The 57,671-nt window shown below is 55.5% G+C and carries 39 protein-coding genes, 1 tRNA gene and 2 pseudogenes (2 of these 42 only partly in view); 22 read left to right on the top strand and 20 right to left on the bottom strand.

What is annotated here, in order from left to right:
• Positions 1–1,007, bottom strand: the 5' portion of a protein-coding gene (locus CAMM_RS01695) for a DUF418 domain-containing protein (protein WP_147581024.1). The gene continues 280 nt to the left of window position 1, outside the view; the window shows 1,007 of its 1,287 coding nt (coding positions 1–1,007); the start codon lies at positions 1,005–1,007; its stop codon lies beyond the left edge, outside the window.
• A gap of 17 nt (positions 1,008–1,024) precedes the next feature.
• Positions 1,025–2,557 (bottom strand): adenylate/guanylate cyclase domain-containing protein, encoded by a 1,533-nt coding sequence (locus CAMM_RS01700; protein ID WP_003846159.1) that lies wholly within the window; start codon positions 2,555–2,557, stop codon positions 1,025–1,027.
• Positions 2,558–2,665: 108 nt separating this feature from the next.
• Here CAMM_RS01700 and CAMM_RS01705 point away from each other — a divergent pair, with 108 nt between their 5' ends.
• The 4 genes from CAMM_RS01705 to CAMM_RS01720 all read left to right on the top strand — a co-directional run bounded on the left by CAMM_RS01705 (position 2,666) and on the right by CAMM_RS01720 (position 7,324).
• Positions 2,666–3,913 (top strand): DNA polymerase III subunit delta', encoded by a 1,248-nt coding sequence (locus CAMM_RS01705; RefSeq protein ID WP_003846161.1) that lies wholly within the window; start codon positions 2,666–2,668, stop codon positions 3,911–3,913.
• A gap of 74 nt (positions 3,914–3,987) precedes the next feature.
• Positions 3,988–4,060 (top strand) — tRNA-Thr (locus CAMM_RS01710).
• Positions 4,061–4,231: 171 nt separating this feature from the next.
• Complete coding sequence (locus tag CAMM_RS01715; RefSeq protein ID WP_077715829.1) at positions 4,232–5,245, top strand: helix-turn-helix domain-containing protein; 1,014 nt, start codon at positions 4,232–4,234, stop codon at positions 5,243–5,245.
• A gap of 165 nt (positions 5,246–5,410) precedes the next feature.
• Entirely contained in the window at positions 5,411–7,324 is a 1,914-nt protein-coding gene (locus CAMM_RS01720) for an FAD-dependent monooxygenase (protein WP_003846165.1), read from the top strand.
• Here the strand turns inward: CAMM_RS01720 and CAMM_RS01725 are convergent.
• Positions 7,321–9,012, bottom strand: coding sequence for an AMP-binding protein (locus CAMM_RS01725; RefSeq protein ID WP_003846166.1), 1,692 nt, complete (start codon positions 9,010–9,012; stop codon positions 7,321–7,323). The two genes, CAMM_RS01720 and CAMM_RS01725, sit on opposite strands and share 4 nt — an antisense overlap.
• Positions 9,013–9,196: 184 nt before the next feature.
• On the opposite strand from CAMM_RS01725, the gene CAMM_RS01730 reads away from it, so the two are divergent.
• From CAMM_RS01730 to CAMM_RS01745, 4 genes are all read left to right on the top strand, one after another.
• Positions 9,197–10,024 carry a GDSL-type esterase/lipase family protein gene (locus CAMM_RS01730; protein WP_003846168.1) on the top strand — a complete coding sequence of 276 codons (828 nt, stop codon included), beginning with the start codon at positions 9,197–9,199 and terminating at the stop codon, positions 10,022–10,024.
• A gap of 103 nt (positions 10,025–10,127) precedes the next feature.
• On the top strand, positions 10,128–11,234 hold the full coding sequence (locus CAMM_RS01735; protein ID WP_003846169.1) for an S-(hydroxymethyl)mycothiol dehydrogenase: 1,107 nt from the start codon (positions 10,128–10,130) through the stop codon (positions 11,232–11,234).
• Between the two features lie 3 nt (positions 11,235–11,237).
• Positions 11,238–11,909, top strand: a complete 672-nt coding sequence (locus CAMM_RS01740; protein WP_003846170.1) for an SDR family NAD(P)-dependent oxidoreductase — start codon at positions 11,238–11,240, stop codon at positions 11,907–11,909.
• 114 nt (positions 11,910–12,023) lie between these two features.
• Positions 12,024–12,644, top strand: coding sequence for an MBL fold metallo-hydrolase (locus CAMM_RS01745; protein WP_003846171.1), 621 nt, complete (start codon positions 12,024–12,026; stop codon positions 12,642–12,644).
• Positions 12,645–12,680: 36 nt separating this feature from the next.
• Here the strand turns inward: CAMM_RS01745 and rfbA are convergent, their stop codons facing one another.
• The 6 genes from rfbA to CAMM_RS01775 form a co-directional block, all read right to left on the bottom strand.
• Positions 12,681–13,547, bottom strand: coding sequence for a glucose-1-phosphate thymidylyltransferase RfbA (gene rfbA, locus CAMM_RS01750; protein WP_040354794.1), 867 nt, complete (start codon positions 13,545–13,547; stop codon positions 12,681–12,683).
• Between the two features lie 18 nt (positions 13,548–13,565).
• Positions 13,566–14,972 carry a sugar nucleotide-binding protein gene (locus CAMM_RS01755; protein ID WP_003846174.1) on the bottom strand — a complete coding sequence of 469 codons (1,407 nt, stop codon included), beginning with the start codon at positions 14,970–14,972 and terminating at the stop codon, positions 13,566–13,568.
• A gap of 47 nt (positions 14,973–15,019) precedes the next feature.
• Entirely contained in the window at positions 15,020–16,003 is a 984-nt protein-coding gene (rfbB, locus tag CAMM_RS01760) for a dTDP-glucose 4,6-dehydratase (protein WP_003846177.1), read from the bottom strand.
• Positions 16,004–16,115: 112 nt separating this feature from the next.
• The gene (locus CAMM_RS01765; RefSeq protein WP_003846180.1) at positions 16,116–17,468 is read right to left on the bottom strand and encodes a M1 family metallopeptidase; all 1,353 of its coding nucleotides are present in this window, start codon (positions 17,466–17,468) and stop codon (positions 16,116–16,118) included.
• Between the two features lie 70 nt (positions 17,469–17,538).
• Positions 17,539–18,615 carry an alpha/beta hydrolase gene (locus CAMM_RS01770; RefSeq protein WP_003846181.1) on the bottom strand — a complete coding sequence of 359 codons (1,077 nt, stop codon included), beginning with the start codon at positions 18,613–18,615 and terminating at the stop codon, positions 17,539–17,541.
• 46 nt (positions 18,616–18,661) lie between these two features.
• On the bottom strand, positions 18,662–20,038 hold the full coding sequence (locus CAMM_RS01775; RefSeq protein WP_003846182.1) for an alpha/beta hydrolase: 1,377 nt from the start codon (positions 20,036–20,038) through the stop codon (positions 18,662–18,664).
• 959 nt (positions 20,039–20,997) lie between these two features.
• Here CAMM_RS01775 and lpdA point away from each other — a divergent pair.
• The 4 genes and pseudogenes from lpdA to CAMM_RS01795 all read left to right on the top strand — a co-directional run bounded on the left by lpdA (position 20,998) and on the right by CAMM_RS01795 (position 26,266).
• A complete protein-coding gene (gene lpdA / locus CAMM_RS01780; protein ID WP_003846183.1) occupies positions 20,998–22,410 on the top strand; it encodes a dihydrolipoyl dehydrogenase in 1,413 nt (470 codons plus the stop codon).
• Between the two features lie 234 nt (positions 22,411–22,644).
• Positions 22,645–23,959 (top strand): annotated as a pseudogene (locus CAMM_RS01785) (ISL3 family transposase).
• Positions 23,960–24,302: 343 nt separating this feature from the next.
• Positions 24,303–25,820: an LGFP repeat-containing protein gene (locus CAMM_RS01790; protein WP_232051021.1), complete on the top strand. Its 1,518-nt coding sequence runs from the start codon at positions 24,303–24,305 to the stop codon at positions 25,818–25,820.
• Between the two features lie 32 nt (positions 25,821–25,852).
• Positions 25,853–26,266: a hypothetical protein gene (locus CAMM_RS01795; RefSeq protein WP_147581026.1), complete on the top strand. Its 414-nt coding sequence runs from the start codon at positions 25,853–25,855 to the stop codon at positions 26,264–26,266.
• 98 nt (positions 26,267–26,364) lie between these two features.
• Here the strand turns inward: CAMM_RS01795 and CAMM_RS01800 are convergent.
• Both CAMM_RS01800 and ramB read right to left on the bottom strand, forming a co-directional pair.
• Positions 26,365–27,679 (bottom strand): annotated as a pseudogene (locus CAMM_RS01800) (ISL3 family transposase).
• Between the two features lie 140 nt (positions 27,680–27,819).
• A complete protein-coding gene (gene ramB, locus CAMM_RS01805) occupies positions 27,820–29,229 on the bottom strand; it encodes an acetate metabolism transcriptional regulator RamB (RefSeq protein ID WP_003846796.1) in 1,410 nt (469 codons plus the stop codon).
• Between the two features lie 421 nt (positions 29,230–29,650).
• Here ramB and CAMM_RS01810 point away from each other — a divergent pair, with 421 nt between their 5' ends.
• The 8 genes from CAMM_RS01810 to CAMM_RS01845 all read left to right on the top strand — a co-directional run bounded on the left by CAMM_RS01810 (position 29,651) and on the right by CAMM_RS01845 (position 36,905).
• Positions 29,651–30,406, top strand: a complete 756-nt coding sequence (locus tag CAMM_RS01810; RefSeq protein ID WP_003846795.1) for a succinate dehydrogenase cytochrome b subunit — start codon at positions 29,651–29,653, stop codon at positions 30,404–30,406.
• A gap of 34 nt (positions 30,407–30,440) precedes the next feature.
• Entirely contained in the window at positions 30,441–32,456 is a 2,016-nt protein-coding gene (locus CAMM_RS01815) for a fumarate reductase/succinate dehydrogenase flavoprotein subunit (protein ID WP_003846793.1), read from the top strand.
• On the top strand, positions 32,456–33,205 hold the full coding sequence (locus tag CAMM_RS01820; RefSeq protein WP_003846792.1) for a succinate dehydrogenase/fumarate reductase iron-sulfur subunit: 750 nt from the start codon (positions 32,456–32,458) through the stop codon (positions 33,203–33,205). Before CAMM_RS01815 ends, CAMM_RS01820 begins: the two co-directional genes overlap by 1 nt.
• A 60-nt stretch (positions 33,206–33,265) precedes the next feature.
• Positions 33,266–33,640, top strand: a complete 375-nt coding sequence (locus CAMM_RS01825) for a cytochrome c oxidase subunit II (protein WP_003846790.1) — start codon at positions 33,266–33,268, stop codon at positions 33,638–33,640.
• Positions 33,641–33,758: 118 nt separating this feature from the next.
• Positions 33,759–35,162, top strand: coding sequence for a DUF445 domain-containing protein (locus CAMM_RS01830; protein WP_003846788.1), 1,404 nt, complete (start codon positions 33,759–33,761; stop codon positions 35,160–35,162).
• Between the two features lie 137 nt (positions 35,163–35,299).
• Positions 35,300–35,872: a CGLAU_01105 family protein gene (locus tag CAMM_RS01835; RefSeq protein WP_232051022.1), complete on the top strand. Its 573-nt coding sequence runs from the start codon at positions 35,300–35,302 to the stop codon at positions 35,870–35,872.
• A 130-nt stretch (positions 35,873–36,002) separates the two neighbouring features.
• On the top strand, positions 36,003–36,302 hold the full coding sequence (locus CAMM_RS01840; RefSeq protein WP_003846784.1) for a DUF2516 family protein: 300 nt from the start codon (positions 36,003–36,005) through the stop codon (positions 36,300–36,302).
• Between the two features lie 78 nt (positions 36,303–36,380).
• Positions 36,381–36,905 (top strand): hypothetical protein, encoded by a 525-nt coding sequence (locus CAMM_RS01845; RefSeq protein ID WP_003846781.1) that lies wholly within the window; start codon positions 36,381–36,383, stop codon positions 36,903–36,905.
• Here CAMM_RS01845 and CAMM_RS01850 read toward each other — a convergent pair.
• From CAMM_RS01850 to CAMM_RS01860, 3 genes are all read right to left on the bottom strand, one after another.
• The gene (locus tag CAMM_RS01850; RefSeq protein ID WP_003846780.1) at positions 36,902–37,711 is read right to left on the bottom strand and encodes an LmeA family phospholipid-binding protein; all 810 of its coding nucleotides are present in this window, start codon (positions 37,709–37,711) and stop codon (positions 36,902–36,904) included. The genes CAMM_RS01845 and CAMM_RS01850 overlap by 4 nt on opposite strands.
• A 69-nt stretch (positions 37,712–37,780) precedes the next feature.
• The gene (locus tag CAMM_RS01855; protein WP_040355123.1) at positions 37,781–38,593 is read right to left on the bottom strand and encodes a class I SAM-dependent methyltransferase; all 813 of its coding nucleotides are present in this window, start codon (positions 38,591–38,593) and stop codon (positions 37,781–37,783) included.
• Positions 38,594–38,634: 41 nt separating this feature from the next.
• Positions 38,635–39,126 carry a DUF2505 domain-containing protein gene (locus tag CAMM_RS01860; RefSeq protein ID WP_003846775.1) on the bottom strand — a complete coding sequence of 164 codons (492 nt, stop codon included), beginning with the start codon at positions 39,124–39,126 and terminating at the stop codon, positions 38,635–38,637.
• A gap of 24 nt (positions 39,127–39,150) precedes the next feature.
• Between CAMM_RS01860 and CAMM_RS01865 the strand changes: the two genes are divergently transcribed.
• Positions 39,151–40,263 (top strand): UDP-N-acetylmuramate dehydrogenase, encoded by a 1,113-nt coding sequence (locus CAMM_RS01865; RefSeq protein ID WP_040355120.1) that lies wholly within the window; start codon positions 39,151–39,153, stop codon positions 40,261–40,263.
• A gap of 315 nt (positions 40,264–40,578) precedes the next feature.
• Here CAMM_RS01865 and CAMM_RS01870 read toward each other — a convergent pair whose 3' ends face one another.
• The 6 genes from CAMM_RS01870 to CAMM_RS01895 form a co-directional block, all read right to left on the bottom strand.
• On the bottom strand, positions 40,579–49,767 hold the full coding sequence (locus tag CAMM_RS01870) for a type I polyketide synthase (RefSeq protein ID WP_003846769.1): 9,189 nt from the start codon (positions 49,765–49,767) through the stop codon (positions 40,579–40,581).
• Between the two features lie 279 nt (positions 49,768–50,046).
• Positions 50,047–51,261 (bottom strand): ATP-binding protein, encoded by a 1,215-nt coding sequence (locus CAMM_RS01875; protein WP_040355117.1) that lies wholly within the window; start codon positions 51,259–51,261, stop codon positions 50,047–50,049.
• A 43-nt stretch (positions 51,262–51,304) separates the two neighbouring features.
• Complete coding sequence (locus CAMM_RS01880; protein ID WP_003846767.1) at positions 51,305–53,008, bottom strand: long-chain-fatty-acid--CoA ligase; 1,704 nt, start codon at positions 53,006–53,008, stop codon at positions 51,305–51,307.
• A 193-nt stretch (positions 53,009–53,201) separates the two neighbouring features.
• Positions 53,202–54,917 (bottom strand): long-chain-fatty-acid--CoA ligase, encoded by a 1,716-nt coding sequence (locus tag CAMM_RS01885; RefSeq protein WP_003846766.1) that lies wholly within the window; start codon positions 54,915–54,917, stop codon positions 53,202–53,204.
• 275 nt (positions 54,918–55,192) lie between these two features.
• Positions 55,193–56,911 (bottom strand): long-chain-fatty-acid--CoA ligase, encoded by a 1,719-nt coding sequence (locus tag CAMM_RS01890; protein ID WP_003846765.1) that lies wholly within the window; start codon positions 56,909–56,911, stop codon positions 55,193–55,195.
• Between the two features lie 184 nt (positions 56,912–57,095).
• Positions 57,096–57,581: an aminoacyl-tRNA deacylase gene (locus CAMM_RS01895; protein WP_003846762.1), complete on the bottom strand. Its 486-nt coding sequence runs from the start codon at positions 57,579–57,581 to the stop codon at positions 57,096–57,098.
• Positions 57,582–57,641: 60 nt separating this feature from the next.
• Here CAMM_RS01895 and mshA point away from each other — a divergent pair, with 60 nt between their 5' ends.
• A protein-coding gene (gene mshA / locus CAMM_RS01900; protein ID WP_040355151.1) for a D-inositol-3-phosphate glycosyltransferase crosses the window boundary here: on the top strand, positions 57,642–57,671 show its beginning. Its footprint extends 1,239 nt past the window's final position; 30 of the gene's 1,269 nt are visible here — the first part of the coding sequence; the start codon lies at positions 57,642–57,644; its stop codon lies beyond the right edge, outside the window.

Consider the following 57,671-nt stretch of genomic DNA (forward strand, 5'->3'; position numbering starts at 1 on the left):
AACCACATCGGAGGCTGCTTACCGCGATTCGCCGCGGCCTGGAATGGCTGCAAGGCAAGTGCGAACATAGCCAACAGCGCCGGGCCGGTGATAGCGCCCATAAACAAATTCACCGTGGCGAAAATGGGTCCTACCTCAGCTGGAAGAACCCCGATTTCTGCCAGACCCCACGGCAGGCCAATGACCAGGATAAATACTATGCCGATGACAGCCCAGGTCCCCAGTTCTTTGCGGTGCGAGGGGACATCGGAAAGCACCCCGCGACGTGCCCACGTAAAGCCAATGAGCATGATGGGCGCATAGGTTAATAAATACACTGGGTAGCTGGCAAAGTTCAGCAGAAAAGACAAGGCATTGAATGCCAAGACGCCGCCGTACGTACTCGTATCCACGGCTCCCATGCTGGTATCAGTCATGGCGCTCAAATCCCACCCGTCGGCTAATGCGGCAACCAACAGTCCCAGGCTGAAGATGGAAATCACGCCGAGGAGGACATAAGAAATGATGCTGAGGATTTTATCGCGCGCGGTAAGCATTAATCCGATGATCATGCCGGTCAGCCCGTAGTAGAACATGATGTCGCCGTAGAAGATAAAGATCAGGTGAATGGCACCAAAGACGGCGAGAAAGAAGTAGCGGCGGACAATGACCTGTCGGGCACGCTGAACAGGGAAGTGCTTGCGCCATAAGCTCATGGCGATAAGACCGACACCGAAACCCAGCAGGGTGGTAAAAAGCGGCAGCCCACGATTGTGCACGAACAAGGTAGACAGCACTGCCAGGACCTGGTCGAGGCCAGTGTTAATGGTTCCTAAAAACTTCGTCTCAGCAGCGCCGAGACTCAGCCACGCGGTGGGGATATTGGCAACGGCAATTCCCAAAAGCGAGAGTCCACGCGCAACATCGGGCACAATCATGCGTGCTTGAGCTTTTACTGATGAGGTCGGCGGAGCCGGGGTGGGCGAAGAGGTGGAAGGTCGTGGGGATCCGTGGTCAGCGTCTGCCATGCGGCTAAGACTAACAGCTATAACTCCGCGCGATCAGCCAAGGTTGCACGGATGGGACGGGCCAATTGCGTCATGCGGCGACGTCCGCGCAGCTCAATAGATTTCATGAAAGTCCAGCGAGCTTGTTCGGTTTCATTGGCGTTTTTCAATGTTGAGGCATTGGTTAGGACCCGACCCGGGGTTTCTTTCGCCAGCTCGGTTAACCTGGCGGCTTCGTTCACGGCGTCGCCAATGACGGTGTATTCGAAGCGGTCCAGCCCGCCGATGTGTCCAGCAACCACATGTCCGGACGCAACGCCGATGCCGGCTTGAAGCTCTAGGTTGCGTAGTTCGTGGCGTAGTTCGCGGGCAGCTTGCAACGCCATGGAGGTGGAGTCATAGACATTGAGCGGAGCACCGAAAATAGCCAGGGCGGCATCGCCTTGGAACTTATTAATGATGCCCTTGTTGCGGTGGACAACTTCTACGACGTGCTCAAAGAAGTTGTTGAGCTCTTCGACAACGCGCTCTGGGGTGTTGTTTACGGCGAAGGTAGTAGAGCCAATGACGTCAATAAATAGCACGGCGACCTTGCGGTCTTCGCCGCCGAGTTCGGGGCGTTCATCTAGAGCGCGCTGTGCGACTTCATCGCCGACATAGCGTCCAAAGAGGTCCCGCAGGCGTTGGCGTTCGTGCAGTCCGCGCATCATTTCATTGAAGCCGGCTTGCAGGACACCCAGTTCCGAGCCATCGTAGATATCTACTTCCACGTGACGTTCGCCGCGGCGCACACGGTTAATGGCATCTTGCAGCTCGTAGATGGGATCCACCACGCTCATGGTGGAGTACGCCGTGGCCATGGCACCAGTGCCGAAGGCGGTCAGAGTCAGGGCGACGACCGCGGGCAAAATATCATTGGCGTTGTCGGTAAAAAGCCCGCTGGTTTGTGCCACGAATACCAAAACAATGCCCAAAAGTGGCACGCCGGTGGACATGATCCACGACAGGTACAGGCGCTGTTTAATGGGTGGCTCGAGGGTGGAATCTTCAAAACGTCGCGCCAGCGCGGTAGCAGCAACGGGGCGCACCATGCGCTCTGCCTGCAAATAGGTAATGAGCACGACAATCATCCCGGCGAGCGTGGACGAGACACCCACCACCAGGGCAAGTCTGGCATCGGAGGCGGAGGTAATAGCCACCGTGATGCCGATTCCGATCAGCCATACTAAGGCAGCAACCGCTGCCTGATAGATCGGGATGCGCATGACCAGGTTGCGCACCATATTCGGGTCGTGCGCATCTGGATTGCGTTGCCAATCCCACACGGGTCTAAACAGCAAAATCGTTGCAGCCATGCCGACGATGACGGCAAAGATGACATAGGCTGCGCCTAGGCCAAAGAGGTTGTCGAAGTTTCTGGTGAACTCTTGGATCTCCGGCATGGGGAGGAAGAAAACCACGAAAGTCATGATCGCAACCGCGCCAACAATGTTGGTGCCCAGCACTATCGCGGCATAGATGGGCCACGAGGTGCTCATCAACCATGAAATACCGCGCATGACTCTGCTCATAGCTTTCCACTCTATCGTTAGTGCATCCACATTCGCGCGAAAAGGTGTGACATCCCCAGAACTTGGGGGAGGTGCAGCGGTCGAGGAAGATAAGGAGAAGAAAGTAATATGGGTGAGGTGAATGAGATTTCTTTAGATCGCAGCTCAGTAGCGCAGCGTTTAGCCGATCGGCCTGGGGTGCAACAGACCATCTTGCAGGCTGCCCGCGCTGCCCGCGGTCTGCCCGGTGCGGATCCGCGCGCGATGAGCCATTCCTGGCTTTTTACCGGCCCACCCGGCTCAGGGCGCTCGCACGCGGCGCTCGCCTTTGCCGCAGCGTTGATGTGCACCAATGTCGATGACAACGGCCCAGATGCCGAGCTTGGCTGCGGGCAGTGCGATGCCTGCCGCTCGGTGCTGGAGACCCAATCGCACGTGGACCTGAATTTTTGGACGCCGCAGGGTTTGACCATCAAAGTCGAAGAAGTCCGCGGCGTTATTAAAGATGCCATTGCCCTGCCCACCAGCGCGAAATATCGCGTCATTATCTTTGACAACGCGGATCGCCTCACCGCTGGGGCCTCCAACGCGCTGTTGAAAACGGTGGAGGAGCCCTCCGCACAGACCATTATCATCATGTGCGCGCCGTCTGCGGACCCGCAGGACTTTTCCCAAACCCTGCGCTCGCGGTGCCGTCACCTCTATATCCCATCGCCGTCGGTGGACTACATCGTGGAGCAATTGGTCTCCGAGGGAGCATCGCCTAACGATGCCCACCTCGCCGCCCTAACCTCCCTTCAGCACGTTGGGCGTGCTCGTCGATTAGTTACTAACCCAGACGCACAAAAACGTCGTGCGATGGCTATCAACCTGGCCGAAGACGTCTTTCACGGCTCGCAAGCCTTCCAATCCACCCAAGCGCTGATCAAACTTGTCAACGACGAAGCCAAGTCCGAAGGATCCGAGCGGGAAGAAAAAGAGATTTCCGATCTGGAAGTCGCCTATGGCGCCGGCGGTAAAGGTAAAGGCACGGGTCGTGAAAACCGCGACCTGAAATCCGCAGTCAAGCGCTTAAATGACCAACACAAGCTGCGGCAGACTCGGCGCCAACGTGACTACTTGGATCTGGTTCTCGTGGACCTGGCGGGAATCTATCGTGATGCGTTGATGCGCAAAGTCGGCGCCGATGTGGAACTTACTCATCCCGACTTTGAAGGCTTGGCCGATGAATTAGCCGAGCGCGTCAGCGAAGAAGGACTATTGGCGTGCCAGAACGCGATTACTAACTGCCGTGAGCAAATGAGCCACAATGTCACCCAGCAAATCGCCTTCGATGGGCTGGTGGGACGGCTGCGTTTAGCGTGCAAAACCCGCTGATAGGCATACTGATTTCACGCCCAGATATCAGCTGGGCTATTCTTTATAGGCGCTGATTTCTACTATCGGCGCATGCCGCTTTAGCTCAGTCGGTAGAGCGTCTCACTCGTAATGAGAAGGTCAGGAGTTCGATTCTCCTAAGCGGCTCAGTTAAGACCCAGCTGTGAAGACTAAACGTCCACGCTTGGGTCTTTTTGTTCGGCCAGGCTCGGCTACATCCGCGATTCCGCCGTCCAGTAGGGTGGATGTGATGGCGGTGTGCGATTGTGTCGAGTGTTGGTGGCGTCACATAGGCGATGGCCTATCATGGTGTGCACCATGAACGAACAAACTTTTCCGCAGGTGCCGAAATCCCTGCGGTTTAGCACGCACGGGATTGTGCCGGATAGTCGAATCCAGATGTGGGAAGGCCATAATGCCAAAGCGCTTATCCCGTTAGATATCCGCACCTTGGATAATCGCGTGTTGCATGCCACGGAGACGAACTTGCACCTGCCTTCGGTGCGGATGGCCAGCGTGTTTGGCACCTCCCAAATCGTGGAGCGTTCTGAGAGTTTCATTGCGGATAATCCCACGGGCGTTATTGCGATCTTTTTCGCTACCGAAGGTGATGCATTTTTCCATCACCGCGGCGGGCACATCCCCTTAAAGCCGGGACAAGCGATTATTTATGATGCCGATAGGCCGTTTATCCGCGGCTTTAACCACAAATTTCGGGAATTGGTGCTGACCATTCCCAGGCAGCGCTACTTTGACATCGTCGGCCCACAACGGCCAACGCTGCCCGTGTGCTTTGAGTTTGGAGCCACGGGAAATCCAGGTGAACAAGCGCTGGCGCGGTTGGTTAATACGGCGCTGCGACAGATAGAACACGGCAATGTGCAGTCGGTGGGTTCGCCAGATGTGCCGGAAAAGTCGTGGACGGAGATTGAAGAGGAAGCATTTGGGCTCCTGCGCAACGTTTTAGGAGATGGCCCAAGCAGTGGCGATGGTTTAATCGCTGCTGCCAAAAGTCATATTGAACTCAACATTGCTGATCGCGACCTGGGGCCTGGCCAAATTGCGGCAGCAGTGGGGATCAGTGAAAGGCAGTTGAGCCGCATTTTTGCGGAGGCGGGTACTACCGTGGGACGTTATGTCCTGCAGCAACGGCTCGAATTTGCCCAGCAAGCACTGTCAGCACGCGAGCAAGACATGATTTCGGTGGCGGAGATTGGACAACGCTTCGGGTTTTCCTCACCGAGTCATTTCAGCCGTACTTTCCGCGAACGCTTTGGAATGACGCCACTGCAGTGGCGTAAAGGGTCCCAGCGCCAGAGTCTGCGGCATTAATTTGTGCTGATTTTGACTTTCTCGGACGTGAAATAGTCTGCCACGGACAAGTTCCTACATCACTCTAGTGGACCGAATGTGACGTGCGTTAACTTTTGGGTGGTTTACGGAACAGTTCCGTAGCAAGTCGTACACAGCTTGCAAGGCAGAGCGAAAGGACTCGAAATGCAGTTTCACTACGAGGGATACAGCACCGGCGACCCATTGCAAATGCGTGCCGAAGGCAGTGGTCTCAACCGTCCCGACGAACTTCCAGATGTCATGGATGTACTCGTTGTGGGAGCCGGCCCTGCCGGAACAATTGCTGCGGCGCAGCTGTCGCGGTTTCCGAATGTGACCACGCGTCTTGTCGAACGCAGCGATCGCCGCTTGGAGTTGGCCAACGCCGACGGCGTGCACTCTCGCACAATTGAGACGTTCCAGGCCTTTGGTTTTGCCCATGAGATCTTGGCAGAAGCCCATGAGATCACCGATATGGCTTTTTGGAAACCAGATTCTGACAATCCCAGCCAAATCGTTCGTGATACCAGTACCCGCGAATTGCCGCAGCACATCAGTGAATTCCCCATGGCGCTGTTGACCCAGACTCGTATCATTGACCATTTCAATCGGTTTATGAAAAATGCTCCCACCCGAATGGAGCCGGACTACGGCTATGAATTCGTGGGCTTTACGGAAGCAGAAGCCCCAGACAACGTGGAATATCCAATTACGGTCACTCTGCGTCGAACTGCAGGCCCAAACGAGGGTAAAGAAGTAGTCGTGCGCACCAAGTACCTCGTGGGTGCAGACGGAGCGCGCAGCCAAGTTCGCAAGTCCTTGGGCTACCGACTGCAAGGCAAGCAGGCCAACCACGCGTGGGGCGTCATGGACATTCACGCAAACACAGACTTCCCGGATGTTCGCAAAAAGTGCACCATTAAGTCTGACTCCGGTCGCACCATCTTGCTCATCCCGCGTGAGGGAGGATACCTATTCCGCTTGTACGTGGACCTAGGCGAAGTCCCCGATGATGGCAGTAAGGCAGTGCGCAATACGCCACTGCAAGAGGTCATTGATACCGCCAATGAGATCATGGCCCCTTATACGGTGGACGTGAAAAACGTGGTGTGGAATTCCATCTACGAGGTCGGACACCGCGTTGCCGATCACTTCGACGATCGGGTCTCCGATAAGACGACAGGTGAGTGCCCACGTGTGTTCATAGCCGGCGATGCATGCCATACCCACAGTGCGAAGGCCGGGCAGGGCATGAACGTCTCCATGCAGGACGGCTTTAACCTGGGCTGGAAACTAGGCCACGTTGCCAGCGGGAACAGCCCGGAGGAGCTGTTACAGACGTATGCGGAAGAACGCGAAGATATCGCGTATAAGCTCATCGAATTCGACAAGAATTGGTCGTCTCTTATGGCCAAGCCCTCCAGTGAGATGGGCAGCGCGCAAGACTTGGAAGATTTCTACCGCGCCAACTCTGAGTTCAACGCTGGGTATATGACGCACTATGAACCATCAACAATCACCATGGATGGACGTCATCAAGACCTAGCCCAGGGATATCCCATTGGCCGACGCTTTAAATCAGCCATGGTGGGACGCGTGTGTGATCTCATTGAAACCCACCTGGGCCACCAAGCAAGTGCCGATGGCCGTATTCGGACTTATGTCTTTGCAGATGCGGACGCATTAAGCAGTAAAGATTCCACGTTGCACCAGTGGGCAGCGTGGGCAGATAAGAGCTTGGATCCAGAGCTTGTCGATGCCAAGGTGGTCTATCAAACTCCTCACACCGAATTCGACGTCTCGTCTGTGCCTGACGCGTTTAAACCTGCGGTTGGAGTACTGGGACTTACTAACCTTGAGAACTCGTTTGGCATCACGGCGGATTCTGACATCTTTGACCAGCGGGAGATCTCCCGCGATGGCGTGGTCGTGGTGGTACGCCCTGACCAGTACGTCTCGGGCATCTTCCCGCTGCATGACACAGCGGGACTGGAAGATTTCCTCAAGGCATACTTTCCACAGATGACAGGCGCCCAGCAGCCCGAAACGCAGTCTGAGGCTGTGCTGAGCTCTATTTAGAGCATGCGCGGGACAACCTTGCCGGTGGGGTTGCGCGGGAGTTCATCGCGAAAGTGCACGTCGCGCGGAACGGAGTGATCGGCGAGGTTGTCGCGCACGAAGTCGCGGATGGCGTCATCGGTAAGCGAATTGCCTGCCTCGTCGTCGCTGCGGACTACCCAGACTGCCACGCGCGCGAAGGTGTCTTCATCGTCGACGCCTTGCGCGTGCACGTCTTTGATGCCGGGCATTTCTTCTAAGATTTCAATGACCGATTGTGGGTGAACATTTTCGCCACCGACGATGATCATGTCATCGGCACGGCCCACGACATGGAGGTGGTTGTCTTCATCGATGAAACCTAAATCACCGATGGAGACAAGCCCCTCATTCTTTTTCACGTGCTTATTCGGGTTGGTGTAGCCAATGAGTGCGGTTTCATTAAAGAGGAAGATCTCACCGATTTCCCCGCGCGGCTTTTCCCGGCCATCTTTGCCGAGGATGCGCAGCTTGGTGCCCGAGGCAATCTTGCCGGCGGTGGTGGGGTCTTGTGCTACTTGCTCGGCAGTTGCCGCCGAGGCCAGCGCGAGTTCGGTGGAGCCGTAGGCATTGCACAAGATAGAACCGAAGCGGCCTTGGACTTCCTTGACTAGCTGCGGGGAGACCGCATTGCCGGCAGAGGCGATGAACTTCAACGTGGAAGTGTCGTATTTTTTCTCCGGGTCGGCCTGAATCATCTGCTTGTAAAAGACCGGGGAGGAGACCATGCCCTCGAGCTCATAGCGCTCGATGTCATCTAAGACGGTTTCCGGGTTGAAGATGCGGTGGGTGACCAAAGTATTGCGCGCGCCCAGGCCAAGGTTGACCGCTGCCCAGCCCCAGGTGTGGAACATGGATGCGGTAATTTGCACCTTTTGATCCGCACGCCAGGGAATGGTGCCCATCAACGTTGCTACCACCACCGGGAAGACCGGTTCATTGCGCATGATGCCCTTGGGGATGCCCGTGGTACCCGAAGACATTAAGACGATCACGCCGTGGCGTGGAAACATCGGTAGTTTCACGTTTTTAACCCGCTCGGGGTGCGCGACGATGTCTTTCATCAACGGGTAGTTGTGCTCGATGACCTCATAGGTTTCAGTGCCAGTGCCTTCCGATGCAGTGTCGAAACCAATGATGACCGGGATGTCATCTAATAATTCCGTGGGCATGCGGTCGGCAAATTCATCATCGATGATGAGGACATTAATGCCGCATTCTTTAATGGATCCGGCAAGCTGTTCTTTAGACGAGCTGACGTTGAGCAGGTAAATCGATGCTCCCACGTAGCCTTTCGCCGCCATAGGCGTGACGATGCCGCGGCCATTGCGCGCCATTACCCCCATGTGGATCTCATCGAGTCCCAGCGTGAGCAAATACTTCGCCAAGGTTCGCGAATCGTTGCGAAGTTGGCGGTAGGAGATAGCCCCGGTGTCATCGATAAGCGCAATGCGTTCGGGGCAGGTGGCATAACCTTGCTCCAATTCGCGCGCAGTTGTCAGGCGATAACGCGCCAGGTTCGCTGGTAGTACCGCAGTTGCTTTTAGTCCATGAGCTCCGATAATCCCGGAATTCACCAACGCTGGTACTAGCTCAGCTACCCCCTTGGCCTGGAACATTATTTCCTTAATGCCCTTGGGGGTAAGAAGTGCTGAAACATTTAGAGCCATAGCTACGATGAAGTCCTTAGAATTGAAAATAAAAGTAAGAGTGTTATTCCCTGACAGGAGTATCGCTCCGAGTCGCCTGGACGTTTCCTAAAGTGGCTGGAGTGACAAATGTTAATAATGATGTTTAAATTACCTAACCTACGCTAGCGAATATAGTGTACTTTTGTCGGGGAACACAACATAAATGAGGAATCGAAGGCTAAAGACATTGAAGAAACTTCGCACATTACTCGCCGCGGCGCTCATGGCGCTGACTGTTATCGCAGCTCCTACCGCCTCGGCGGCCGAGCGAAACCTTGTTGCCTTCGGCGACTCACTGATTGCTGACCCCAGCGCTGACGTTTATTTGTCTACACGTTTGACGTCTTCGACTGGCAACGGTGCCAACTGCCCATCGGGCTATAACTACGCCCAGCGTACGGCAGATAAGCTTGGCCTTCCTGTCCGGGATTTTTCTTGCTCTGGTGCAGTGTCGATGTCCCCAGGGCCACAAATTTCCACCCAGGTTGATACCGCATTGCGCACGGGCGCACTGAGCCCTGCAACCGAGCGCGTCATCTTTACCTCTGGGTTTAATGACACCTATAACAACAGCAACCTATCGCGTCAGCAAATGCGCGATCGCTTTGTGCGCACCACCGCGCCACAGATTGAGCGCATCAAGCAGGCTGCACCGAATGCGCGCATTCAGATTGTTGGTTACCCAACCATCGGCTCCGGCGACTACTACTGCTTGGTCCACGTAACCTCTAGCCCGTCTGATTCCACCTACTTGCCACAGATTCGTAACTGGGAAGACTCTGCGCAGTGGATGCAGGTTGACCTCGCGAACGCCACCGGCACCGAGTTTGTTGACTTAAAGGGTGCAACCCGCAATAACGGCATGTGTGCCGATGCTGGTCAGCGCTACTACGCCGGCCTGATTGATTTCACCGGCGGCAGCGGCAACCTGCCCATCCACATCAACACTCGTGGACATGAGGCCTTGTCCCATATCTTGGCCGGTAGCTAAACAACGAAACCAGTTCTATCGCTCCCACCCTGGGGTTTTTCTAGGGGGTGGGAACGATTTTTATTTTGCCGCCAGAAGCTAAATTTTTAGATAGTCTGGCCACATGAGCGAAACAGTAACTGGAGTAATCGCCCGTGAAAAGGGCGCAGAAGTAGAAACCGTAAACATTGTCATCCCAGAGCCAGGACCTAATGACGTTATCGTCAAAATCCAGGCCTGCGGCGTGTGCCACACAGACTTGGCTTACCGCGATGGCGATATCGAAGATGCCTTCCCATTCTTGCTGGGCCATGAGGCATCCGGCATCGTGGAAACCGTCGGTGAAGATGTCACCCACGTTCAAGAAGGCGACTTTGTCATCATGAACTGGCGCGCCGTGTGCGGCGAGTGCCGTGCATGTAAGAAGGGCGACCCAAAGTACTGCTTTAACACTCACAACGCTTCTAAGAAGATGACCTTGGAAGATGGCACGGAGCTTACTCCAGCGCTGGGCATTGGCGCTTTCGCGGACAAGACCTTAGTCCACGAAGGCCAGTGCACCAAGGTTGACTCGGAAGCAGATCCAGCAGCGGCTGGACTCCTCGGCTGCGGCATCATGGCAGGGCTCGGTGCAGCGGTCAATACCGCTGATATCCAGCGCGGTGAATCCGTCGCCGTCTTTGGCCTGGGCGGCGTGGGCATGGCAGCGATTGCCGGTGCCAAGCTGGCTGGCGCAAGCAAGATTATTGCCGTTGATATTGACTCCAAGAAGTTGGACTGGGCTAAGGAATTTGGGGCAACGCACGTTATTGATTCCTCCAAGTTGTCTGGCGAAGGTGACGACTCTGAGGTAGTCGCGCAGATTCGTGAGCTAACTGATGGCTTCGGTACCGATGTCACCATTGATGCCGTGGGCATTATGCCAACGTGGCAGCAGGCGTTTTACTCCCGCGACCATGCGGGCCGCATGGTGATGGTCGGCGTTCCCAACCTCACCTCACGCATTGATATCCCCGCGATTGATTTCTACGGCCGCGGTGGTTCCCTGCGCCCAGCGTGGTACGGCGACTGTCTGCCAGAGCGTGATTTCCCCACGTACGTCGACCTGCACCTGCAGGGCCGTTTCCCACTGGATAAATTCGTCTCTGAGCGCATTGGCATCAATGATGTGGAAGAAGCCTTTGGCACGATGAAGGCAGGCGACGTCTTGCGCTCGGTCGTGGAGATTTAAGACATGGATCTACAGCTTCAAGATCAAGTAATCCTGGTTCTCGGCGGTAATGGCACCATCGGCGCCGATGTCGTCAAGGTGCTGCAAGCGGAAGGCGCCACGCCCGTGGTGGCCTCACGCAGCAGTGAATTATCCATCGATGCCGCAGACGACGCCTCGGTGCGCGCCGGCATTGATGCCGTTGTGGAAAAGCACGGCCGCCTCGACGGACTCGTGGTCTCATCCGCCCCATCTGCGCAGACATTAAGCGCGGATAAGGCTGATGATCCACAACAGGTTATCGACGCCATCGACGGCAAAGCCATTACCTTCTTACGTGCGGCCAATGCCGCGTTGGATGTCATGCGCAAGCAAGGCTATGGACGCGTTATTGCGCTGTCTGGCATGAATTCCTACGTCACCAACAACACGACGGCAACGGCGCGCAATGCTTCGCTGAACGTGATTGCGAAGAACCTCGCTGACCAGCACGCGGGCAGCGGGATTACTGTCAACGTGGTGAGCCCGGGATATGTCATCTCCGACGAAAACGCGGAGGTTGACCGCGCTAATGGTCAGACCTCGCTGCGCGAAGTGGCAGATACCATCGTCTTTTTGCTCTCGCCCAAGATGGCGTCAATCTCCGGGGAGATCATCTCCGTGGGCCACAAGGCGAAGGGAGTCATTCTTCCTTAATCCAGCTCCATCAAGCGATGCTCTATGAAGCAGCGCGAACATCTTGAAAATCTAGATTCCTGTTAGCACCTGTGAAAGAACCCTCGTGGCTTTCACACAGAGAAAGGCAGATCCATGAAGATTGAAAAGTTAGTTACCTCCGGAAAGTTCCGTCTCGATGGCGGCGAATGGGACGTGGACAATAACGTCTATATCCTCGGCGGCAAGGGCGGTGTCTACATCATTGACCCCGCGCACAATGCTGAAGAAGTCATCGACGCAGTCGGCGACCGCCCAGTTCGCGGCATCATCTTGACCCACGCGCACAATGACCACTGTGAGCTCGCACCACAGCTGTCTGAGCACTACGGCGTGGAAGTACACTTGCACCCCGAAGATGACATGCTGTGGAAAGAAAGCAATGGCGATGCAGCCTACGTTCCATTGGCAGATAACCAGCAATTTGAGCTAGATGGGGAAACCATCACCGTCTTCCACACCCCAGGTCACTCACCTGGTTGCGTGGTCCTCCACCTGCCACAGGACAATGTATTGCTCTCTGGCGATACCTTGTTCAACGGCGGTCCTGGCGCAACGGGGCGTAAGTACTCTGACTTTGATGTCATCATCGAATCCCTGCGCAACGTGGTCTTCAACTTGCCGGGTAATACCAAGGTCTACCCAGGCCACGGCGATGAGACCACCATTGGTGCTGAAGCAGCGCGTATCGATGAATACGTGGAGCGCGGCTACTAAGTAGCACAAGCAAGCGTTAAAAGGCCGTATGGCCTTTTAACCTTCGCGGGCTACGGTGTGTAAATATGCACCGTAGCCCGATTTTTCTAGCGGTTTCGCCAGCTCATTTAATGCGGCCGCGCTAATGAAACCTTCGCGGTATGCGGCAACTTCCGGCGAACCAATGACCGCACCGGTGCGCTTTTGTAGGACTTCGACATAGGATGAGGCCTCGGACATGGAGTCCACGGTGCCGGTATCCAGCCACACATCGCCGCGCAGCAAGCGTTTGACGTGGAGTTTTCCTTGTTGCAGATAAGCGTCGTTGATGGCGGTGATTTCCAGCTCGCCGCGGGCAGAGGGCGCGATGGTTTTAGCGATCTCAACCACTGAGTTGTCGTAGAAATACAATCCCACCACCGCGTGGTTGGATTTCGGTTCGGTGGGTTTTTCCTCGATGGACAATGCCTGCCCGGCGTCATCGAATTCGACCACGCCGTAGCGCTGCGGATCAGAGACTTCGAAGGCAAAGATGATGCCGCCTACAGGATTGCGGCACTCCGATAGGGCTGTGGAAAAGCCGTGGCCGTCAAAGATATTATCGCCAAGCACGAGCGCGACATCGTCATCACCGATGAAGTCCTCGCCGATGATAAATGCCTGCGCCAGGCCCTCGGGCTTGGGCTGCACGGCGTAGCTGAGCATGATGCCCAGCTGGGAGCCATCACCTAATAAGCGCTCAAAGGCTGCGGAGTCCTCGGGCGTGGTGATGATGAGAATCTCGCGGATTCCTGCCTGGATCAACGTTGATAGCGGGTAGTACACCATCGGCTTGTCATAAATCGGCATCAACTGCTTCGAAATGCCTTTGGTGATGGGATACAGGCGCGTGCCAGACCCGCCGGCGAGGATGATTCCTTTCATAGCCATAAAGCCTAGCGTCTAGCTTTCCAATAAGGCGAGATACAAAGCCAGCGAGGAACGCCAATTGGACGGCTTAAATCCCGTAGCTTCAATCTTGGTCAGATCCAAAGTGGAGGCAGCAGGACGCAGCGCTTCTGGTGCCGGGGCAGGCTGGTTGTTCTCTGTTGCTTGTTGTACGCGGTGCTCGTTGTACTGCGCGGTGCTAACCGAGTGGACTTCGGTGGGGTCATGGCCCATGCCGATAAACACCGCCATGGCGATTTCATCGCGTCCTACCGCGTCACCGCCGGAGGTCAGGTTGTATACGCCATAGTCTGCGCGGGTATCAAGCAAATGCTTGATACCTTTGGCTAAATCTTCGGCGTAGGTCGGACGGCCAATTTGGTCATTGATCACTAGAGGTTCAATATTGCGCTGGGCAAGCGATGCCATCGTGGACATGAAGTTATTTCCTTCACCAAAGACCCACGCGGTGCGGATGACATAGCGCCGCGGTGCCGTTTGCGCAGCGGTATCGCCCGCGGCTTTCGATGCCCCATACGCCGATAACGGGGAGGGAAGCTCAGCCTCGGTGTGGACCTCTTGGGTGCCGTCAAAGATGTAATCGGAAGACACGTGCACGAAGGTGAGGTTATTTTCCGCAGCGATTGCTGCCAGGCGCGCCGGGGCAGTGGCATTGACTTCCCACGCGTCGGCGCGGTCAGTTTCAGCACCATTGACATCGTTGTAGGCAGCGCAGTTGATAATCGCGTCGTAAGAACGCCACGGGCGGGCGGTCGCGATATCTGCAGCGGTGATATCGAACTCGGTGCGCGTTGTGAATTCCACGTGTGCGGCATTTTTATACACCGCGCGCAGTGCGCGGCCCAGCTGGCCATCAGCACCGGTGACCAAAATCTTCCGCGGCGGCATCGGAGTGACATCGACAAGCTGTGGGTGCGCGCGGTCTTTTTCTGAAATCTCTGTAGGCGTTAGCGGCCAGTCCACCATGTCGAGGTTAACCGCGGTGTACTGCGCATCCGGGGACCAATGATCGGAGACCAGATAGGAATAGACGGTATTATCTTCTAAGGCCTGGAAGCCATTAGCTACCCCGCGCGGAACAAAGACGGCCTTATCCGGTCCAATTTCGGCATGCACCAGCTGGCCGTAGGATGTAGAACCTTCGCGGAGATCGCACCACGCACCAAATACCTTGCCGTAGGCGATGGAGACCAACTTATCCCAGGGCTCCGCATGCAGACCGCGGGTAACGCCGGCGGAGGCATTAAAAGACAAGTTGTGCTGCACGGGTCCAAAGTCCGGTAAGCCAGCCTGGCCCATGGTGGTTCGTTGCCAATTTTCTTTGAACCAGCCGCGGTTATCACCGTGGACATCGAGGTGGATAATGCTCAAACCATCGATATCGGTGGATTCAATGTGCACGCAGAAACTGCCTTTCTTTGTCGGTCATGTCCTAATAAAGCGAAAAACTACTGGCCTTTGGCGGCGTAGGTGGATTCCACATCGTCCTTGGCGGTCTTCCACCACGCGGTGTGCTCGGTGTACCAAGCAATGGTTTGCTTCAGCCCGTCGCGCAGGTTGGTGTATTGCGGCTGCCAGCCCAACTGCTCACGCAGCTTGGAGGCATCCATGGCATAGCGCTGATCGTGGCCGGGGCGATCAGCGACGTGTTCATATTGCCCGGGGATGCCCATGAGCTCACAAATTAATTCAATGACCTCGCGGTTATTAATATCTTGCTGGTCAGCGCCGATATTGTAAGTTTCGCCAAATTCTCCGTGCGCTAAAATCTCCAACACCGCCAGGTTATGATCATCGACGTGAATCCAGTCGCGGACCTGCTCACCCGTGCCATACAGCTTGGGCGTGCGCCCATCTAAAATATTGGTAATCTGCCGCGGGATGAACTTTTCAATGTGCTGATAGGGCCCATAATTATTAGAGCAATTAGACACGGTCACCTGCAGCCCAAAAGACCGTGCCCACGCGCGCACCAGGTGGTCAGAGCTGGCTTTGGAGGCAGAATATGGAGAAGACGGCGCATAGGCCGTGGTCTCTGTAAACGTGGTGGGAGCGCCGATTTCTAAATCGCCAAAGACTTCATCGGTGGACACGTGGTGCAGATACACCGAATGTTTGCGGGCAGCTTCTAATAAAACATAGGTGCCCATAATATTCGTCGTGATAAACGGAGAGGGGTCGTGCAAAGAATTATCGTTGTGAGACTCCGCCGCGAAATGCACAATGACATCGGTCTGCGCCACCAGTGAATCCACCAGCGCGGCATCAGTAATATCGCCGTGGACGAAGGCAGTTTGGGTGCCAGCGAGGTTATCCCGGTTGCCGGCATAAGTTAGCTTGTCGATGACAGTGACCTGACACTTCGGCCACTGCTTTTCCACGAGGCGCACGAAATTTGCGCCAATAAAACCTGCGCCGCCTGTCACCAACATGCGGGAGAGAGTCCGCGGGGTATCAGACAAGGCGGAGCGTGCCGATAAATGAGAAGTGCACATGAGGTCTAAGTCTACCGCCGCTGGCTACCGCCGGTGATAGCCGACGGGCTTAGGCAGGGAACTTCGGCAGGGGTGTGTGGTTGAGCCAGGCATCGGAAAGCCTTGCGATCTCATCTAGTGCGACCCCAGCTTCGAGCGCGGCATCATCCATGTGGCCGAAGAAGTCTTTCGGCGCCACGGTGCTGTTGCGTGCCTGGTGGAGGTAATTGCGAACCGCTGTAAAGAAGGCCTCATCACCTAATGCGCGGCGCAGCGCGTGGATGGCAATGGCACCGCGTTTGTAGACGCGATCATCAAACATATCGCGCGCGCCGGGATCAGCCAGCAGGAGATCTTCGTCCTTGCGGCTGAGCACCAAGTAGTGGCTGCGGGCGAGATCATGCGCGGTTTCTGAGCCTTTGTGCTCGACCCAGAGCCATTCGCAATAGCAGGCGAAACCTTCGTTGAGCCAGATATCTTTCCATTCGGCAATGCCCACGGAGTTACCAAACCATTGGTGCGCTAATTCATGGGCGATCAAACGCTCAAAGCGATGATTGCCCATGATGTGGTTGGAGCCGAAGATAGAGAGCCCTTGTGCTTCCAGCGGGATTTCTAACTCATCTTCGGTGATAACCACCTGGTAATCGGGGAAAGGGTAGTCCCCGAAGAGGGATTCAAAAAAGTCCAGCATTTCCTGCTGTTGTTTAAACTCTTCCATCACCCGCGCGCGCAAGTGACTTGGGGCCCACGCGGTGGTGTTGCGTCCGAGCTGGAATTTGCTAAATTCTCCCACCTGTATGGTGGCCAGGTACGTCGCCATGGGGCTATCGACGCGGTAGTGCCACTCGGTGGTGCTATTGCGGTTTTTCTTGGACACGAGCGTGCCATTGGAGATGACAGTGAAGGGATCATCCGCGGTGACGCGAATATCGTAAGTCGCTTTTTCGCCCGGGGTGTCATCACACGGGAACCAACTGGGAGCGCCATTGGGCTGTGAAGCAACGAGTGCGCCGGCTTCGGTTTCTTCCCAGCCGATTTCTCCCCACGTTGTTCGGATGGGGCGCGGGTTGCCGCCATAGCGCACGGTGAGAATGAATTCTTCGCCGGCTTCAATGACCTCATCGAAAGTAATGCGAATCTTGCCGCCCGACTGCCGAAAGCGCGTGATTTTGATGTGCTTATTCGCGGAGAGCCGACGCGTGGCCATCGCACCGCCCAGGTCAAGGGTGAGTTTGTCTAAGTCTTCCACGGTGCGAATGTGCAGCTTAGCCTCACCGGAAAGCAGGTTCGGCATAACCCGGTAGACCAAATCAAGCTCATAGTGCTCGATGGAAAAACCAACGTTGTAATCAACGCCGGTATAAGGATCGGTATATTCCCCGGACAAACGCCGAAGGGCGGTAGAAAGCAGCGACTTCATGATGCTGCAATTCTACCGCCCTTCAGGTAACTACCTAATTAGGTGTTCCTTGGACGAGAAGTTCCTCTGACTAGAAGAGGGCCTTTTCAAATACTGGCCAAGACTTCTCCAGGTCTTCGCGCCAGCCTGGCCAGGAGTGGGTGCCGGTGTCGCGGAAGTTGTAGGTCGCCGGGATGTTCTGGCTCTTCAACTTAGCTTCCAAGTTGTGAGTGCAGTGGTTAACGGCAGCTTCGATGACGCCGCCTTCAATCTGCAAGGTAGCTGCACCAACAGAAGCTGCAGCCGGGTTAACACCCTGACCGGTGTAGTAGGAAGGCATATCGGTCTCACCTGGCAGGCCATTGCCTGAGGAGATGTACAGTTCGGTGCCACGCAGCTTGTCAGAGTTCATCAAAGCATCGTTGTAGCGGTTCTTTTGAGAACCCATTGGGCCCCACATCTGCTCTGGCTCGCCGCCACCACGGTTTACAGTCAAACGCAGTGCCTCATACTCAAATGGCGCAGCGGTTGCTGCACAGCCTGCGAAAGAGCCGACTGCGTCATAAAAGCCTGGGTTGTGCTGAGCAAAGAGCAAGGACGAAGTAGCAGACATGGACATACCAGCTACCGCGCGCTTGTTATTGGCATTTAGGTGCGCTTCGAGTGGGCCAGGAAGCTCCTTGGTCAAGAAGGTCTCCCACTTTTGTGGGCCCTTCAAGTAGCTCTGGTTCGGGCTGACATCCCAGTCGGTGTAGTAGGAGAACGCACCGGCCTGTGGGACAACAACGTTGACATCCTTGTCAGCGTAGAACTCTACTGCTTCGGACTGGTTCAACCAGTCCGTGTCCTGCTCCGCACTACCTGCACCGTTGAGCAAGTAGATGGTAGGGCGATCAGGGTTTTGTGCCTTGATAACAGCAAGCGGGACAGCGCGGCCATCCATAGCAGGGGAGGTAGCTTCCAGCTTCAGTACGCGATCATCATCGGCGTACTTTTGGTACCACTTTTGGCCTTCAATTTCCTCGGTCGGCGTCAATTCGCGGACCTCAGAAAGCTGGGTATCTCCAGCAACCTGTGCAGGGGTTAATTCTGCTGCCGATGCTGCTGGTACAGCCAGCATGGCGCCTGCGACGGCAACGGTCGCGGCAAGTGATTTCATGCGTTTCATATTCTAAATTTTTCCGTTCTGTGTGATTCGGGAAAGGAAGCTGAGGTTAATTGTCTGATAGATCGAGGCCGCGCGCAAAAGTTGGCCACGACTCTGATAGATCCTTGCGCCACCCGGGCCACGAGTGGGTACCGGTGGGACGGAAATTCCAGTCCGCGGAAACACCCAAAGAATCCATCTTTGCCTTCAAATCATGGGTACAGGAATTGGCAGCTGCCTCAATGATTCCGCCTTCGATGATAAGCGTCGAAGAGCCCTGCGCCGCAGCTGACAGGCCTAAGTCTGCAATCTTCGACGATCCCATATCGGTCATGCCCGGCAGGCCAGAGTTTGACGAGACGTACACCGCGGAGCCCCGCAGATTTTCTGCGTTGACCAGTCCATCGTTGTACACGTTGTACTCGCCACCTTGCGGACCCCACATTTGCGTGGTATCGCCGCCACCGCGGTTGACGGTGAGATTGGCAAATAGGTTAGGAAATGGCCGTGATGTTGCAGCACACCCAGAAAATGACCCGACCGCGTCATAGAAACCTGGATTGTGCTCGGCAAGCACCAGCGCGGACGTTGCCGACATGGACATGCCCGCGATGGCACGCTTGCCATTGCCATTAATCGCGGATTCCAAGGCCTGTGGCAGCTCCTTGGTCAAGAAGGTTTCCCACTTGATGTTTTCCTGCCAGAGGTAATTGTTTTCTGGCGACTCCACCCAGTCGGTGTAATAGGAGAAAGCACCAGCCTGTGGGATAACGACGTTCACGCCTTTATCCTGGTAGAACTCGATGATGTTTTCTTCATCTTTCAAGTCCGAATAGGTCGTGGCAGTAATCCAGTCCATGCCCTGCTCGGCGCCACCAGCGCCATTGAGCATGTAGACGGTTGGACGTGCTTCATCAAACGTTCCATCCGGGGTAATCACCGCCAATGGAACTTCAAAGTCCATCGATGGGGAATAAGCATTAAACCCCTTGACACGCTCGAGCCAGTCCTTTGCACCGTCAGCGTTTTCATGGGTGTACACGCGGTGCATCCAGGTTTCCTGAAGCGGAACTTTCTTGCCCGCATCCCGGTAACCTTCCATCTTCTCTTCGATATCTAATCCAGAGATGACAGCCTGGCCTTGGGACGCTTCTACATCGAAAGTTTGCGGAGATTCGGTCTCCGAAGGCTCCTGCTCATCGAAAAGCTCGCCTTCGGCAGCATCGTCCGCGAATTCTTGCAGGGCATCAACCGCCGCTGCATCATCACCGTCAGTGGCGATGTAATCGCGGTCCTCATCTTGGATCGGCGCATCAGCGGCATCAAGCTCCGCAGTGCGCTCAGTGACATTCTGGCCATCTTGCGCGATAGCCGGCAGAGCAAACACGCCTGCAGACAGCGTCAAAGCCGCCGTCACAGCAGTTACATTGCGCAAAAGTTTCATAAACCAATGCTTCCTCGTGAATGGATGCTGACACCAAGGCACGGCGTCGAAAAGACGCCAAGTCTTTCGTATCAGAAGCCAGAAAACAATTATGAGCGAGATAATAATCCGCTGCTTAGCTATCGCCAGATGCCAGACTTTCGTTAGCAGAACTTAAGTTCCAACAGCTCAGAGTGGCCATCAAGTCCCGCTGAGCGGAGTTTCCTTAAAAGTTTTCTAAAGCAACCTGCAAAGCAGCTATTAATCATCGAACGGGCACAGCTTATCAGTAGTTCCGCCAGATTGCTGGTACTGGAGTGACAAATATGTCATAATCTTTTTCAAGCACCTTGCAGTGCGTAGGTTGAATATAGAAGAAAACTAGTCCGTCTACCTAGGCTTATAGCAATGATGCGGCTTGGGTGAGAGCGGGGCGCAGCCGGTAGTGATTGCCTGGCATTTTTCTGTATTGAACGTGCGATGCTGGCGACAAGGGCTTTGTCGTGCAGTTGGTAACAACCCGGACATCTCGACCGTTAGTAGTAGATGTCAGCGCGAAAACTTGTAGTCCGGTGTGAATCTGGCAGCCAGCTGAAACCTGAGATAGGTTACATCCGGTAAGAGAACTCGCCCCGTTATGTCCAAATCACATGAAAGAGCAGCACAATGAACTTTATTGATACCTTGATCGTCGCCTTTACCACCGCAATCGGCCCATTTGTGCACATGGGTTCCGCTGCATCTTCTAACCTCGCGCTTCTTTTCGGCTGGATCTAAGTCTGCGCCTTCATTTGAAGTACCCGAGGTAGCGACCTACCTCATTTTGGGGCTATCAGTGCCCACTTACCACCCAGCATTGCTGGGTGGTTTTGGGGTTTTGCCCCTTTTACATTCACAATGCGCTGTCGAAACGGGATTTGTGCGCGAATAAGTGATCCCGATGCAGACATTTGGGTACCGATTTAAGTACCCTAGTAGGCGTGACTAATGAACATTATGACGTAGTAGTAATCGGTGCGGGCCCTGGTGGCTACGTGTCCGCCATTCGTGCAGCACAGCTGGGCAAGAAAGTCGCAGTTGTAGAAAAGCAGTACTGGGGTGGTGTTTGCTTGAACGTGGGCTGTATTCCATCCAAGGCACTGCTTAAGAACGCTGAGGTGGCATACACCTTCAACCATGAGGCCAAGGACTTTGGTATCTCCGGTGATGTGAGCTTTGACTTCGGTGCAGCGCACAAGCGCTCCCGCAAGGTCTCCGAGGGGATCGTCAAGGGCGTTCACTACCTGATGAAGAAGAACAAGATTACCGAGATCGACGGTCTGGGAACTTTCAAGGACGCAAAGACCCTCGAAATTACTGAAGGCAATGATCAGGGTAAGACCATTACCTTTGACAACGCCATCATTGCTACCGGCTCGGTAGTGCGCTCCCTGCCTGGCGTGGAAATCGGTGGCAACATCGTTTCTTACGAAGAGCAGATTCTCGATGGGGAAGCGCCAAATTCCATGGTTATCGTCGGCGCTGGCGCCATCGGCATGGAGTTTGCTTATGTCTTGGCTAACTACGGTGTGGACGTCACCATCGTGGAGTTCATGGACCGCGTTCTTCCGAATGAGGATAAGGCTGTTTCCAAGGAGATTGCGAAGCAGTACAAGAAGCTGGGCGTAAAGATCTTGACCGGCTACAAGACCACCTCCATCAAGGACAACGGCGATGATGTCACCGTTGACATTGAATCCAAGGATGGCTCCAAGACGGATACCTTGACCGTGGATCGCTGCATGGTCTCCATTGGTTTCGCACCTCGCACTGAGGGCTTTGGCCTGGAAAACACCGGCGTGAAGCTCACCGAGCGCGGCGCAATCGATATTGATGATCGCATGCGCACCAACGTTGATGGCATCTACGCTATCGGTGACGTTACCGCGAAGCTGCAGCTGGCTCACGTGGCAGAAGCACAGGGCATTGTCGCAGCAGAGACCATCGCTGACGCTGAGACCCAAGAGCTGGGTGACTACATGATGATGCCTCGCGCAACATTCTGTAACCCACAGGTTGCGTCCTTCGGCTACACCCTGGAGCAGGCAAAGGAAAAGTTCCCTGACCGTGAGTTCAAGGAATCCACCTTCCCGTTCTCCGCTAACGGCAAGGCAGTCGGCATGAACGAAACCGCTGGCTTCGTCAAGCTGGTTGCTGACACCGAATTCGGTGAGCTAATTGGTGGCCACATGGTAGGCGCCAACGTGTCTGAGCTCATGCCAGAGCTGGCCCTCGCGCAGCGCTTTGATCTGACCGCAGACGAAATCAGCCGCAGCGTTCACATCCACCCAACGATGTCTGAGGCAATGAAGGAAGCTGCCCACGGTATCGCTGGACACATGATCAACCTGTAAGTATCTCCATCTGAGATTTCTACATGATCGCTTTCAGGGCGGTGTACTCCACTTAGTGGGTACACCGCCCTGAGTCGATCGTATAGCTAGTGTGAACGCTTAGGGGCTCTTCCGGTTCTAGAGTGTATCGGTGAGTTCTGACCGGGTTGGGTGCGGCAGATTGGTAAACGAGCCTCTTGTCGGTGATGGTTTAGGTGTCGAATCTATCCATTGACCAACAAGGGGCTCTTACTCGTGGGTTCTACTAGTAATGTCATCGCTGACACCATCTGCCGCACCGCAGAACTAGTTCTAGCGATTACCGGCGCTAGCGATCCCGGCGAATACACACTGATCGAAGCAGACGCCACCGCCTATATCGATAGATGTCCTACCTGCGATAACACCGGTATATTTCGTGACCACGTGCTGCGGACGTTAATGAATCTGCCTATTGTTGAATTCCCTACCAGGCTGCATGTGCGCCTGCCGCGCTATCGCTGCACGATGAGAGGCTGTCGGGTGAAGTTCTACCAGGCACAACTAGCGTGCGCCGAAGCCAATAAATAGGTCATCCACCGGGTCACCCGCTGGATATTACAACGCCTCGCGGTTGACCGTATGAGCATTTCCGCGACTGCGAAAACGCTCGGCATCGGCCGCGTTTTAACCTGCCAGCTAGCAATCGATATGTGCCGTGAGCTGGTCTATGACGACCCCGTACATCTAAACGGTGTCCAAGTTATCGGTGCCGATGAGTATAAATGGTCGCACAACCGACAAGTTCATGGGTCAGGCTTTGTGACCGTCAATGTTGATATGCCCCGCCATTACTGCGATAGCACGTCCCCAGCGAGGTTGCTTGATGTGGTGAAAGGCCGCAGCGCCGATGCACTGCGAGCGTGGCTTGCACACCGAAGCCCAGCATTTCGTCATCAGGTACGCATTGCGGCGATGGATGGATTCCAAGGCTATGCCACCGCGAGTAAAGAACTTTTACCCCGCGCCAAGCGGGTTATGGATCCATTCCATGTCGTGCGCTTGGCCGGTGACAAGCTCACCACATACCGGCAACGACTCCAACGTGAGAAATACCAGCGTCATGGACGCATACACGACCCGTTGTATAAAAACCGGAAAACCTTGTTGACCACGCAGAAATGGCTAGCGGAGAAACAACAAGCCCGCCTGGATGAAATCTGGGCCTACGGCAATTACTACGGGGCCATTAAAAATGACGTGGCTGGCCTACCAGGGCATTATTGACTGCGATCAGATGAGTGACAAACGCAAGGCCAAAGCCCGCATGCGCGAGATCATCGACTCATTGTGTGCACTCAACAACGCGAATAAAGAACTTGCACAACTTGGCCGCAGCCGCACTAAACGCCTTGGTGATGTCCTGGCATTTTTCGACGTAGGAGGGGTATCAAACGGATCCTGTTGAAGCTATCAACGGGCGCTTAGAGCATCTCAGTGGCATCGCGCTCGGATTTCGCAACTCAACCACTACATCCTGCGCAGCCTCATCCACTCCGGACAACTCACCCACAAAATCAATGCACTCTAAAACCGGAAGAGCCGGTAATGCGTTTGTATCAGTGCCGCCTGTCGTAATCCTAGGACCGGCACACAATCTCGGTTGGCTGAGTTTTGGTGTCGTTATAGCAATAAGTGATAGCAGGTTCTATGGGTCTATTCTGAAACGGGAAGTTCAAATACCTGCGGAGATTTCACTATTCCTATACTGTGAATAAGGATTTGATAAGTTCCTCACAGGTATTTTCTAGGAGAGCTTAATGCTGTCACGCCTCATAAGTCCACTTCTCAGTTTAGTCGTGATATTCACGATTTTCAGTGCGCCGTCCCCTGTGTTAGCGCAATCTCTACCCAAGTCGGAACCTCTATCTCCGGTGACTGAACTTAGCGGTGAAAATTCATCAGGCCAACAACCGGATTCGCAAGATCTTCTCACCGAGAGGATTGAAAGTCCAATACTTCCCGATTGGGCTAAAGAGCCTTACGGTGAAATTGTAGAACCAGAATTGCCTCCAGATGAGACATTTGATTGGTCGCCTACTGACTCTCCAAACCGCACCGTGGTGGCAGGTCAAATGCGCAGCGATTATGAAAGGATTCCAGAAGGGTTTACTAAGGAAGAGGCGGATCTCGCGGAGGTGAAGGAGGCACAGATTGAGCAAGAGACAAGTACGAGATTGAATTCGACTACAGGATGTCAAGTGTACTGGCCTTCGCCTTATGAAGTTTGTGGTGCAATTCGCATTCTCTATAATTCAATTGGCGGTCCCCGAAGTTTCCTAACTTTTCCCAAAAGTGGTGAATTGAAGAACCCCGATGGTGTCGGTCGGAGAACTGAGTTTGTAAATGGGTTCATATATTGGCATCCAACCCATGGAGCTCATACAGTTAGTATTCCTGCGACAGTTGTGTGGTCTGCTAATGGGTGGGAACGTGGGCATTTTGGTTACCCAGTAACTAATGATATTGCGCTTGGCGACGGCTGGTTTAAGCAACAGTACGAAGGCGGTTACATTTATACGCGAAATTCAGTTCCAGCAGTTCAGGCCGGAATTCAAGGCCGAATCTATGATAAATGGGCTGAACTTGGTGCTCAGGAGAGCTCTTTGGGCTATCCAATTGCGAGTGAAGAGGATATGCCAGACGGGATTGGAAAGTACAGTCTGTTTCAGCAGGGCATGATGATCTGGCACCCACAACATGGGGCGCACGCCATAACTGGTGATGTGCTACTTCAGTGGGTGTATTCGGGAGTCGTTGCAGAATCGATGGGGTACCCTACTGATGATCCGTTGGATTTTGAAGACAGTTGGAAGAAGCAAGAGTTCGAAGGAGGGGCAATCTATGGTAATCAACTCGACGAATTCTTTCCTGCTTTCAACCCAAACTCTGGCGAAGGTTTTGAGGCGTCAATGTTAAGAAGCCCAAACAGTGCTGGAGGCAACGACTATACAGACAAGATTCTAATGCAATCGAAGGATGGATGCGACGAGGATATTGTTCTGCGTCGTGGATGGTATAACCCTGAAGCTGGCCGTGGAGGTCCATGGGGATATGACAAGATTGTTCATAAGCATGGAATTTGGAGTATCTGGTCAATTAAAACAGTTCTCGAGAATTCATGCGTTAATAGGAGGGAAGGAGACGATGCGGTTTACGAGGAAATGGTATATGAAGTCGAGTGCTCCGACCCGGCTTGTGCAGTATTCCGCCCAACAGGAGAAAGCTTCCAATATCGAGCGATAAAAGAAACGACGATCTACATTGGTGGTGCCACAGAGACTCGAGGAATTAAGACCCTTTATCCGGTACGTAACACAGGTACACACGGCAACAGTGACGTAGCACCTCGATGGTTTAGTACACAAATTCCTACGCTAAATCTATGGTAATGCGACAACTAGAACCCTTCAATGTCCGCAAGATGGCCGAATATGTTGACGGGCTCCTGAAACGCCAACTGGAAAGCGAGAATATCTATATTTGGCGAGGTCGAAGGCATATACCAAAGCTTTCTACAGCAGCAGTTTGGTGGATGAATGACGAGCTGTACACGGTCATAAGAATTGAAACAGAAATGGGAATTGCCTACGTCGGCTATATTTCAAATCTGATTTTGGTAGAACCTGGAAACTTCGAGGTTAGTTTAGAACAATTCAATGCCCAACAATTGTGGTCGGGACAACTTGCCGGAGACTATCTTATAGGTGCTGCTAGGTTTGATGACCAAGATCTAATTGTTTGGAAAGCTGCTGAGGATTCAGACAGGGCCCCGGCTACCTGGCAGGAATTACATTGCAACTTGCGTGCGGAAGCACAGATTTGGCTTCCAGGTTAAGGGAGAGATTGCGGATAGGGTTTGTGATCTGGGAATCTGAAAAATCGTTCGAGGGTCTGGCGCGACCGGGGCAGGACCTCTTACTGGCTCTTCCGGTTTTAGAGTGCATTGATTTTGTGGGTGAGTTGTCCGGAGTGGATGAGGCTGCGCAGGATGTAGTGGTTGAGTTGCGAAATCCGAGCGCGATGCCACTGAGATGCTCTAAGCGCCCGTTGATAGCTTCAACAGGATCCGTTTGATACCCCTCCTACGTCGAAAAATGCCAGGACATCACCAAGGCGTTTAGTGCGGCTGCGGCCAAGTTGTGCAAGTTCTTTATTCGCGTTGTTGAGTGCACACAATGAGTCGATGATCTCGCGCATGCGGGCTTTGGCCTTGCGTTTGTCACTCATCTGATCGCAGTCAATAATGCCCTGGTAGGCCAGCCACGTCATTTTTAATGGCCCCGTAGTAATTGCCGTAGGCCCAGATTTCATCCAGGCGGGCTTGTTGTTTCTCCGCTAGCCATTTCTGCGTGGTCAACAAGGTTTTCCGGTTTTTATACAACGGGTCGTGTATGCGTCCATGACGCTGGTATTTCTCACGTTGGAGTCGTTGCCGGTATGTGGTGAGCTTGTCACCGGCCAAGCGCACGACATGGAATGGATCCATAACCCGCTTGGCGCGGGGTAAAAGTTCTTTACTCGCGGTGGCATAGCCTTGGAATCCATCCATCGCCGCAATGCGTACCTGATGACGAAATGCTGGGCTTCGGTGTGCAAGCCACGCTCGCAGTGCATCGGCGCTGCGGCCTTTCACCACATCAAGCAACCTCGCTGGGGACGTGCTATCGCAGTAATGGCGGGGCATATCAACATTGACGGTCACAAAGCCTGACCCATGAACTTGTCGGTTGTGCGACCATTTATACTCATCGGCACCGATAACTTGGACACCGTTTAGATGTACGGGGTCGTCATAGACCAGCTCACGGCACATATCGATTGCTAGCTGGCAGGTTAAAACGCGGCCGATGCCGAGCGTTTTCGCAGTCGCGGAAATGCTCATACGGTCAACCGCGAGGCGTTGTAATATCCAGCGGGTGACCCGGTGGATGACCTATTTATTGGCTTCGGCGCACGCTAGTTGTGCCTGGTAGAACTTCACCCGACAGCCTCTCATCGTGCAGCGATAGCGCGGCAGGCGCACATGCAGCCTGGTAGGGAATTCAACAATAGGCAGATTCATTAACGTCCGCAGCACGTGGTCACGAAATATACCGGTGTTATCGCAGGTAGGACATCTATCGATATAGGCGGTGGCGTCTGCTTCGATCAGTGTGTATTCGCCGGGATCGCTAGCGCCGGTAATCGCTAGAACTAGTTCTGCGGTGCGGCAGATGGTGTCAGCGATGACATTACTAGTAGAACCCACGAGTAAGAGCCCCTTGTTGGTCAATGGATAGATTCGACACCTAAACCATCACCGACAAGAGGCTCGTTTACCAATCTGCCGCACCCAACCCGGTCAGAACTCACCGATACACTCTAGAACCGGAAGAGCCCGCTTAGCCTCTAGTACGGTGCGACCGAACTGCGGTGCGCATCGATTTCCAGTGGTTCGTTGATAGCTGGGAAAGCGCGTTGTGCACAATTTTCCCGCGGGCACATGCGACAGCCAATGCCGATGGGCGTTGCCGCGGACATATCGCTGAGGTCAAGACCTTCGGCATAGATGGTGCGATCCGCGTGGCGTGCTTCGCAGCCCAGCCCGACGGAAAACAACTTGCTGGTGTCATTGAATTGCCCTTGGGGGTGACGAATAGCGCGCGCGATCCACAGGTAATTTCGTCCATCTGGCATTTGCGCCAACTGCCGGGAGATAACTCCGGGCTGCGCAAAGGTTTCGTAGACATTCCACAGCGGGCAGGTACCTCCGGAGTTAGAAAAGTGGACGCCCGTGGCAGATTGTCGCTTTGACATATTGCCCGCGCGATCGACGCGCACAAAAGTAAAAGGAATGCCACGTTGGTTCGGTCGTTGCAATGTGGAAAGCCGTGATGCCACGGTTTCATAACCGACGCCAAAGACTTGGCACAGGTATTCAATGTCGTACCCGCATTGTTCGGCTTCGGTATGGAATTTGTCGTACGGCATCAACGTCGCGGCAGCAAAGTAGCTAGCGATGCCACGGCGAGCAAGGTTTAACGAGGCTTCAGAGGTGAAAGGTTCTGCATCGGTAAGCTCTCCGAGCAATTCACCGACCTCGAGGAAGGACAACTCCGATGCCATGCGAAAAGCTCGCTGTCCTTCGGTCAGTCGGCTGGCTAGAGCCAACACTCCAGTTTCCGCGTCGAAGCTGTGCTGCGTTCCGTCCAAGGGAGACGTGGTAATGATTTCTACGTTGTGCTTATCCTTGAGCCGCGCGGCGAGTGCCTTTTCCGTATCTCGGATCTTGAAGTTAGTCACGCCCAGTTCGCCAGCAAGGTCTTCGGCAGCATTGTCTAGGTCATCGAGGTAGTTCTGGCGCGCGTAAAAGAAGTCACGGACTTCATCATGTGGCATCGATAGCGCTTGGGAGCCATCGCGGGTTCGGCGCGTATCCGTGGCCAATGACAATTTATCTCTGGCATTGCGGTAACGACGGTGAATATCAACCATAATCCGCGCAACGGAGGGATGGTTGTAGACCAATTCACTTAATTCCTGAAACTCGACCGGAGTTGGGCATAGCTCCTTATCCTGAACGACATCCTGGATTTCAGCGAGCAGGCGTGAATCGTCATCACGAGAGAAGAATGTGGCATCAACGCCAAAGACCTCTGTAATCCGAAGAAGCACGGGAACGGTTAAGGGCCGCACGTCATGTTCAATTTGGTTGACATAACTTGCGGACAGGCCGAGGGTGGCTGCGAGCGAAGCTTGGCTTAAATCGCGTTCACGGCGTAGTTGACGAAGGCGGGATCCCACGTAGGTCTTACTCATGCAGGCAAGGTTACCTAATGCAAATTACAGTTATCGGCAATTTAGCAAAGTTTGTGGCAAGTTCGTTCACGAATTTGCAAATGTGGCTATGAGTAGGGGTTTAGCGAAAGTTGCGAAGTCTTGTAGGGGTGGTCGCGGGGGAGGGCTGACGAAAGTATGACACCAATTGGGGTGAATATCTCACCCTTGGAGCGGCCTGTGCTTAACCTCACAGATGGCTAAATAATTACGCAACATCAATGTTTCTTAAATAATTGATCCCAAGCGTGCGGCGGTAATTCCAAATTGAAAGGAAGGTTAACCTAACCTTAAATTTGTGAAGGCGTCAACAAGAGCATGCTCAAAAACCGTCGCGAGCCTGTATATCGACTGGTAACCGGCGGTTATACCTGCGTAAGGTAATAGCGACTATGGAGGTGTCATGACTGTTAAGAATCCGGACCGTGAAGCAATAGAACACGGTCACATTACGAATGAGCCGCTGCGTGCCAAGCCGTCAACTCCGGCCTGGGCGCTAAAGCTAACCATGGCCGTAACCGGCCTTATTTTTGCGTTGTACGTTGTTGGTCACATGGCCGGCAACCTGAAGCTCTACGCTCCAGCTCACGGTGGGGAAGAAGCGCTCGATAAGTATGGTGAGTTCCTACGCACCATGGGCGAGCCAATTCTTCCTTATAGCTCTTTGTTGTGGGTCATCCGCATCGTATTGATCATCGCGCTGATTGCGCACATCTACGGCGCGATTGTCTTGCACAGCCGCTCCCGCGACTCCCGCGGTAAGTTCCGTCGCACCAAGTTGATGGGCGGTTTGCAGTCTTTCGCAACCCGCACCATGCTGGTCACTGGCGTTGTGCTCCTGCTTTTTGTTATTTTCCACCTTCTGGACCTGACGATGGGCGTAGCTCCAGCTGCTCCTGACACATTCGTCTCGGGTGCGGTCAAGGCCAATATGATTGCGACCTTTAGCCGCTGGCCAGTCACCATTTTCTATGTGCTGGCAATGGTATGTCTCTTCTTGCACTTGACCCACGGCATTAAGCTGGCTGGCTACGACTTGGGTCTGACTGGTTACAAGACTCGTCAGGTTTTCTTGTTCTTGGCTTATGTCATCCCTGCAATCGTGTGCTTGGGCAACATCATTATGCCGCTGTCCGTCGCTTTCGGCTGGGTCAGCTAGGAACCAGGATTGATAGGAAAGTTTGAATAACCCCATGACTAATACTGAACTCTTGCGCGAGCACCCAGATTTCTCGCACCCGAAGTCCATCGTTGACGGTGTCTCTGCAGGTCGCATCCTGGAATCCCATGAGCCGCACGGCGTGCCCATGAAGGATATGTGGAACTACCACAAGGACCACATGGAACTTGTGTCTCCACTTAACCGCCGTAAGTTCACCATCTTGGTTGTCGGCACTGGCCTGTCCGCAGGCGCAGCTGCCGCATCCTTGGGCGAGCTTGGCTACAACGTGAAGGTCTTTACTTACCACGACTCACCTCGTCGTGCGCACTCCATTGCAGCACAGGGTGGTGTGAACTCCTCACGTTCCAAGAAGGTAGATAACGACTCCGCTTACCGTCACGCAAAGGACACCGTGAAGGGCGGCGACTACCGTTGCCGTGAGTCCGACTGCTGGCGCTTGGCGATGGAATCCCCGCGCGTTATCGACCACATGAACGCTATCGGTGCACCGTTTGCCCGTGAATACGGTGGCACCTTGGCTACTCGTTCCTTCGGTGGTGTACAGGTCTCTCGTACTTACTACACCCGTGGACAAACAGGTCAGCAGCTGCAGCTGTCGACCACCTCGGCACTGTACCGTCAGCTCGGTCTTGGCAACGTGGAGCTTTTTGCTCACCACGACATGCAGGACGTCATCACCTACGATGACAATGGCAAGAACCGCGCTGGCGGCATCGTTACCCGTAACCTGATCACCGGCGAGCTCAAGGCTTACACTGGTCACGCAGTTATCTTGGGTACCGGTGGCTACGGTAACGTCTACCACATGTCGACCTTGGCTAAGAACTCGAATGCTGGCGCTTTGATGCGTGCATATGAGCAGGGCGCTTTCTTTGCTTCCCCAGGCTTTATTCAGTTCCACCCAACTGGTCTGCCGGTGAACTCCTCGTGGCAGTCCAAGACCATTTTGATGTCTGAGTCGCTGCGTAACGACGGCCGCATTTGGTCGCCAAAGAAGGAAGGCGACGACCGCGATCCGAATTCCATTCCGGATGACGAGCGCGATTACTTCCTTGAGCGCCGCTACCCAGCGTTCGGTAACTTGGTGCCTCGTGACGTTGCATCCCGTGCAATTTCTCAGCAGATCAACGCCGGCTACGGTGTAGGTCCGTTGAATAACTCGGTTTACCTGGACTTGGGCGATGCTATTAAGCGTCTGGGCAAGGACACCATCCGTGAGCGTTACTCCAACCTCATTGAGATGTACCAGGAAGCCATTGGTGAGTCCGCGTACGAGACCCCAATGCGTATTGCACCTACTTGCCACTTCACCATGGGTGGCCTGTGGACTGACTTCAACGAAATGACGTCGATTGAAGGCCTGTTCGCAGCTGGTGAGGCATCTTGGACCTACCACGGTGCAAACCGCTTGGGTGCAAACTCCCTGCTGTCTGCTTCCGTTGATGGTTGGTTCACCCTGCCATTTACCGTGCCAAACTTCTTGGCAGATCACTTGGGCGAGGACGCTCTTGCTGAAGATTCTGCTGAGGCCAAGGCTGCCGTGGAACGTTCGAAGGCGCGTATTGACCGCCTGATGAACATCCGCGGCAATGACCCACATGGTCCTGCGTACTACCACCGTCAGCTCGGTGAGATTTTGTACTGGGGCTGTGGCGTATCCCGTAACATCGAGGATCTGAAGACCTCGATTGAAAAGATTCGCGAACTGCGCAAGGACTTCTGGGAGAACGTACGTATCCCAGGTTCTGCAGATGACATGAACCAGGTACTGGAGTACGGTGCCCGCGTTGCTGACTACATTGATCTCGGCGAGCTCATGTGTATTGATGCTCTTGACCGTGATGAGTCCTGTGGTGCTCACTTCCGTGACGACCACTTGACTGAAGACGGCGAAGCGGAGCGCGATGATGAGAACTGGTGCTTTGTTTCGGCTTGGGAGCCAGGCGAAGCTGAAGGTGAATTCATCCGCCACGCTGAACCTTTGTACTTTGATTCGATCCCGTTGATGACTAGGAACTACAAGTAATGAAGCTGACTCTCAAGATCTGGCGTCAGGCTGGACCAACCCACGACGGTAACTTCGAGACCGTTCAAGTGGATGACGCCGAAGAACAAATGTCAATCCTCGAACTTCTGGACCACGTCAACGACCAGTTTATTGAGCGCGGCGAAGAACCATTCGCTTTCGCCTCTGACTGCCGTGAAGGCATCTGTGGTACCTGTGGTTTGACCGTCAATGGCCGCCCACACGGTCCTGGACAAAACACTCCTGCTTGCCAGCAGCGTTTGTTCCAGTTCACCGATGGCGACACCGTGACCCTGGAGCCTTTCCGCTCCGCTGCTTACCCAGTAATCAAGGACATGGTTGTTGACCGTCGCGCCCTTGACCAGGTCATGGAACAGGGTGGCTACGTCTCCATGGACGCAGGTACGGCGCCAGACGCAGATACCTTGCACCAAAACCATGAGACCGCAGAACTGGCCTTGGACCACGCAGCCTGCATTGGCTGTGGTGCTTGTGTCGCAGCGTGCCCGAACGGTGCTGCACACCTGTTTACCGGTGCCAAGCTGGTTCACCTGTCCCTGATGCCTTTGGGCCAGGACGAGCGCGGCCGCCGCGCACGCAACATGGTCGACGATCTGGAGACCAACTTCGGTCACTGCTCCCTGTACGGTGAGTGCGCCGATGTCTGCCCTGCAGGTATTCCATTGACTGCCGTGTCAGCTGTTACTCGCGAGCGTGCTCGTGCAGCTTTCCGCAGCAAGGATGACTAAGCTATAGTTATCTGTAGAAAACAGTAAAATACAAGGTACGAGAGAGAGATCCGAGCCGCTATGAGTTCACTTAATCCGGCAGTAGCTGACTTCCGCAGCGAGACCTATCCTGAGTTCTCTGGAAAGATTCAGGATACTTACATTGAGGGCTACGTTCCTAACTCTTTGTCGGCGCCTCACTCCTCCCTCCTGCGTACTTCGACGTGGGTGGGCATGGGCCTGATGATGGGTAGCGTGCCATTTGCCGGTATTTTGATTTGGGCGCTCGGTGTAATCACTGAACCAGCAGGCCTTCAAAGCGATGCGCAGCACCAGACCTTGCTGTGGATTGGCATCATCACCACCATTGTTGGTGTTGTTGTCGCTTCCTTCCTGATTTGGTTCGGTCGTCGGAATTACCGCCGCTACCGCGCTGAAACAGGGCGTAAGGATTAGCATTTAGTCTGATATCTCCAAAGCAAACCCGCCGGTTTAACCGGCGGGTTTTGTGATCGCATAGACTAATTGGGATTGAAGTTTTAGGTTTCAACTCGAATTATGGAGATGCATCACCATGGGGAAACACCGCGCCGTCGAACCGGAAGCTACCGGCGAGGACACCCACACGCAGGTCGCGAATGCGCCAACAGCGACGGCGACGGACGCGTCCACGGCGCCGGCCAACCGTGATGACTTCAGCAAGGTACCGGGTCCATCTCCGCAGGTAGAAGCACAACGGCGACGGACACTGCGCAACCATAAAGCGTTTGTGACCGCGCTGCTGATTGTTGCGGCGGTTATTTTCTTAGGCTGTTCCTGGTGGCAAAGCCAAGAAGGTGGCGCCCCGACGTGGGTAGGTTATGTCCGTGCCGCTTCAGAGGCCGGAATGATTGGTGGCTTGGCAGACTGGTTCGCAGTCACCGCGCTCTTTCGCCACCCCTTAGGCATCCCGATTCCGCACACGGCGTTGATCCGTGAGAAGAAGGATTCGGTTGGCGAGGCGCTTTCGGATTTCGTGGGGGAGAACTTCTTAAACGCCGCGCTGATTACCGATAAAGTCTCGCAGGCCAATATCCCGGAAAAATTGGGAGGCTGGCTTTCTCAGCCAACGAATGCCGAGAAGGTTGCCCGTGAGGCGGGACGTCTTACGGCCAATGCCATTCGCGCGTTGGATCCTAAAGATGCGGAGATGCTCATTCAAACGCAATTGATTGATAAGCTCGCGCAGCCGGAGTGGGGACCACCCCTGGGCAAACTACTTGAGGGTCTTATCGAGGACGGCAAAGTAGAACCAGTCGTTAATGAACTTATTGACTGGGGGCATAAAAAGGTACTGACGATGGAAGACTCCGTCGTCACGCTGATCGATGAACGCATGCCCACCTGGGCACCGCGCTTTGCCCGATCGTTGGTAGGGGAGCGGGTCTATAAAGAGCTCGTCTCGTGGGTAACTGACGTCAAAAACGATGAAAACCACGAAGCACGCCAGGCCATTCGCCGGGGCCTGCGGAATTTCGCAGCCGACTTGCAAACGGATCCTGAACTTATTGAGCGCGTCGAGTCTTTGAAATCAGACATCATGGGCTCCACACCTGTGCAAGGTGCTGCCGAAGCCATCTGGGCGAAAGTTTCCGAAGCCATCATTGACCAGGCGGAAACTACGGACTCTATGCTGCGCGAGAAGATCGTGGAGCTGTGTTTGCGGTGGGGTACCAATATCCAAGAGGATCCAGAACTTCGTGAATCTTTGGACAACCGCATTCAAGGCGCTGCTCGCTTCTTGGCAGAAAACTATGCCTCTGAGGTGACCAATATTATTTCCGAAACCATCGAGCGCTGGGATGCGGATGAAGCCTCCGACAAGATTGAGCTGATGGTGGGTAAAGACCTCCAGTACATCCGCCTCAACGGCACGATTGTCGGTGCAATCGCCGGGCTAGTTATTTATACGGTGAATCATCTCCTTTTCGGCGTGTAATAATTCTGCATACTTAATTTGGGCGGCACTATGTGATGGGCGCCGCTATTATGGAGAATAAACCTGTAGGGGCATACTGCAACACCGCTTCTATTGCAATAACGAACCTGCACAACTAATTGAACCAGGAGCAGATCATGGCTGAAGATAAATCCCCATACGATTCCTACGATGACGCAGTAGATCCGGCAGAAGACGCCGACGGCGCGAAGCACCGCAAAGATGAGGCGTCGGACGCAGGCGCAAATGAAACTCTCGAGTCCCTGAAGGCTGCGGGTACTTCTGTGTTCGGAGTGGCCAAAGAATTTACTAACCGGTTCCGTGAAGACCGCGCGACGCACAGCGATGACAGTCCAACCCCACCTTCGCCCGAGGCTTCAGAGGACGGTAAGAAGGGCTCGTTTATTGACCGTGCCACGGGCTTCGCAAAGGATATTGGCGGGTCGGTTCGCCGGGCGGCGGAAGAAACCCGCGATACCGAAACATTCACCGATGCCAAGGAAAAGGCTGGAAGCGCGTTTGGCGTGGTCCGGGAGGAAGCCACTGACGCGGTCCAGAACGTGAAGTCTCGTATCAATGAGCGTAAGGGTGCTAAGTCCGATGGCAATAAGCCAGTGAATAAAGGCGACGACGTGGCGGACCCGACAGCGGACATCGTGGATGGTGAAGTTATTTCCTCCGAAGATGACGCGCACAAGGATACTCCTTAGTCATCACGGTGTCGGTTCTCGCTTACTAGGTGCATTGTGCTCTCGGCTGATAGGATCACTAGAAGTATCGCGCGTCGAGAGCTATCTAGGCGCGAACCACCTTTAATGATTGAGACTTGACTGACGCATCATGGCTTTTGCAACTGCATTATTTGCTTTCGTGAATATTTTCCAGAACAACCTGTTCCGCGTGCTTGCCGTCGCGGCGATTGTTGGTCTAATCCTGGCGTTAACTACGCGTGAGGACGCCTTTCCTGCGGGAGACCGTCACCCAAAGATGATCTGGGTCGCCATCCTCGGTGGCTCAGCGTTTGCCATGTTATTCCCCTTGCCTATTTTGTCGTGGGTCGGTGCGGTGGCGACCGGAATTTATTGGTTCGATGTCCGCCCGCAGCTACGATCCATCATCAACGGCGAGTACAACTATTAGTTCGACATACTTATTCATGATTAAAGGGCGCAGAGGTTTCTGCGCCCTTTAATTTATATCAATCTAGCAAGGGGAATCATGCCGGAATTTCATGCGTTGTCGCTGCTGGGAGTATCTGTGCAGCAGCTGACACAATCGGTGAAACAGCTCAGCGCGTTGCCGCATATCGGCGAGCAGCGCATTCGTTTAGTGGTAGATCCAACGCAAGTGACCACCGCAGCGCAACTAGTAAAAGAAGGTCAGTTGCCGGCGATTATCGTCAGCGTCGCAGGGTATCCCACAGGCCGCCACCACACCTTGATTAAGGCGTCGGAGGCTCGCCTTGCCGTGCAGTCTGGGGCGGAGGAAATGTGGGTCAGCGTGGATGAGAGCATTGAAGATTCCAACACGCACTTAAGTGAGCTCATCACCATTCGCGAAGCATGCCCGGACCCTATCGAATTGGGCCTTGTTGCCAACGGCGACGACGAGACGCCATCAGGCACCCAGGCGGCAGTGCAGGCGGCGAGCTTGGCAGGTTTTCAGCGCATCATCGTCAAGCGCGACGCACCAGAGCTTGTCGATGCCGCCGCGCCCCTAGAGGTTCACGTCGTCGATCTTTAGCTCGCCGGCGCGGGATCTTCCACAGCCTCGGAGGTCTGCGACATTTGCTGGCTCATCTCTTGGAAATTCACGTTATCGCCCGCGACGCGGATGGAGACCGCTCCATCTTCAATGGTGACATCTTCAATCGCAAGGTCACCGGTGAACTGTTCTTGCATGCCCTTGCTCAGACCCTCGGAGATGGACTGTGTGGCTTCCTCAGGCAAGGAGATGCCAAAGAGCGTGGACTCAGTTGCTTCGAGGTGTAACTGGCCGTCAACAGCAGTTGGCTGCAAAGAAATGGTGGCTAACCCGCCGCCTAATTGAAAGTCCAGCACGCCCTGTTCGCCATTGGCGGTGATATCAGTGACGACGACATCACGCAACATATCTACACCGGACTGATCAGCAATGGCTTCTTGGAAGGTAATGAGCAAGTAGTCTTCTGGAATCAGCGTGGTGGCGACCATGTGGCGCGCCACTGGGTCATCGGACAGCGTCATCCCTTCCATATCAATGGTCGCTTCTGGCTGGCCGGTAATCACATTGCCATTGATCTGCAAGGTCGATGGGGTGTGCATTTCAAGCTGGGAAACCTCACCCTTTAAGACACCAAAGATCAGCGGGGAAGAGCCGAAGGAGATAGTTGGTTCTTCAGATACTTCAATACCATCTTCTTCAGCCGCAGCATGGAATTGGTCTTTCATTTGCTTTGCGGTAAACCACCGCATGCCAAATTCGGCGAGGAGGACGATGATGAGCACGGCCACCAAGACGCCGACGATGATTTTCCATGCGGTAGCACCCGCTGATTTAGTCTTTGCCATAACTACCAGTTTGACGCATGGGCACCGCTTCGAGCAATGCGAGACGGCAAGCGGGGTGACAATTCACAGTCAAACCGCAGGAGCTACAACGTCCCAGTCCACGGTCAGGACACAATCGCGAATGCGGCGACGAATCGGATGCAGTGGGATGCCTTGGTCAATCATGAGCTGACGAGCCTCCCGCCAGCGCACACGCGGGCCATAGGGAGCCCAACCAGCGGTGTGTGCCCATGCCTGGTCGGCTGCTTGGAGTAAGTCATAGATCGGCTCGCCCGGCACGTTGCGGTGAATGAGTGCTTTGGGTAAACGCTCCGCCAGCTGCGAGGGCGTATCCACGTCAAAAGGATCCCAAGCAAGCGTCAAGGTCTGTGGGCCTTGGGCGTTGAGCAAAATCCAGGTGCTGCGGCGGCCTAATTCATCGCAGGTGCCCTCGATGAAAAATCCGCCCGGGGCTAGTCGCGAACACACTGATTCCCAGGCTGCGGGCACCTGGTCCACGTCATATTGGCGCAGCACATTAAATGCACGCACCAACTGTGGGTGATATCCACGAAGCTCAAATCCGCCGAGTTCAAATCTCACGCCTTCGCGTGGCGGCAGGACGCGCTCGGGGTTAATCTCTAAGCCGGTAACACGCACATCGGGGTTGACCGTGCGCAGCCAGCGCGCCCATTCCACGGTGGTGGTATACGACGCGCCGTAGCCCACGTCCAAGGCCACGGGCTGGGCAGTCGTGCGCAGTAGCGAAGAAATCTGGGGATGATAAGCCATCCACCGGTCACAGCGCCGCAGCCGATTGTGGTTGGTGGTTCCACGGGTAATAACGCCAAATGGCCGACCAGCTACTGCATCAGCGCGCAGATTATGTGCATGGTCGGCCATGAATGGTTATGCCCGTTTAGTTACTTATAGTGGAGAAAACCTTAAAGGTTCTCAGAAATCCACTGCTCAGCCAGCTTAGCTTCGTTGCCGAAGAGCTCCTCGAGTGCTTCGCCCACCTTTGGCTCAATAGCAGCACCCATCAAAGGAATATTGATGGAGACATCGGTGGTGTAGTTCAGCTTGGTTGCTTCGCCTTCACCGGCCAGGTTGATATCACCCTTGAAATCAACAGGGGTGCCCTTAACATCAGCGTTGAAAGCGGTGGTGAACTTGTCTGCATCCAGTGCGCCGATGGTCAGCACGCGCTTGACCTTCAGGGACTGGGAGACCATGGCGCGCACAGCCTCTGGCAAAAGGGTGGTGGGAAGAACCTCAAACAAGGTGGCTTCTTCGCCGGTAAATTCGTTGACCTCGCCTGGTTCAGGGGAGAGGTTGGCTACAATGAACTCCCAAAATTCCTTGGTGGAGTACGCCTTGTGAACCTTTTCAATGGGGTGATTGATGGTTACGGTGTTTTCGCTACGGGTTGACATGGTTAACAGACTACCTTGGTAGGAGTGAACGATGAATTAATGACCCAGCACCTGAAAGAATTTGTCGGCGTGGAGATAGACGAGGAGTCTACTTTTGCCGAGATGACCACGTTGCGGGTGGGCGGACAACCCCGTTATACCGTGCGCTGTCATAACGCGGATGCGGCGAGCTTTGTCGTCCGCGTCCTCGATTCTGAAAATATCCCCCTGGTCATCGTCGGAGATGGTTCCAACCTGGTGGTCGCGGATGAGACTATGGGCCATGCCGAACTGGATTATATTGCGGTGTCTTTAGAATTCCCGCACATCCAGGTCAATGAAGAAAGCGGCATTGTGCGCGCCGGCGCCGGCGCCAATTGGGACAAGGTTGTCGCAGCGGCTGTCGATGCCGGCCTTGGCGGCATTGAGTGCCTATCAGGGATTCCTGGTCGCGCGGGAGCAGTACCGGTACAAAACGTCGGAGCTTATGGCACCGAGGTCTCTGACGTTTTAACCTGGGTGCGCCTTTATGACCGTGAGACCCAGGTGGATGATTGGTTCGAGGCATCCACGCTGGACCTGCGTTATCGCTACTCCAATATTAAGTTCACCCAGCGCGCGGTCGTGCTCGCCATTGAAATGCAGCTGACCACGGATGGCCTGTCCGCCCCGCTGAATTTCCGTCAGTTGACGGAAAACCCGGGGGAGCGTCGCGCGGTGGAGGAAGTACGTGAAATGGTCCTGCAGCTCCGTCGTGGCAAGGGCATGGTGCTCAACGCCACCGACAAGGACACCTGGTCTGCTGGGTCCTTTTTCACCAACCCCATTGTGCCGGCCGACCAGGCCGACGAAGTCGCACAGCGGGTTGCCACCAAGCTTGGCGATGAAGTCGCCGAGACCATGCCGCGTTTCGACGCCGAGGGTGGCAAGAAGCTATCTGCCGCTTGGCTGATTGAACGCGCCGGCTTCAAGCGCGGCTATCCCGGAATCGAAGCCCGGGCACGCTTATCGACGCTGCACACACTCGCGCTGACCAATCGCGGTGAGGCGACCTCGAAGGACATTGCCGACTTAGCGCGTACCATCCGCGATGGCGTCTTTAACGAGTTTGGCATCACGCTGGTTCCCGAGCCAGTGTGGCTGGGTATGGAAATTTAAAGGCTCGGTTTTCCCATGAGCATTGAAATTACGACCAGCGAGTTTCGAAGCGAATAGAGCCGTTACCTTGATGCTGCTCAGCGTGAACCTGTTTCTATTTTAGGCCGTGGTGCTCGTCGTGACGATGAAGAGATATCTCATGAAGAGCTCAAAGCCGAATTTGGCGTGTAGATTATCCTTCAAACTTCACATAGAAAAGCTCCCCGCTGACCGGACGTGATTTAACAGTCCGACTAGCGGGGAGCTCTTTCGTGTGAGCGGGTGTAGAGCGTGCGCTAGCGTTCGTTAGCGTGCTCTACACCGTCCTACTTTGTCCTACTTCGCCGGAGGGAAAGTGCCTTCGGCGGTAAGACGGATGTCGTCGTCAAGCAAGAGCGCAATTTCTGCGGCCTTGTCGGCGGCGACTGGGCCGTAGTTCTCAATCTCAACGGTGCCCGCTGCGTCAGGCAGGCGGCGGCCGTCGATGACCTCGAACAAGGTTTCCTTGCCAATCATGCCGGCTTCGAAGCGTGCTGCACCGGCGGCGAGGCGGGCATTTGCCTTCTCGCGCCATTCGGCAGCAGCCTCGGCCGAAACCTGCTGGGCAACGGCAGCCTCGAAGACACCTGGGTGCGCGTAGACAATCAATGCACCGACGTGACCGAAGCCGAGCGAGGTGAGCGCCGCGGCCTTGACCGGGCGGTTGGCTGCTTCCACATCTAGTGGGGAGCGTAGCCAGACCAAGTTCGTGGCCTTTGGCTCAATCAATGGATCCACACAATCCAGCGACAGGTTAGCTGGAATGCGTCCCGTGCGGAAGACGTCAATCAAACCGCCGGTCTGGAACAGCGCGGCACCAGCCTTGGAGTGACCAGTCAGTGACTTCTGCGAAATCACAAACAGTGGCTGGTCCACATCGCGGCCAATAGCAGGCCACAAGATGGAGTGCAGTTCCGACTCATTCGGGTCATTGGCGTTGGTCGAGGTGTCGTGCTTGGACAGTACCGAGACGTCATTTGGAGTCAGACCCAAACCAGCCAAGCCCTTGGCCAGGCGGGAGTTCTTCCGGCCACGGCCAGCGCCCAAAGCACCCAAACCTGGAGCAGGAATGGAGGTGTGGGCACCGTCGCCGTAGGACGCCGCGTGCGCAACGACCGCGTAGACCGGCAGACCCATCTCACGAGCCAGGGAACCGCGAACCAGAAGCACGGTACCGCCGCCTTCTGCCTCGAGGAAGCCGCCACGACGGCGGTCATTCGCACGGGAGATGAAGCGGTCATCAATGCCCTGATCGGTCATCTTCTTGGTCTCAGCGGTGGCGTTCATGTCGCCGAAGCCGGTCAAAGACTCAACTTGGACGTCATCGATACCACCGGCAACGACCAGGTCGGCCTTGCCCAGGGCAATCTTGTCCACGCCTTCTTCGATGGACACCGCAGCGGTGGCACAAGCACCGATAGGGTGAATCATCGAACCGTAGCCGCCCACCAAAGACTGCATGGTGTGCGCTGCAATAACGTTAGGCAGTGCTTCCTGCAGGATGTCGGAAGGACGGTCTTCACCGAGCAGACGGGTCACGAAGACCTTGTGCAGGGATTCCATGCCGCCGATACCGGTGCCCTGGGTGGTAGCAACCTGCGCTGGGTGAATAACCTGCAGCAACTCAGCCGGGCTAAAGCCCGCCTGGGTAAAGGCATCGACTGCGGTCACCAGGTTCCACACGGCCATGCGGTCGAGTGCATCCAGCATGTGGTCTGGAATGCCCCACTTGGCAGCATCGAAGTGATCCGGCATTTGACCAGCAACGGTACGAGTCAACGTTGCCTTGCGTGGCACGCGGGCGGTGGCACCCTTCAAACGGGTGACTTCCCACTCGCCGTCGACTTCGCGCAGCTTGGTAAACGATGGGTCGGCTTCTTCAATATCGAGTGCTTCTTGTTCGGTAGGAACGGTGAAGACGATATCGCGGTCCAAGAACACAGAAGTCAGGTCAATGGAGCCCTGGTCAACCATGTTGTACTTATCGGTCAAGGTACGGATACCGGAGCGAGCTACAACCTCGTCGCGGAAGCGAGCGTAGATATCTGCTTCATCGACTTCGGTGCCCTCTTCGTCGTACCAGGCTGGACGTGGGTCATTGGACCAGGAAATCAGTCCGGTCATCCATGCCAATTCCAAGACACCAGCGGCGGTCAGGTCCACAGCGCCATCGCGCTGCAAGCCATATTCTGCCTCAAAGCGGGTACGGCCCGAACCCCACGAGGAGACTTCGCCGACACCTGCGATGACGACCATGTCATCCAGATCCGTGGTTACGTCGCCCACTTCACCTTCCGGTAGCGCTGCAGGCAGCTCTACTGAACGGGTATTAGGCAGTGCTGGAATCGTGGCTGCAGGAGCTTCCGCAGCTGCGTCTGCATTATCACCGGAAGCAGCTTGTGCCTCGGCGTCCTCGCGGGCCTGGGCAGCCAGCTCGGAGATGGAGATCTTGGACGAGCCCAGACCACCGGTCAGATCCAGCTCTAGTGGAGCCTCGGCTGCCTTCGCGCGGGATTCTTCGGAAGCTAGGGAGATGAGCTGGGAAGAAATCTCTTCTGGGTCCCACACGTGGATGCCAGCGGCTTCCGCTGCCGGAATCAGAACGTCGTTGCCGCCCATCAGGGAGGTACCAGAGACCCAGCCAATCTTGGCTTGTGCCAAGGTAACACCTTCTGGCCAGCCTGCTTCTGCAGACCACTTGGCCAAAATAGCGTCCAAGGCTGCCTTGACTTCGCCGTAAGCGCCGTCGCCACCGAACATGCCGCGGTTCGGAGAACCAGGCAGCACAATGTGGCAGCGGGTATCCACGCCTTGCTGCGCCAGGTTGGACAGACCAGCGATGGTGCGCTCAACAGACCACAGCAGCAGGCGAGTCTGGTTTTCAGCCTGTGGGCCGGCATCGGCCACAGAACCGGACACGGAAGGTGCCGCGAATGGGAAGGCCAAGGTTGGGGTCAACGCTGGCTTGGTGATCTTGACTTCGTTGCCGACAGATTCACGCTGCTCATTACCAATCCAGTCAATGAGAGCATCAACATCGCGGTAGGAGCTCAAGTTCGCAGGAACAACCCACAGGGCAGCGCCAGGAATCGCGTGTGCAGCGTAGAGCTTGCGTGCAAATTCCTTACGGGACTGGCTGACACGTGACGCAGTCATGATGACGGTCGCGCCGCCTTCCAGCAGGCGTTCTACGAGAGCGGTAGCAATGGAGCCTGGGGCTGCACCGGTGACCAACGCGACATCGCCAGCGAATTCGCCGTCGAGTTCTTCGCGCGCTGCGGCAGCAATAGCATGCAGGGTCTCGGCAGAGGTTGCCTTCGCGTGCGCACCAGTGGAAGCAGCGGTGTTCTCCGCCCACCATTCCGCTTGCTTGGCGATGGTCTCTCCGGTTCCCTGGAAACGCTTGACTGGCAAGTCGATCTCGCCGAGTGCCACGCGGGCGAGATCTTCGCGAGCAGACGCCCAGCGGTCATCGAAAAGCACTGCGCGCTTGGCGTCAAAGGATGGGGTAACGGTCTTTTCCCAACCGGAACCCAGCTCGGCCTCGACGGTCTCGAACAAGGTGTTATCGGTCTCAGGGGTCTCAGGGGCTTCCTCGACCAAGCCCAGCTGAGCCAGAACCTGGCGAGCAGCAGTAGCGAGGACACCGTTTTCACCGGTGACGATATCTGCGTAAGCATCCAAGGCTGCGGAGTCGACGACTCCACCGCCGCCGGCGCCACTCGCAGCACCCATGGATACCGAGGTGCCGTGTGCTGCGGCTACGGCCTGGACCGCGGCATCGACAAGCGCATCGACATCGGCCTTCGACGACGCCGCGGAAGGAACGGTGGACAAGGAGCCACCGCGCACGGAGTCTTCTTCACGGGAGCCGAGCAAGATTTCAGCCTCAACGTGGGCTGCCCAGGACATAGGCAAGCCCCAAGTTCCGGTCACGCGCTCTGAAATGTAGGCCGGCTTGACGCCTGCTGCACCAGTGAGCTGGCGCAGACGAGCGGTAATAGCCTCAGACAAGACGGTGCCGAATGGCGAGTAGCCCGGAGCGGCAGTCTTGACGCGCTCACGCAAGGTTGCCACGTCAGCATCGGCTGCACCGTCAATGGCGGGCACGCCGATTTCTGCGGACATATCCATCAACAGTTGGTTACGGCGGGAGGAGACACCGTTGGTGAGCTCTTCGACCGTATCCGAGTCATTGATCTGGTCCTGGCGGATCTTGTTCTGGAAAGCGAACAGAACCATGATGGCTTCTGCTGCGGTAAATGGCAGGTCAGGAGCATCTGCGGCAGCGGTGCCGCCAGCTGGTGCGGCGGATGGTGCTGGTGCCTCTGCCACCGTTTGTGGCTCAGCCGATGGGATGGCCTGGGTATTATCCGAGGCCGCCGCAGCGGATTCACCTGGGGTTTCAGACGCTGCGGTCGAAGAGGTGGCCTCTCCTTCCTCGACGTCGAAGGAGGCAGCTGGTGCTTCCTGAACGTCTTGGAGCATGACCTGGTCTTGGTCGCGTTCGACGTTGAAGACCGGGAGGTCCACGCCGGCGATATCCATGGAGCGCTTGGCCAAGTTGGTCAGCGTTGGGGATGCCGCGAGACCGACTTCGATGATCTGGTCTACTTCTTCAAAGAGCAGCTGCTGGGTTTCAATCCAGCGCACAGGTGATGCGAACTGCCAGGACAATAGCTCAATCATGAGCAGGCGAGCAAGGGCTTGCTCATCGGTGTCTTCGACCTTGAGGTTATCCAGCTTGCCGGAAGGAGCCAAAGGCTTGACCTTATCGACAAATTCCTGGGTCAGCTCGAATGGCAGCGCCACCAGGTTCGGCACGTAGCGGCCGACCAGGGCGTCCAGGTCCAAGGTTTCTGGCAACAGTTCATCGAGCTTTTCTGCGAAAGCAGGAACGCCGTCGCGCAGTACCTGGGAGTGGAAAGGTACATCGATGCCTGGAACCGTGACATAAGCACGGTCCTTGACGGAGTTGGCCTTTTTCTTCAGGGCGGCCAAACCAGCCTTGGTACCCGCGATGGAGTACTGCTGACCAGCGATGTTGTAGTTGACGATTTCGAGGAATTCGCCAGTTTCTTCCGCGGTCTGCGCGATGTAGGCCTCAACCTGGTCTGCGGGAACACCAATCATGTTTGGACGCAGCGCGCCCATGCCGTAGTTGGAGTTACCGTTTTCATCACGTTCGACCAAGGTGCCCATGGCAGAGCCACGGGAGTAGACGATGTCGATAACCGCTTCGAGGTCAAAGATATTCGCCAACGATGCCAGCGCGGTGTACTCACCCAGTGAGTGACCGGCGTACATGGAGTTGGTGCCCAGAGCATCTGCTTCGCGCAGGCGCTCGGTTTGTGCATAAGCAACGACTGCGAGGGCAACCTGAGTGAACTGCGTTAAGTGCAGCACGCCATTGGGGTGGACGAACTTGGTGCCGCGAACGACGAGCTCGGTGGGGTTGTCATCGATGATCTGGCGAATAGAAAAGCCCAGTGCGGTGCGGGTGTGGCGGTCTGCACGACGCCATACCTCACGCGCTGCTGCCGAAGCATCGCGGTCACCACGGCCCATGCCCTCGGCCTGGATGCCCTGGCCTGGGTAGACATAAGCGGTGCGTGGCTGTGCCATGAGCGCCTGGCCGCGGGAGACTACTTCGCCGTCGATGCGGCAGGTGACCTCGAATGCTGCGTGAATGCCCTTGCGGCCTACGCGTTCGACGGTGATTTCTACTTCATCGTTGAGCTGGACCATGCCGTACATGGAATAGGTCCAACCCACCACGGTGCCGTGGTTGCCAGCTAGGTGCTGCGCGGTGGCAGATAGCCACATGCCGTGCACCAGTGGGGCGTCGAGGTTGACCAAGCGCGCGGCGTTGGTGGAGGTGTGAATTGGGTTGTAGTCACCGGAGACCAGCGCGAATGGGGTCATATCCGATGGCGCGGTGACAATGGCGCGATCCACGAAGGAACGTGGGGTGGTCTCAATCTTGTCCTGAGACTTGCCGCCGCCCCAGGATGGTGCAGAAACCGGAACGGAGGTGCCGGTAGCGCGGCCACGGATGGCAAAGCGCTGCATCTGCGTCGCCACAACTTCTTGAGTTGCGGCATCCCACAACTCAAGTTCCACGGTGACAATGCGACCGGAGTTGGATTCCGCGATGGATGCACAGCGGGAGGTGACGTCAATGCGACGGCCTTCGCCCTTTTCACCCTTTGCGAGTTCGTGAAGAGGAACACGCACATCGACGACGTGGTCGAGGTGGACTGCGTTGAGCAGGCCTTCAATGACCGGGAAGTCGGTGCCGGCTGGCTCACCGTGTTCTTCGGTCAATCGACCGGTGCCCAGCGCGGTGTAAATTGCTGGCCAGCAGGGGCCAACCAGCGCATCTGGGGTGCCTGCGTTGGCGGTGCCCAAGGCAGCGCCGGTTACCGCGGTGTGTGCGGTCAGCAGGGTAGAAGGCAAGGTAAAGGAGTATTCCACCAGGCCGTAAGGGTTTTCTTCGGAGACAGAGCCTTCGATGACCTTCGGCAGTTCGGTGATCTTATCGCCGGTCTCAGAGATAGACCCGACACCAGCAACGCCTGCGAGCAGGTCGAAGACTGCCTTTGGCAAACGCGCGTCATCAACAACAGGGGAGGCACCGGTTGCTACGGCTTCCGACAGCGCAACGGGGATATCAACGTGCTTGACGTAGAACGGACGCTGCTCTTCTGGGAGGTTATCCCAGTAGGAGTCAGAGTTGATGCGAATAGCAAAGCCTTCGCCGTCATCGACGATGTCAAAAGCTTCTTCTGGCAGCTCATACGCCGGGTTGGCAATGAGGTGACCGTGCCACATGATGGTTGGTGCATTGCGCAGGAACTCTTCTGCATTCTTGGCAGAAGCCAAGCGGGAGTAGAGCTCAACTGGTGCCACGCCGGCATCGTTAAGCGCTGCGGTGGTGGCGTCTTCGAAGCGACCGAGCAGGTTTGCGACGGGCTCATTCTTCTTGGTGATACCAGCAACCGAAACCGGTCCTGGAATGATGCGTACGCCGTCTGCGTCGTAGCGTGGGTCCTGGGCCTGCCACAGGGTGTCCTTGGCAAACCATTCCTTCAGGTCACCGTCAATAGCGGTGGTCCACGGCATTGGCTTGACGTGCTTGCGGATAAGGGTAGGGAACCATGCCTCATCGCGGGTGTTGACCTTGGTGGTCTTTGCATTCGGGTAGGCAGCCAGCAGCTTGGCTACTGCCTCTGGTGCGTTCTCGGAGTCGTCGAGTGTGGGGAATAGGGTCTCGATGTCGCCGTGGTCAGCGTCATTGAGACGCGCTTCTACGCGCTGGAGCAGATCGTGGAAACGATCGTGCCAGGTTGGATCCACCCAAGGGTAGGCGCGCTCTGCGAAACGAGCGACCCAATCCTCGTAGGTCATCTCCGACAGGTCACCGAAGTATGGCTTGGAGGTCTTGTCCAGAGCAGCAATGATCTCGTCGCGACGCTCGTCATACTCCTCGATCGGGATCGAGGTGATCATGCGCGAGGCCTTGGCAAACGAGTTATCAATCTCGTGCAAGTCAGCCAACAGGTGGGACTGGGAGGAGGAGACGCCGCCGTCGGCATCTAGTCGGCCTACCCAACCGCCATTGGTCTCTGGGGAAATACCTGGGGTATCAACTAGCAACTGCTTAACGTCATCATTAGCCGTTGCTTCCTTGGTCGCCATGGCTACGGTGCCCAAGAAGACACCATCAACCGGCATGATGGGCAAACCGTACTTGGTGGACCAGGTACCGGTCAGGTATTCCGATGCGCGGTCTGGGGAGTGGATGCCGCCACCAACAGTGATGGCCAGGTTGTCGTGCTCACGGGCAGATGCGTAGGTAGCCAGCAGCATTTCATCCAGATCCACCCAGGAGTGGTGGCCACCAGCGTGGCCGTCTTCAATTTGGATGATGACGCGGTGGGTGGGGTTATCCGCTGCGATAGCGATGCAGTCTTGAATCTGCTTGGTGGTGCCCGGCTTGAAAGAGATGTATGGGAAGCCATCGGAGGTGAGCTGGTCCAGCAATTCCTTGGCTTCATCCAGCTCTGGGATACCAGCGGAGATGGTCACGCCGGTAAACGCAGCACCATTAGCGCGTGCCTTGGGAACAATGCGGGTGACACCGAACTGTAGGTTCCACAGGTAGCGGTCAAAGAACATGGTGTTAAATGCTGCGGTGCGACCTGGCTCCAGCAGCTCCATCATGCCGTCTTTGTTGATGGTAAAAGCTTCATCGGAGTACTGACCGCCACCGGCCATCTCTGACCAGTAGCCACCGTTGGCCGCTGCGGCAACGATGCCCGGATCCATCGTGGTCGGCGTCATGCCGCCCAAAATGATGGGGGACATGCCGGTCCACTCGGAGAAACGAGTCTGAGTGTAGGACTTGCCGTTGGGCAAGGAGATGAGCTTTGGTGAGAACTTCTCGTAGTTCACCGCGGTAGGCAGCTCAGTGCCTGGGGTAGCCAGGTTATCGCGCTCCGCTGGCGTAGCAGCTGGAACCACAACCTTGCCGGTGCCGGCAATCAAAGGTGTAGTCAACGAAGACAGACCACGGTCTAAGGAGAGCAGGTAGGTGGAGTTGAGACCGGCCACGGTCTCAACCCAGCTATGTGGCTGAACCAGGATGGAATCTGCCAGCTCGCGTGCAAGCTCAGCGTCCAGGCCACACTGGGTGGCGTAGTCCACGGTCAGATCCGCTGCATCCTGCAGTGATGCGTGGTGGAAAGGAAGTGCCACGGCCAATACGTCGAAGACTGGGTTAATTTCGGAGCCGCCGATGCGGCGTTCTTCCAGCGCGTCGTTGTAGGACTCGGCAGCCTGGGTGAGGTTGGACTCGGTCTTAGCCAGATCCTCTGGGGTACCCGACAGTGCAAAGTGCACGCGGCCGTTGACCACGGCAATCGCAGCGTCACCAGCGAGGTATTCTTCGACCATCTCACGTGGTACGCCACGCACGGACAGCATGTGGGAGCGGGAATCATTCGCGCCCTGGGTCACCGCTGCTGCAGTACCCATCAAAACAGCAATAGCCAGGGCCTGGCGTGCATCCTTAACGGCTGCAACACCTAATGAACCCTGGGAGTGGCCTGCTAACTGCGCGGAATCGACATCGATGCCCAGCTCGCGCAGGTGCTCAATGGCACCAATTTGTCCCAGGACGATGCCGGGGATGGAGTAAGCCGGGTACGCGTCATATTCCTTGGCCACCGGTGCTTGGTCAGCGGGGGTCTGAGCAAGTTCTTCCAAGCGTTCATAAACGCCAGGGCACGACGACGCAATGATGCGTGCTACTGGGCCGGTGGTCGTGCGAACTTCTTTTAGGATGTCGCGCAATTGTGCGCCCTGGTGAGGGCTGGCTGCGGCATCAGCGATGGCCTTTTGCCATGCAGAACCCTGACCCGCAAACAGCACCGCGGGAGCAGTGCTGTCATTAGACAAGGTATGCAAGGGGGTCAACGACATAACTGGTAATCCTCTTCAAAATTATCGGGGAAAAGATTTTCGTGACTCGGAGTGAACTCAAGTCAGCAAAGTGCCGCGATGAGCGTCCAGGGTTTGTTAGAGATAACAAACCATCGCGATTACGTTACCGTAGCCTACCTGGACGTAGGTTAGGGGTTTCACACACCTAAATGTGAGGTTTTTCTCATCTTTTGAATCGGTGTAACAAATCGCGGCAATGGCCGTTGAATATCCCAGATACTAGTTCGGTTTTACCGGTCGTGAGCAGGCGAGATGCGGTTATTGAACATACCGTGTGCGCGGTTCTGCCAGCAGATGCTCGGCCATATAGGGCTGCGTAAAACGCACGTGCCCGTGGGATGATGGCTCAATAATTTCTTGCTTAATTAGTGCGGCACGGACACGACTAATCCCGGTGGTAGTGCGTTGTAGCAGCTGCGCAATTTCCCCGATGGATTGCTCTGTCCCGCCGAGTCGAGCCATAGAATGCAAGAAATCGCGCTGCAAATCAGTGACGTGTCGCAGCGCTGGTCGATGCACCTGCGAGCCAAAAGTATCAATGGCCTCGTCTAAAATCTCATCGATTACTGCCACCGAGACCTCCAACTCACCGCTGCTGTCTTCCGTCAAGCTATCGCGAGCAGACTGTGATGCCGCGGCCTTGTCCTTGGTCCTCTTCCACGCCAACGCGCCAATTAGTTGCACTAAGTAGGGGAAACCGTACGACGCCTCGGCCGCGCGCCGGGCTGCGGCATCCCCGAAGTGAATACCTGAGCCGGCAGCGGTGGCGGCGAGAAGGTTCACCGTATCCGTAGCGGTTAACGGGCCGAGTTCATAAGCGCTAGCGCGGCGCAAAAATGTGGTGCCGGGGAGATCCAGCAAGTCCCGGGTGCCCACGGTAAGACCCGCGAAGGCAAGGGCAACCGGCAACTCATCTTTAATGAGGTTTTGAAAAGCTTGGGCCACATCGGCCAAATCCTCGCTGGGTGCGTCTTGGACTTCATCAATCGCGATGAAGACGCCACTGCCACTGGTAAATTCCAAGAGCTGGCGAATACGAGTTTCTACGGTGGGGACTGGCTGCAACTGCCCATAGCGTGGGTCGAGCTCAGTTTCTACTCGGCCGAGTCCGGCGATTCCCAGCGTCTTCAACCGGGTCTCTGCCTGCGGGTTTAATTTCGCAATGTGAGTGGGAATAGCGGTGTGAATGAGGTGCTCCGCCATGCCGGAGCTGCCGATCGCGCGCACCGAAATCCACCCGCGCGCCTCAGCGAGATCCTCCAACTCGGTCAGCAGCACGGTCTTGCCAATCCCGCGGGTGCCACTAATTAACATGGCGCGATCTGGGTGGCCGACCGGGCTGTCGAGAGCTTCTGAAAACCCTTCCAAAATAACCGTCCGGCCCGCCCAAAAACGCGGCGAAGCACCGAAGGTCGGGCGGAAAGGATTAGGAGTTTCTGCGGGAAGCTCAGGACTGTTCGAACGCGAGGACATATGTATAAGTTACATAAATACATACGCCCGCGCCCAGGGTGATTTATTGCTCCAGCAGCCTGAGTAGGTCAGCGTGCACCTCGCGGCGACGAATCTTGCCCAGTTGATCCTTGGCTAGTTCCTCGAAGTGATAGAAGGTGCGTGGCACTTTGTAGCGCGTGAGACGCTCACGGGAAAATTCTTTGAGACCTTCTGGATCCAGTGCCGCGCCATCGCGCAGGGTGACACATGCGACAACATCTTCGGAGCCATCGTGGCGTGGGCGTCCGACGACTGCCACATCAGTGATATCAGGATGTGTCAGCAAAGCTTCTTCGACTTCTGCCGGGTAGACATTGAAACCACCGGTGATGATGATTTCCTTGATACGCGCAACGAGGCGTACAAAGCCGTCTGCTTCCATGACACCGACATCGCCCGTGCGGAACCAATCGCCGTGGAACGCCTCTTTCGTGGCTTCCGGCTTATTCAAGTATCCGGAAAATACCTGTGGTCCGCGCACCAAGAGCTCGCCTTCTTCGCCATCCGGCATGGTTTTATCCAAGTCCTCTGGGTCAGCAATGCGTACTTCGGTATCTGGGAATGGCAGGCCGACGTAGCCGGGGCGGGTCTTGCCATTCATGGGGTTGCCGCAAATAACCGGGGAGGTTTCCGTGAGCCCGTAGCCTTCTACCAACTTGCCGCCGGTGAGATTTTCCCAGTCTTCCACGGTGGAGACGGGCAATGTCGAGGCACCCGAGAAGGCATTATCAATGCCGGTGATGGCAATATTTTTCTCTTTAGCAACCTGGATAATCTTTTCATACAACGTGGGCACGCCTGGCGCAAAGGTTGGGGTATGCTTTTTTAGCACGTCAATAATCAACGGGATCTGTGGTGCCGGCAGCAGCACCATTTCTGCGCCCACATAGGGACCAAGGCCAGCGACCAGCATGAGCCCATAGACGTGGAACATGGGCAAGGTAGCGAGGAAGCGTTGTTGTTTATCACGCAAACCAGGCACCCAGGCTTCACCCATGACACACATAGAAGCCAAGTTGCCATGGCTCAAAAGCGCACCCTTGGGCTGTCCTGTAGTGCCGGAGGTGTACAAAATAAGCGCGGTGTCTTCCCTGGTTACTTCGGGAAATTCGGTACTTTTACCCGAGCCGCCAATCGCAGTTGAGCACAACGTCGCCCAGGGCACGGTATTGGGCGCATCACCAGTCAGCGCCTCCCGCTTGGCGGCAATCGGCGGAATAGGAATGCGCAGAAGCAGTTGCATGCGCCGTGGCATGGCTTCTGTCATATTGACGGAGATAATCGTTTCTAGATCCGTGGTTTCCCGAAGTTTATCCACGGTAGGTGCGGCCTTATCCCACACAATCGCCACCCGTGCTCCGTGGTCTTTGAAAAGACCTTCCAGCTCATGCGCGGTATACAGCGGGTTATGCTCCACGACGGTAGCGCCGAGTTTGAGCACAGCATAAAAGGCAGCGATGTGTTGCGGGCAGTTGGGCAAGACCAATGCCACGCGATCGCCAGGGCGAATACCAAAAGCCCGTAAACCAGCGGCGGCTGCATGCACTTGTTGGTCTAATTCACTATAGGTTTGAGTACGTCCGAAGAAATACGTGGCTGATTTATTGCCGTTTTTCTCCCGGTTGTTGGTGTAGAAATCAACCAGCGTTTCATCGCCATAATCTAAATGCGGTTTGGTCCACTCGGCATAATTGTGGATCCACGCTTTGGTTTCAAATGCCGACATGAGGCGTCCTCCTCAGGAAGGGGATAGGGGGTTTCTGCACCGGACAGAGAGAAAACTCCAGTGCCGAGGGCAGTGGTCGGTGTTTTATGCGAGCTTAGTGCACAGTCAAGGAGTGCACCACGTGAGGACACCCATGGGTTAGAGCCCATGGGTGTCCTTAGTCGGTACATGCTGCGGAGGTGATTGCGGTGGGTTACTTATCTTCGCCCAGCATTGCTAGTAAGTCTTGTTGGACTTCCCGACGACGAATCTTGCCCAGTTGGTCTTTGGCGAGATCATCAAAGTGGTAAAACGTGCGCGGTACTTTATAGCGGGTCAGGCGTTGCCGGGCGAATTCCTTCAGCCCTTCGGGATCTAGTGCCGCGCCATCGCGCAAGGTTACACACGCCACGACGTCCTCGGAGCCGTCATCACGCGGGCGCCCGACAACCGCGATGGTGTCAATATCTGGATGGTCCGACATGGCTTCTTCGACTTCTGCGGGGTAGACGTTGAAGCCGCCGGTGATGATGATTTCTTTCAAGCGCGCAACCAAGCGCACAAAGCCATCTTCTTCCATCACGCCGGCATCGCCGGTGCGGAACCAATCACCGTGGAAGGTTGCGGCTGTGGCTTCAGGGTTATTGAGATACCCCTTAAACACCTGCGGGCCGCGGACTAGAAGTTCGCCCTCTTCGCCATCGGGCATGGGTTCATCTAAGTTTTCTGGATTGACAATGCGCACCTCGGTATCCGGGAAAGGAATGCCGATGTAGCCGGGGCGGTGGTTGCCATCCATGGGGTTGGCGCAAATCACGGGTGCAGTTTCTGTCAGCCCGTAGCCTTCGACCAGCTTTCCGCCGGTGAATGCTTCCCACCGCGCAATCGTGCGCACCGGCAACGTTGCGGCACCGGAGAAAGAATTGGCGATGGAATGTTGGGTCTTTTCCATGCCCTTTTCTTCGGCCGCCGTTAAAATCTTGTCGTACAACGTAGGCACGCCAGGTGCCCAGGTCGGCGTGCGTTTTTTAATGACGTCCATGATCAACGGGATCTGTGGAGCCGGCAATAAAATAATTTCGGCACCGATATAGAGCCCCAGCGCGACCACGGTGGTCATGCCGTAGACGTGGAAGAAGGGCAGTGCCGCCAGGAAGCGTTCGGGCTTTTCGCCTAAACCGGGAACCCAGGCCTTGCCCATGACACAGTTAGCCAAAATATTGGCATGCGAGATCATCGCACCCTTTGGCGCGCCGGTGGTACCTGAGGTGTACAAGATTAAGGCGGTGTCCTCAGACGATACGTCGGCAGATTCTAAGTCTTTGCCGAGTCCGCCGATCGCCGGGGAGCATAGCGTTGCCCACGGCACGGTGTTGGGCGCTTCGCCAGTGAGAGCATCACGTTTGGCGGTGATGGGCGGAATGGGGATGCTGAGCAACAGTTGCATCCGCCGGGGCATGGCTTCTGTCATATTTACTGACACGATGGTTTCAAGATCCGTGGTATCACGAAGCTTTTCTACCGTGGGTGCGGCCTTGTCCCAGACAATCGCCACCCGTGCTCCGTGGTCTTTGAAAAGGCCTTCGAGCTCATGCGCGGTATACAGCGGGTTGTGCTCGACGACGGTGGCGCCGAGTTTTTGAATAGCCACAAATGCTGCCAGGTGCTGTGGGCAGTTGGGCAAGATGATGGCAACGCGGTCGCCAGGGCGGATGCCAAAGGCCTTGAGGCCGGCGGCTGCGGCACGTACCTGCTGGTCTAATTCTTTATAGGATTGGCCGCGGCCGAAGAAATAGGTGGCTGGTTTATCCGCGTTGCGCTCTAGGTTGCGGTCGTAGATGGACGCGAGGGTGTCATCGCTATATTCCAGTTCGTGTGGAGTCCAGGGTGCGTAGTGCTGGGTCCACGCCTTGGTATCAAATGCAGACATAAAGGTCCTTCCATGCGCATTAATGCCGAGTGAGTGAAGTGCATTTCTGTGGCTAAATATTTTGACCTCCACACTACCTGGCGAACATGACGAAAACCTCATCTTTTTACGGTTTGTCGTCAAAAAATTTCTCCAAGGCACGCAACGCAAGAAAAATCCCGCATCGACAAGCCCTGCTTTTCTTGCCACACACTGCGGGGCGGTAGGGCTATGTTGATGCGGGAGACGCTGGGGCATCCAGCAGACAAGCAACAGCTTAGCGATGTTACTGCATGCTATTTCTGCTTCTGCTTTTCGAGGCGATCGATGAGATCGGCTTGGACTTCGCGGCGGCGGATCTTGCCTAATTGGTCCTTGGCGAGTTCTTCAAAGTGGTAGAAGGTGCGCGGGACCTTGTAACGGGTCAATAGCTCGCGGGAGAATTCCTTGAGACCTTCTGGATCCAGTGCGGCACCATCGCGCAAGGTCACACACGCGACGACGTCCTCGGAGCCATCTGGGCGGGGGCGGCCAACCACTGCTGCTTCTTCCACATCGGGGTGTGAGAGCAATGCTTCTTCGACCTCACCGGGGTAAACGTTGAAGCCGCCGGTGATGATGACTTCCTTCAAGCGAGCGACGAGACGGATGAACCCGTCTTCTTCCATCACGCCGAGATCGCCGGTGCGGAACCAGCCATTGTGGAAAGCCTGCTCGGTCGCTTCAGGGTTGTTGAGATAGCCTTTGAAAACCTGTGGCCCGCGCGCGATGATCTCGCCTTCTTCACCGTCCGGCATGACCTCATCGGGATTGTCCGGATTAACAATGCGGATTTCCGTATCGGGGAATGGCACGCCGACATAGCCGGGGCGGCGACTATCAGTCATGGGGTTGCCAATGAGGATGGGGGAGCACTCAGTAAGGCCGAAGCCTTCTACGAGTCGGCCATCGGTAAGCTCTTCCCAATCTTCTACGGTTTTCACCGGAAGCGATGCAGCGCCCGAAAATGCGCTGCGGATGCCCTTGATGGCAATGCCTTTGTCCTGTGCGGCCTCGACAATCTTGCCGTACAAGGTGGGCACGCCCGGGACCCAGGTGGGCGTGTGTTTTTTCATGATGTCCATGATGAGCGGAATTTGCGGGGAAGGCAGAAGGACTAGCTCGCCGCCGATAAATTGTGCCAGCGTGAGGTTCATGGTCAGGCCATAGGCGTGGAAAAACGGCAACGCTGCGAGCATGCGCTCATCTTGATCGCCTAAGCCTGGGACCCATGCTTTGCCCTGGGCAATATTGGCAAATAGTGAACCGTGGGTAAGCTCCGCGCCCTTCGGCTTACCAGTCGTGCCGGAGGTGTACATGACGACCGCGGTGGTGTTGGTATCAACAGAAGGTTCTGATTCCACGTCTTTGCCATCGCCACCGATGGCATTACCAATGAGCGTGTCCCACGGAACGGAGTTGCGGGCTTCGCCTGATAATTGCGCGCGCTTTGCCTTCAGTGGCGGGATGGGAATGCGCAAGGCAAGCTGCTGCAGGGTGGGCATCGCGTCAATCATGTTGACGGAGATGACGGTTTCTAGTGCGGTGGTGCCGCGCAGTTTTTCCAAGGTCGGCGCGGCCTTGTCCCACACAATCGCCACGCGTGCGCCGTGGTCTTTAAACAAGCCTTCTAATTCGTGCGCGGTGTAGAGCGGATTATGTTCTACCACTGCTGCGCCCAGCTTGAGCACCGCGAAAAACGCGGCGACGTGCTGCGGGCAGTTCGGTAAGACAATGGCCACACGATCCCCTGGGCGAACGCCGAAAGCCTTCAAGCCGGCAGCGGCGCGACGTACTTGCCGGTCTAAGTCGGCATAAGACTGGCTGCGGCCGAAAAAGCTTAGGGCAGTCTTATGACCGTTGATGGCCAGGTTGTTGTCATAGACATCTAATAATGTGGTGTCGCCGTAATCCAAAGAGTGTGGCGTCGACTCAGAGTAGTGCTGAAGCCAGGTCTTATTTTCGGTAGCAGACATGTAATCCTTCTAATCTCAATTGAAAATCAAAGTATTGAGCAGCAATGCATGGTCTGGGGCGCAGGGCCTCACACCGTATAGCTAAAGTTTTTAAGCGCTTGTCGCATCCAGTGTAGCGACATAAACCTGAGGATTCCCTCACCAACGATAGTCAAATACGTCACGCAAGAAAGTATTTCGCGGATTAGCCTGCTTCTGCGCGGCGGTTGAAAATATCGCGGGCATCGATATCCAGCAGGCGCACAATTTCTTCTTTTAAGATGCGGTATTTCACGCCCAACTTGCCGCCGCCGACGATAAAGGATGCATCGTTAAGCAGCGAAGAATCCCCCACCACCTGCAACCCTTCGGGCAAGCCGACCGGTCCGACGCTATCGCGCTCCATCTGCGTTAGTTCCAAAGCGTCATCCATGGGCATAAATGAAACTTTGCCGCCGAGGGCCTGTTTCATGCCTTTATTGTCCAAGGTGTGAGTAGCCGGCACGAGGACGAGATAGGGTGTGCGCTCGCCATTGCTTTTGGCAGTGACCACCAGGCTGTTGAGGCTTTGCTCTGGCGCGATGTCGTATTTTTTCATAAAGGTTGCGGTATCAGAATCTTCGGCATCAACGGTTAAGACTTCGACAACGTTGTCGGGCTTGTGCGTGGATTTATCTGATGTGTGTGACATGACAGCAAGCTTCTTTCGTGGAAGATGTAGTGGGCGTGGTGAAAGTCTAGAATGAATGACATGAGAGTCGCCATGATTTCGATGCATACT

Origin of the sequence: Corynebacterium ammoniagenes DSM 20306, from assembly GCF_001941425.1 — a bacterium.
Classification (GTDB): Bacteria; Actinomycetota; Actinomycetes; order Mycobacteriales; family Mycobacteriaceae; genus Corynebacterium; species Corynebacterium ammoniagenes.

What these genes read in the sequence shown, in the direction of transcription:
- CAMM_RS01700 (WP_003846159.1), bottom strand. Translation starts at nt 2,557, where the DNA reads ATGAGCAGAGTCATGCGCGGTATTTCATGGTTGATGAGCACCTCGTGG.
- CAMM_RS01705 (WP_003846161.1), top strand. Translation starts at nt 2,666, where the DNA reads ATGGGTGAGGTGAATGAGATTTCTTTAGATCGCAGCTCAGTAGCGCAG.
- CAMM_RS01715 (WP_077715829.1), top strand. Translation starts at nt 4,232, where the DNA reads ATGAACGAACAAACTTTTCCGCAGGTGCCGAAATCCCTGCGGTTTAGC.
- CAMM_RS01720 (WP_003846165.1), top strand. Translation starts at nt 5,411, where the DNA reads ATGCAGTTTCACTACGAGGGATACAGCACCGGCGACCCATTGCAAATG.
- CAMM_RS01725 (WP_003846166.1), bottom strand. Translation starts at nt 9,012, where the DNA reads ATGGCTCTAAATGTTTCAGCACTTCTTACCCCCAAGGGCATTAAGGAA.
- CAMM_RS01730 (WP_003846168.1), top strand. Translation starts at nt 9,197, where the DNA reads ATGAGGAATCGAAGGCTAAAGACATTGAAGAAACTTCGCACATTACTC.
- CAMM_RS01735 (WP_003846169.1), top strand. Translation starts at nt 10,128, where the DNA reads ATGAGCGAAACAGTAACTGGAGTAATCGCCCGTGAAAAGGGCGCAGAA.
- CAMM_RS01740 (WP_003846170.1), top strand. Translation starts at nt 11,238, where the DNA reads ATGGATCTACAGCTTCAAGATCAAGTAATCCTGGTTCTCGGCGGTAAT.
- CAMM_RS01745 (WP_003846171.1), top strand. Translation starts at nt 12,024, where the DNA reads ATGAAGATTGAAAAGTTAGTTACCTCCGGAAAGTTCCGTCTCGATGGC.
- rfbA (WP_040354794.1), bottom strand. Translation starts at nt 13,547, where the DNA reads ATGAAAGGAATCATCCTCGCCGGCGGGTCTGGCACGCGCCTGTATCCC.
- rfbB (WP_003846177.1), bottom strand. Translation starts at nt 16,003, where the DNA reads ATGTTGGTGACAGGCGGCGCAGGTTTTATTGGCGCAAATTTCGTGCGC.
- CAMM_RS01765 (WP_003846180.1), bottom strand. Translation starts at nt 17,468, where the DNA reads ATGAAGTCGCTGCTTTCTACCGCCCTTCGGCGTTTGTCCGGGGAATAT.
- CAMM_RS01770 (WP_003846181.1), bottom strand. Translation starts at nt 18,615, where the DNA reads ATGAAACGCATGAAATCACTTGCCGCGACCGTTGCCGTCGCAGGCGCC.
- CAMM_RS01775 (WP_003846182.1), bottom strand. Translation starts at nt 20,038, where the DNA reads ATGAAACTTTTGCGCAATGTAACTGCTGTGACGGCGGCTTTGACGCTG.
- CAMM_RS01795 (WP_147581026.1), top strand. Translation starts at nt 25,853, where the DNA reads ATGGCCGAATATGTTGACGGGCTCCTGAAACGCCAACTGGAAAGCGAG.
- ramB (WP_003846796.1), bottom strand. Translation starts at nt 29,229, where the DNA reads ATGAGTAAGACCTACGTGGGATCCCGCCTTCGTCAACTACGCCGTGAA.
- CAMM_RS01810 (WP_003846795.1), top strand. Translation starts at nt 29,651, where the DNA reads ATGACTGTTAAGAATCCGGACCGTGAAGCAATAGAACACGGTCACATT.
- CAMM_RS01815 (WP_003846793.1), top strand. Translation starts at nt 30,441, where the DNA reads ATGACTAATACTGAACTCTTGCGCGAGCACCCAGATTTCTCGCACCCG.
- CAMM_RS01820 (WP_003846792.1), top strand. Translation starts at nt 32,456, where the DNA reads ATGAAGCTGACTCTCAAGATCTGGCGTCAGGCTGGACCAACCCACGAC.
- CAMM_RS01825 (WP_003846790.1), top strand. Translation starts at nt 33,266, where the DNA reads ATGAGTTCACTTAATCCGGCAGTAGCTGACTTCCGCAGCGAGACCTAT.
- CAMM_RS01830 (WP_003846788.1), top strand. Translation starts at nt 33,759, where the DNA reads ATGGGGAAACACCGCGCCGTCGAACCGGAAGCTACCGGCGAGGACACC.
- CAMM_RS01835 (WP_232051022.1), top strand. Translation starts at nt 35,300, where the DNA reads ATGGCTGAAGATAAATCCCCATACGATTCCTACGATGACGCAGTAGAT.
- CAMM_RS01840 (WP_003846784.1), top strand. Translation starts at nt 36,003, where the DNA reads ATGGCTTTTGCAACTGCATTATTTGCTTTCGTGAATATTTTCCAGAAC.
- CAMM_RS01845 (WP_003846781.1), top strand. Translation starts at nt 36,381, where the DNA reads ATGCCGGAATTTCATGCGTTGTCGCTGCTGGGAGTATCTGTGCAGCAG.
- CAMM_RS01850 (WP_003846780.1), bottom strand. Translation starts at nt 37,711, where the DNA reads ATGGCAAAGACTAAATCAGCGGGTGCTACCGCATGGAAAATCATCGTC.
- CAMM_RS01855 (WP_040355123.1), bottom strand. Translation starts at nt 38,593, where the DNA reads ATGGCCGACCATGCACATAATCTGCGCGCTGATGCAGTAGCTGGTCGG.
- CAMM_RS01860 (WP_003846775.1), bottom strand. Translation starts at nt 39,126, where the DNA reads ATGTCAACCCGTAGCGAAAACACCGTAACCATCAATCACCCCATTGAA.
- CAMM_RS01870 (WP_003846769.1), bottom strand. Translation starts at nt 49,767, where the DNA reads ATGTCGTTGACCCCCTTGCATACCTTGTCTAATGACAGCACTGCTCCC.
- CAMM_RS01875 (WP_040355117.1), bottom strand. Translation starts at nt 51,261, where the DNA reads ATGTCCTCGCGTTCGAACAGTCCTGAGCTTCCCGCAGAAACTCCTAAT.
- CAMM_RS01880 (WP_003846767.1), bottom strand. Translation starts at nt 53,008, where the DNA reads ATGTCGGCATTTGAAACCAAAGCGTGGATCCACAATTATGCCGAGTGG.
- CAMM_RS01885 (WP_003846766.1), bottom strand. Translation starts at nt 54,917, where the DNA reads ATGTCTGCATTTGATACCAAGGCGTGGACCCAGCACTACGCACCCTGG.
- CAMM_RS01890 (WP_003846765.1), bottom strand. Translation starts at nt 56,911, where the DNA reads ATGTCTGCTACCGAAAATAAGACCTGGCTTCAGCACTACTCTGAGTCG.
- CAMM_RS01895 (WP_003846762.1), bottom strand. Translation starts at nt 57,581, where the DNA reads ATGTCACACACATCAGATAAATCCACGCACAAGCCCGACAACGTTGTC.